At 40.1% G+C, this 57,671-nt stretch carries 40 protein-coding genes, 1 other RNA gene and 1 pseudogene (1 of these 42 running past the window's edge); 29 read left to right on the top strand and 13 right to left on the bottom strand.

What is annotated here, in order from left to right; genetic code table 11:
• The 9 genes from Xind_RS11835 to Xind_RS11795 all read left to right on the top strand — a co-directional run.
• Nucleotides 1-7,096, top strand: the 3' portion of a protein-coding gene (locus tag Xind_RS11835) for a type I polyketide synthase (RefSeq protein WP_187650095.1). It extends 3,176 nt beyond the left edge of the window; the window shows 7,096 of its 10,272 coding nt (coding positions 3,177-10,272); the start codon falls outside the window, past its left edge; its stop codon occupies nucleotides 7,094-7,096.
• 221 nt (nucleotides 7,097-7,317) lie between these two features.
• Nucleotides 7,318-8,781 (top strand): serine hydrolase domain-containing protein, encoded by a 1,464-nt coding sequence (locus tag Xind_RS11830; RefSeq protein ID WP_187650094.1) that lies wholly within the window; start codon nucleotides 7,318-7,320, stop codon nucleotides 8,779-8,781.
• 141 nt (nucleotides 8,782-8,922) lie between these two features.
• The gene (locus tag Xind_RS11825) at nucleotides 8,923-14,709 is read left to right on the top strand and encodes a type I polyketide synthase (protein ID WP_187650093.1); all 5,787 of its coding nucleotides are present in this window, start codon (nucleotides 8,923-8,925) and stop codon (nucleotides 14,707-14,709) included.
• 135 nt (nucleotides 14,710-14,844) lie between these two features.
• Nucleotides 14,845-15,576, top strand: coding sequence for a thioesterase II family protein (locus Xind_RS11820; RefSeq protein WP_187650092.1), 732 nt, complete (start codon nucleotides 14,845-14,847; stop codon nucleotides 15,574-15,576).
• Nucleotides 15,577-15,584: 8 nt separating this feature from the next.
• Complete coding sequence (locus Xind_RS11815) at nucleotides 15,585-15,908, top strand: darcynin family protein (protein WP_047680361.1); 324 nt, start codon at nucleotides 15,585-15,587, stop codon at nucleotides 15,906-15,908.
• A 121-nt stretch (nucleotides 15,909-16,029) separates the two neighbouring features.
• Entirely contained in the window at nucleotides 16,030-18,594 is a 2,565-nt protein-coding gene (locus Xind_RS11810; protein ID WP_187650091.1) for a non-ribosomal peptide synthetase, read from the top strand.
• A 103-nt stretch (nucleotides 18,595-18,697) separates the two neighbouring features.
• The gene (locus Xind_RS11805) at nucleotides 18,698-23,143 is read left to right on the top strand and encodes a type I polyketide synthase (RefSeq protein ID WP_187650090.1); all 4,446 of its coding nucleotides are present in this window, start codon (nucleotides 18,698-18,700) and stop codon (nucleotides 23,141-23,143) included.
• 70 nt (nucleotides 23,144-23,213) lie between these two features.
• Nucleotides 23,214-24,305 (top strand): saccharopine dehydrogenase family protein, encoded by a 1,092-nt coding sequence (locus tag Xind_RS11800; protein WP_187650089.1) that lies wholly within the window; start codon nucleotides 23,214-23,216, stop codon nucleotides 24,303-24,305.
• 126 nt (nucleotides 24,306-24,431) lie between these two features.
• Nucleotides 24,432-25,514 (top strand): fatty acid desaturase family protein, encoded by a 1,083-nt coding sequence (locus tag Xind_RS11795; protein ID WP_187650088.1) that lies wholly within the window; start codon nucleotides 24,432-24,434, stop codon nucleotides 25,512-25,514.
• Nucleotides 25,515-25,743: 229 nt separating this feature from the next.
• On the opposite strand, the gene speD is transcribed toward Xind_RS11795, so the two are convergent.
• From speD to smpB, 5 genes and pseudogenes are all read right to left on the bottom strand, one after another.
• The gene (gene speD, locus Xind_RS11790; protein ID WP_047680351.1) at nucleotides 25,744-27,249 is read right to left on the bottom strand and encodes an adenosylmethionine decarboxylase; all 1,506 of its coding nucleotides are present in this window, start codon (nucleotides 27,247-27,249) and stop codon (nucleotides 25,744-25,746) included.
• Between the two features lie 264 nt (nucleotides 27,250-27,513).
• A pseudogene (locus Xind_RS11785) lies at nucleotides 27,514-27,663 on the bottom strand (IS1 family transposase); the annotation flags it as partial.
• Complete coding sequence (locus Xind_RS11780; protein WP_246432524.1) at nucleotides 27,612-28,052, bottom strand: PH domain-containing protein; 441 nt, start codon at nucleotides 28,050-28,052, stop codon at nucleotides 27,612-27,614. The gene Xind_RS11780 and the pseudogene Xind_RS11785, both read right to left, overlap by 52 nt.
• A 262-nt stretch (nucleotides 28,053-28,314) precedes the next feature.
• Nucleotides 28,315-28,678: a transfer-messenger RNA gene (gene ssrA / locus Xind_RS11775) on the bottom strand.
• Between the two features lie 50 nt (nucleotides 28,679-28,728).
• Complete coding sequence (gene smpB / locus Xind_RS11770) at nucleotides 28,729-29,211, bottom strand: SsrA-binding protein SmpB (RefSeq protein ID WP_038259640.1); 483 nt, start codon at nucleotides 29,209-29,211, stop codon at nucleotides 28,729-28,731.
• Between the two features lie 157 nt (nucleotides 29,212-29,368).
• Between smpB and Xind_RS11765 the strand changes: the two genes are divergently transcribed.
• Nucleotides 29,369-29,803: a type II toxin-antitoxin system RatA family toxin gene (locus Xind_RS11765; protein ID WP_047684070.1), complete on the top strand. Its 435-nt coding sequence runs from the start codon at nucleotides 29,369-29,371 to the stop codon at nucleotides 29,801-29,803.
• Nucleotides 29,796-30,089, top strand: a complete 294-nt coding sequence (locus Xind_RS11760; RefSeq protein WP_047684068.1) for an RnfH family protein — start codon at nucleotides 29,796-29,798, stop codon at nucleotides 30,087-30,089. The genes Xind_RS11765 and Xind_RS11760 overlap by 8 nt, the downstream gene beginning before the upstream one ends.
• 60 nt (nucleotides 30,090-30,149) lie before the next feature.
• Here the strand turns inward: Xind_RS11760 and bamE are convergent, their stop codons facing one another.
• The 3 genes from bamE to nadK all read right to left on the bottom strand — a co-directional run bounded on the left by bamE (nucleotide 30,150) and on the right by nadK (nucleotide 33,397).
• Nucleotides 30,150-30,494 (bottom strand): outer membrane protein assembly factor BamE, encoded by a 345-nt coding sequence (gene bamE / locus Xind_RS11755; RefSeq protein ID WP_047684066.1) that lies wholly within the window; start codon nucleotides 30,492-30,494, stop codon nucleotides 30,150-30,152.
• A gap of 201 nt (nucleotides 30,495-30,695) precedes the next feature.
• The gene (gene recN, locus Xind_RS11750; RefSeq protein WP_047684063.1) at nucleotides 30,696-32,369 is read right to left on the bottom strand and encodes a DNA repair protein RecN; all 1,674 of its coding nucleotides are present in this window, start codon (nucleotides 32,367-32,369) and stop codon (nucleotides 30,696-30,698) included.
• Between the two features lie 149 nt (nucleotides 32,370-32,518).
• A complete protein-coding gene (gene nadK, locus Xind_RS11745) occupies nucleotides 32,519-33,397 on the bottom strand; it encodes an NAD(+) kinase (protein WP_187650104.1) in 879 nt (292 codons plus the stop codon).
• 124 nt (nucleotides 33,398-33,521) lie between these two features.
• Here nadK and grpE point away from each other — a divergent pair, with 124 nt between their 5' ends.
• The gene (grpE, locus tag Xind_RS11740) at nucleotides 33,522-34,103 is read left to right on the top strand and encodes a nucleotide exchange factor GrpE (protein ID WP_047684057.1); all 582 of its coding nucleotides are present in this window, start codon (nucleotides 33,522-33,524) and stop codon (nucleotides 34,101-34,103) included.
• A 64-nt stretch (nucleotides 34,104-34,167) separates the two neighbouring features.
• Here grpE and ung read toward each other — a convergent pair whose 3' ends face one another.
• A complete protein-coding gene (ung, locus tag Xind_RS11735) occupies nucleotides 34,168-34,848 on the bottom strand; it encodes a uracil-DNA glycosylase (RefSeq protein ID WP_187650086.1) in 681 nt (226 codons plus the stop codon).
• A gap of 349 nt (nucleotides 34,849-35,197) precedes the next feature.
• On the opposite strand from ung, the gene Xind_RS11730 reads away from it, so the two are divergent.
• A complete protein-coding gene (locus tag Xind_RS11730; RefSeq protein WP_047684053.1) occupies nucleotides 35,198-36,400 on the top strand; it encodes a Tle-like phospholipase domain-containing protein in 1,203 nt (400 codons plus the stop codon).
• An 86-nt stretch (nucleotides 36,401-36,486) separates the two neighbouring features.
• Here Xind_RS11730 and srmB read toward each other — a convergent pair whose 3' ends face one another.
• Nucleotides 36,487-37,827, bottom strand: coding sequence for an ATP-dependent RNA helicase SrmB (gene srmB / locus Xind_RS11725; protein WP_187650103.1), 1,341 nt, complete (start codon nucleotides 37,825-37,827; stop codon nucleotides 36,487-36,489).
• A 160-nt stretch (nucleotides 37,828-37,987) separates the two neighbouring features.
• Between srmB and trmN the strand changes: the two genes are divergently transcribed.
• The 12 genes from trmN to acpS all read left to right on the top strand — a co-directional run bounded on the left by trmN (nucleotide 37,988) and on the right by acpS (nucleotide 48,442).
• A complete protein-coding gene (gene trmN, locus Xind_RS11720) occupies nucleotides 37,988-38,728 on the top strand; it encodes a tRNA(1)(Val) (adenine(37)-N(6))-methyltransferase TrmN (protein ID WP_187650085.1) in 741 nt (246 codons plus the stop codon).
• Nucleotides 38,729-39,017: 289 nt separating this feature from the next.
• Nucleotides 39,018-39,593 (top strand): RNA polymerase sigma factor RpoE, encoded by a 576-nt coding sequence (gene rpoE / locus Xind_RS11715; protein ID WP_047684045.1) that lies wholly within the window; start codon nucleotides 39,018-39,020, stop codon nucleotides 39,591-39,593.
• Nucleotides 39,594-39,635: 42 nt separating this feature from the next.
• Nucleotides 39,636-40,289 (top strand): anti-sigma-E factor RseA, encoded by a 654-nt coding sequence (rseA, locus tag Xind_RS11710; protein WP_047684043.1) that lies wholly within the window; start codon nucleotides 39,636-39,638, stop codon nucleotides 40,287-40,289.
• A 2-nt stretch (nucleotides 40,290-40,291) separates the two neighbouring features.
• Nucleotides 40,292-41,248, top strand: a complete 957-nt coding sequence (gene rseB, locus Xind_RS11705; RefSeq protein WP_047684041.1) for a sigma-E factor regulatory protein RseB — start codon at nucleotides 40,292-40,294, stop codon at nucleotides 41,246-41,248.
• Between the two features lie 3 nt (nucleotides 41,249-41,251).
• The gene (gene rseC, locus Xind_RS11700; RefSeq protein WP_047684038.1) at nucleotides 41,252-41,716 is read left to right on the top strand and encodes a SoxR-reducing system protein RseC; all 465 of its coding nucleotides are present in this window, start codon (nucleotides 41,252-41,254) and stop codon (nucleotides 41,714-41,716) included.
• A gap of 228 nt (nucleotides 41,717-41,944) precedes the next feature.
• The gene (gene lepA, locus Xind_RS11695) at nucleotides 41,945-43,738 is read left to right on the top strand and encodes a translation elongation factor 4 (RefSeq protein ID WP_047684036.1); all 1,794 of its coding nucleotides are present in this window, start codon (nucleotides 41,945-41,947) and stop codon (nucleotides 43,736-43,738) included.
• 25 nt (nucleotides 43,739-43,763) lie between these two features.
• A complete protein-coding gene (lepB, locus tag Xind_RS11690; RefSeq protein ID WP_047684033.1) occupies nucleotides 43,764-44,732 on the top strand; it encodes a signal peptidase I in 969 nt (322 codons plus the stop codon).
• A gap of 206 nt (nucleotides 44,733-44,938) precedes the next feature.
• Nucleotides 44,939-45,619 (top strand): ribonuclease III, encoded by a 681-nt coding sequence (gene rnc / locus Xind_RS11685; protein ID WP_047684030.1) that lies wholly within the window; start codon nucleotides 44,939-44,941, stop codon nucleotides 45,617-45,619.
• Nucleotides 45,616-46,521: a GTPase Era gene (gene era, locus Xind_RS11680; RefSeq protein ID WP_047684027.1), complete on the top strand. Its 906-nt coding sequence runs from the start codon at nucleotides 45,616-45,618 to the stop codon at nucleotides 46,519-46,521. Before rnc ends, era begins: the two co-directional genes overlap by 4 nt.
• A gap of 9 nt (nucleotides 46,522-46,530) precedes the next feature.
• The gene (gene recO / locus Xind_RS11675; RefSeq protein WP_047684024.1) at nucleotides 46,531-47,262 is read left to right on the top strand and encodes a DNA repair protein RecO; all 732 of its coding nucleotides are present in this window, start codon (nucleotides 46,531-46,533) and stop codon (nucleotides 47,260-47,262) included.
• Between the two features lie 68 nt (nucleotides 47,263-47,330).
• Entirely contained in the window at nucleotides 47,331-48,062 is a 732-nt protein-coding gene (gene pdxJ, locus Xind_RS11670; protein ID WP_047684021.1) for a pyridoxine 5'-phosphate synthase, read from the top strand.
• Entirely contained in the window at nucleotides 48,062-48,442 is a 381-nt protein-coding gene (gene acpS / locus Xind_RS11665; RefSeq protein ID WP_047684018.1) for a holo-ACP synthase, read from the top strand. Before pdxJ ends, acpS begins: the two co-directional genes overlap by 1 nt.
• A gap of 92 nt (nucleotides 48,443-48,534) precedes the next feature.
• On the opposite strand, the gene Xind_RS11660 is transcribed toward acpS, so the two are convergent.
• Nucleotides 48,535-48,795, bottom strand: a complete 261-nt coding sequence (locus tag Xind_RS11660) for a YfhL family 4Fe-4S dicluster ferredoxin (protein WP_047684015.1) — start codon at nucleotides 48,793-48,795, stop codon at nucleotides 48,535-48,537.
• Between the two features lie 172 nt (nucleotides 48,796-48,967).
• Here Xind_RS11660 and Xind_RS11655 point away from each other — a divergent pair, with 172 nt between their 5' ends.
• Nucleotides 48,968-49,915 (top strand): DNA-3-methyladenine glycosylase family protein, encoded by a 948-nt coding sequence (locus Xind_RS11655; protein WP_231571518.1) that lies wholly within the window; start codon nucleotides 48,968-48,970, stop codon nucleotides 49,913-49,915.
• 22 nt (nucleotides 49,916-49,937) lie between these two features.
• Here the strand turns inward: Xind_RS11655 and fos are convergent, their stop codons facing one another.
• Nucleotides 49,938-50,336: a fosfomycin resistance glutathione transferase gene (gene fos / locus Xind_RS11650; protein ID WP_047684012.1), complete on the bottom strand. Its 399-nt coding sequence runs from the start codon at nucleotides 50,334-50,336 to the stop codon at nucleotides 49,938-49,940.
• A 190-nt stretch (nucleotides 50,337-50,526) separates the two neighbouring features.
• Here fos and Xind_RS11645 point away from each other — a divergent pair, with 190 nt between their 5' ends.
• Together Xind_RS11645 and tadA are read left to right on the top strand one after the other, a co-directional pair.
• On the top strand, nucleotides 50,527-51,171 hold the full coding sequence (locus tag Xind_RS11645) for an HD domain-containing protein (RefSeq protein ID WP_047684009.1): 645 nt from the start codon (nucleotides 50,527-50,529) through the stop codon (nucleotides 51,169-51,171).
• 60 nt (nucleotides 51,172-51,231) lie between these two features.
• Nucleotides 51,232-51,741, top strand: coding sequence for a tRNA adenosine(34) deaminase TadA (gene tadA / locus Xind_RS11640; protein ID WP_338114349.1), 510 nt, complete (start codon nucleotides 51,232-51,234; stop codon nucleotides 51,739-51,741).
• 4 nt (nucleotides 51,742-51,745) lie between these two features.
• On the opposite strand, the gene mltF is transcribed toward tadA, so the two are convergent.
• Nucleotides 51,746-53,206 (bottom strand): membrane-bound lytic murein transglycosylase MltF, encoded by a 1,461-nt coding sequence (mltF, locus tag Xind_RS11635; protein WP_187650084.1) that lies wholly within the window; start codon nucleotides 53,204-53,206, stop codon nucleotides 51,746-51,748.
• Nucleotides 53,207-53,472: 266 nt separating this feature from the next.
• On the opposite strand from mltF, the gene purL reads away from it, so the two are divergent.
• A complete protein-coding gene (gene purL / locus Xind_RS11630) occupies nucleotides 53,473-57,387 on the top strand; it encodes a phosphoribosylformylglycinamidine synthase (RefSeq protein WP_187650101.1) in 3,915 nt (1,304 codons plus the stop codon).
• Nucleotides 57,388-57,671 lie beyond the last annotated feature (284 nt).

The raw sequence follows: 57,671 nt of genomic DNA, 5'->3' as shown, positions 1-57,671 counted from the left end.
TACACTCCAGATTGGAAGAGGAGAATATGAATATCGCACCTCGTTTGTTGCAGGAAATATAGAGGAACTCAACACCACATTATCTGATGTTAAAGAGACAAACAAGATCGCGGAAATTTCCTCTGACCACATACCGGGTATTGTATTTATGTTCCCCGGTCAGGGTGCTCAATATATCAATATGGCAAGGGATTTATACAATGAGCTGAGTATTTTCAGAATGCAGCTTGATGAGTGCCATGAATATCTATTAGAGCAATTTGGAATAAATTTACTCGCACTACTCTATGATGAGAAGGGTCAGGAGAGTGCAGAAAAACTCCGTAACACTCAATTTACCCAGCCGGTTATTTTTGCCATATCTTATTCTCTTGCCAGGACTTTGGAAGCACTGGGAATAGAAATGAACGCAATGATTGGCCATAGCATTGGTGAATACGTTGCAGCCGCAATGGCAGGAGTCATGACATTGGATGAGGCCCTGAAACTCGTTGCTATCAGAGGCCTTATCATGCAGGAATGTGAGCCCGGAGCGATGCTGAGTGTTTCAACGGGCAGAGAAAATATTGAGCCTTATTTGACAGATGAAGTCACGTTAGCAACGGTAAACTCATCGAATGCCTGTGTTATCGCAGGGCCTCAGGGTGAAGTTGAGAAAGTTCAGAAGAATTTGATTGCACAAAATTACCGTACCCGATTACTGGAAACCTCTCACGCCTTTCATACCTCAATGATGAAGCCTGCTGTAGAGAAATTTAAACAGGCTTTGAGGGAGATAAAGTGGAAAAAGCCCAATAAAGCTTACATATCAAATGTAACAGGCCAATGGATCACGGCAAAACAAGCAAATTCTGTCGATTATTGGGTCTCGCACTTGTGTGAAACCGTCGAATTTCATCAAGGTATTCTGACTTGCCTGGAACAGTCTGAGCTGAATACTTTTATTGAAGTCGGGCCGGGCAGAACACTGTCTACGTTTGTTAAACAGATTGTTGCGGCAAATACAGATATCTCTGTTATTAATGTGATGCGTCATCCATTAGAAGAGGAAAACGACAGAGTTTATTTATTAAAATTACTTGGACAACTCTGGATGAAAGGCCAACCCGTCAATTGGCCGGCCATTTACCAAGATCTGAATCCAAAACGAGTGAGTTTACCCGGTTATCAATTTATTTCAGAGAATATGGAGCTTGGAAACTCCGGCGCCAGTTTGAATTATTCAGAAAAAGTATCTGAAATTCGAATCCCAAAAAATAACATTTCAGAATGGCTCTATGGTGAAATATGGCAGGATGCTCTCTTACCAAATAAATCGAGCCAATCTGATGTGAAAATGGCGCTCTGTTTTGTGCCAGATATTGAGTGGTGCGAACCTCTTTGTCGTCATATGAATATTGACGAAAAAGCAGTAAGGTTTGTGTTATCAGGGGATAATTACACCACTGCGAACAATGTTATTACATTGTCAGCAGGAGAAGCCAGCCATTTCGAAAGGCTGTTTAATGAATTAAAAGAGAATCAATTACAACCTGATTCGATAATATTTGCCTGGCCTTTATCGGGAAGCCATGAAGTAAAAAATACATGGTTTTCTGCCATTACTCTGCTTCAGGCATGGACAACAGTCGGAAATATGTGTGATTTCCGTTTGTTGCTGGTTAATACAGAACAACCTGAATCCAATATGCTCAATGGCTTAGTAAAAGTCATTACGCAAGAAGTCAGCAAATGTCATCCCAGATTAGTACAAATTGACACGACTGAATCGATTGAAAAAACCTGTGAGATATTAACTGAAGAATTATTAGCAACAGATGAGCGCTTTATTGTTCGTCGGACAAAAGAGGGTTGTTCAAAACAAGCCTATGAGCGGCTTGCAGTAAATCCACTGAAAGAACACTCGCTCCTTAAACCGCAGGGGATATACCTTATTACCGGAGGATTGGGAGATTTAGGGCTTTTATTTGCAGAGTATCTCCTGAAAGAATATCGGGCGACAGTGATACTTGCCGGACGAAGGGAATTACCTGATCAGCATGAATGGAAACAAGCCATTAAATCGCATTCGCCATCCTTCGAAATATTGCAGCGGCTCGATAAACTTTCCGATCTTGGTACAGGAAACTTGGCTTATTATGCTGCCAATGTCGCTGATAAGTCTGCAATGCAACGTTTATTAGCGACGATCGCTGAACAATATGGTGAATTGAATGGCATTATCTGTGCGGCTGGTGTCACGGAAGGAAACTCATTTCAGGGCATTAATAGGATAACGCTGGACGCCTGTTTACCACAATTAGAAACCAAAGTTGAGGCTTATAAGATTCTGGCAGAATTAACAGAAAATCAGCCGCTGGATTTCTGCCTGCTTTGTTCTTCAATTGCTGCGGTGCTGGGAGGATTGAGTTTTTCTGCATATAGTTCTGTCAGTGCGTTTGCTGATTCTTTTGCGAAGCAACAAAACAAGAAAGGTAAGCCCTGGATTAGTGTTAACTGGGACGGATGGGTTTTCGAACGTAATGATGCGGGTGATGCGCTGGGCTCCTCATTGAGTCAGCTTTTAATCGAACCTGATGAAGGAATTAAAATTTTAGAGCGTGTTTTACAATCACCATTGAGAGGTCAAATTATTGTTTCAACTGGTGATTTAGATAAACGTTTTGCACAATGGGTTAGCTCTTATTTAAAAACGTTCGACATTAATAAAGTCAATAAATCTCAACGAAAAACGATTTCCAAAGCTCAAATCGTAGAAACTGTCCTTTCGGTGTGGAAAGACTTTTTAAAAGTAGCACATATTAACCGTGAAGATAATTTCTTTGAATTAGGTGCTAACTCATTGGATCTGGTTCAAGTCAATAAAAGATTAACTGATGCACTCAATATCGATATTTCCGTTGTTGATATGTTTAGTTATCCCACTTCTGATCTATTAGCTGACCATATAACCAATCAGTTTGGAACAATCAGCACCGATAACGTTCAGGATGAAAACGTTGAAGATATTTATGACAGTGCTTATACAACTGAAAGCATGATTAAATCGGAAGCGATATTTGATAAACACATTGCGATTATCGGCGTAGCCGGAAAATTCCCGGGCGCTGAGGATATTCATGAATTTTGGGATAACTTATGCTACGGAAAAGAATCAATCAGCACAATGAGTAAGGAAGAGCTAATTGAAGAAGGCATTGATTCAGCATTATTAGACAATCCGAATTACATTCGTGCCAAAGGTATTATGCCTCATTCGGGTGAGTTTGATGCTGAATTCTTTGGCTATACCCCTTACGAAGCGCGTCAAATGGACCCGCAAGTACGAGCTATGCATACTTGCAGTTGGCAGGCATTGCAGGATGCGGGAATATCGGTAAAAAACAATAAGCTAAAAATCGGCTTATATGCGGCTGCATCAGGGAATTTACAATGGTTAGTGCAGGCAATGGCAACGGCGGAAGGCAGTGCTGGTCAATATAGTACTATGGTGGTTGCTGACAAAGATTATATGTCGACGAGCGTGTCATATAAATTAAATTTGTCCGGGCCAAGTATGGTTATCTCAACGGCCTGTTCTTCATCGCTTGTTGCCGTTAGTGAAGCCGTTAAATCACTGCGTGCGGGAGAATGTGATGTCGCTCTGGCAGGAGGCGTTTCAATTACCTTGCCAATCAAAGCGGGCTATTTATTTGAAGAGGGTATGATTTACTCTAAGGATGGAAAATGTCGCCCATTTGATATTCAAGCAAACGGAACGGTATTTAGTGATGGCGTTGGTATGGTAGTTCTGAAACCATTAAAACAAGCAATAGCAGACAAGGATAATATTTATGCGACTATTATCGGCAGTGCAATTAACAATGATGGGGGCATGAAAGTCGGTTACACTGCGCCAAGCACAAAAGGTCAGATTGACGTTATTCAGGCTGCATTACGAGATGCGAATGTATCATCAGAAAGTATCAACTTTATAGAAACACATGGTACGGGAACGAATTTGGGTGATCCCATTGAGTTCAATGCGCTGAAACAGGCTTTTTCAACGGATAAAAAGAACTATTGCAGAATTGGCAGTGTGAAATCAAATATAGGTCACCTGAATTTTGCTTCCGGAATCACCGGGCTGATTAAAGCCGCATTATCCATCAAACATAGAGTGCTGCCACCTACGATAAATTTCGCCCGTCCCAATAAAGAAATGGATATTACGAACAGCCCATTTATCGTTAATAACCAATATACGGAATTACGTGATAGTCAGAACCCAATCAGGGCAGGTGTCAGTTCTTTTGGCTTGGGTGGAACGAATGTGCATATTGTACTTGAAGAATTTCAGGCTGATCAGAGCAAACCGTCCAGACAAAACGTCAATAATCGATTGCCATTAATCTTGTCAGCACCGGATGAGAAATCATTGCAATCCTATAAAAAACAATTAAAGCAGGTAATTCAGAGCGATAACCAACAACTGAATGTGAGTGATATTACTTATAGTCTGATGTTAAGGGAACCAATGGCATCACAATTTGTTGCTACAGTAAACAATCGCGATGAATTGATTCAGGCACTGTCCTCAACAGAAAAAGACAATATTAATATATCACTTGGTATTAAGAGAAAAGTGGTATTTTTGTTCCCTGGTCAAGGTGCTCAATATAGGGCTATGGGGCAAGATTTTTACAACAACAATGTGCTATTTAAGCAGTGGTGTGATAAAGGATTTTTAATCGCGAATGATTATTGCACAACTGACTTGAAAGCGCTGCTTATTAATAGTTCTCAGGATGAACATGTTGATGAAACGGAATTTGTCCAACCGTTGCTGTTTATTATCGAATATGCGCTGGCACAAGTTCTGAAATCTTATGGTATTACCCCCGATGTAATGATAGGCCATAGTTTGGGGGAATACGTGGCAGCGACACTGGCCGGAGTATTCTCATACGAAGATGCGGTTAGAATTATCTGCATTCGCGGTCAATGTATGCAATCGACAGAAGCGGCGGCTATGCTTGCTGTAATGTCATCAACCGAGAAAGTGAAAGAAATAATAACTGAGGATATTGAAATTGCCTTAGACAACAGTAGTGAACTTTGTGTTGTCGCGGGATCTGATGATGGAATAACGCAATTCGAGGAAATTTGTCGCGGGTTATTAATTAAAACGAAACGTCTGGAAATTAAAAGAGCGTTCCATACCTGTTATATGGCCCCTGTTCTGGACAAATATGGCCAGGCTTTCAGCGAAATCACACTTAATAAGCCCCAAATTGATTTTATATCGAATGTAACGGGTACGTGGGTTGATAACAACAAAGTCATAACCAGTGACTATTGGGTTAATCATATTCGCCAACCTGTACGCTTTAAACAATCTATCGCGACAATCTTAGAAAATGAAAAGTGTCTGTTTATAGAAGTCGGGCCAGGAAGTGGGCTTTCTACTTTCGTTCAGAATCACTCAGACTATGGTGTAAATCATGCTTGTATCTCATGGCAAAGCCATAAAACCAGAGATATGAATCACCATAATGAGCTGATAGAAAAATTAGCCCTGATCTCCTTACATGGTATTGATGTGAATTGGCAGCAGGAGATAAATGTTCAGCAACCTGAATTGATTCATCTCCCCCCAACACCGATACGCGGAAAAGCATACCCGACAGATATAAAAAGATTGCAGGCATTATTTTCTGGCAATTCCCCTCAAGTTGTTGAAGAAAAGGAAAGGAAAGAAGATCACGCTAAAGTGACCAACACAATCAGAGCGACCAACACAAATATCAACTCGCTGGTACAGGAACGGGATAGAGTTATCAACGAGTTAGGTTCTATTTGGAAACGCATTCTGGGTATTGATAGCGTTGAAAACAGTGATGACTTTATTTCTCTGGGCGGGAGTTCTCTCTCAGCAGTGCAAGTGGTGGCAAAAGCGAAGGCTATAAATCTACCAATTAACATGAATATGTTGTTGTCGGGCCAAACCCTGGCTGAGATAAGCCAGATATTAGATAATGACCTCAAGATTGAATATAACGTCTGGAAATTCAATGAGAATTTTTCACCTGAGTTATATCCAACGTATGCCAGTTGCTTGTATTCGGCAGTCAGAGAAAAACTGAAACATGAACATCATCTAAATTGCGATGATGCCATTATGCAGGTTTCAGATGGCAGCCACTTAATTGGCATTGTATTACAACAGGCTGAAAATAAGGTTAAATTATCTAATCAGGAGGTTAACTTTGGTAACATGCTTGGCTGGCCTTCATTAGAAGAAAATTATGCTTTCTCTTATGCTAAGAAATTCTTTGAAGATTATGAATCCTATCAGAACTACTGCGAAAAAGAGTTATCTCTTGGGAATGTCGTCATTGTAACAGGAAGTGACTATTATCTGCCTTTTTCACCTTCATACGGTTTATCAGAGGCGGAATATATAACAAGGCCACTATTCCAGGATATCGTGCTGGAAGATGAGACAATCCCGCATGTTTTTGTGCTGGTTGGAAAGACCGATTCAGGGTATCAAATATATGATGGAAGCTTCCAATACTTTGGGGAGATCAACGCACAGGAGTTTGAGAAGACGGTTATTGGATTTAAAGGCTTAGATTTTATGAAGTCACATGAAGTCTTTAATAAATCCCGGCCTTATTTAGTCATTACCATCAATTGCGATGGTGATTTCCCTGACAGCCGTGAACAAAAGGAACTCATTCTAAATAATCTGATTAATGATTTTAGAAGAAAAGAAGAGGTTAAATACAATGAAAATGAGTTTTCTTGTTATATAGGTCTGGCTGCAATAGAAAAACTTATTGAAACCCCAGAACTATTAACAAACAGTACCGCTAATGATTTGGAGGAAATATTCAAGCGTTGGAATAATCAGATTAATTCACTAAGGAATTTTTTAATTCTCGTAAGACCAGAACATGCCGAACAACTTGAAAGCTCATTCTCTTTTATCAATGGAAGAATGAAAGAGTTGATTGCCTCCTGTCAGGATAATGATCATGACAGGAATAGGTTAAATTGCTTGAATCTCATAAAATCGGAATTGGATTCTGTCATTGATCTTCTCGGTTAGTAAAGTAGTTTAATAAATCCTTCACCTTTTAGGTTGTTTTTTTAGTGAAGTGCATCACTCCAGTCATATAGCTGACTATATGACTGGAGGTAGTGACATGATGTAACCCGGAGTGTATTGGGTATCGTTAAATTCAAAAACCATGACTTAGAGCCTGCTGGAAGGTTCTCGTAGGTGTATCGCATTAAATTTTAAAAAATAATTATGAGGGGTATTATTGGATGAAAATCAGATTGCTTGTTATTTTCTTCAGCATCATATTTATGACCGCTTCTTTTGCCAAAAGTGAATTAACCAACGATGCTGAATTTAAAAAGCAACTTATTGACTATATGGAAATGGGTAAAATACCAGGTTTGTCATTGGTCATTATTGATAAGCACAACAAAACCCACCTAATAACTTTAGGCAAACAGAACGAAAATCACGATGGAGACATTACGCAGGAAACAGTTTTTGAATTGGGATCGACGAGTAAAGCTTTTACTGGATTAATCGCGGCACAACTCATTGAGGAAGAAAAGATAAAACAAGAAACAACGGTTTCTTCTATCCTGCCTTCTCTCTCATTTTATTATGATAATCAGCCCATAGAGGTTAGCTTTATTCAACTGTTGCATCATTCATCGGGGGTTCCATTTTCAAGTGTTGACTTTATTTATGGTGGTAACAGCAGTGATTCTCTGGAGAACATGATCAATCGTATTGGTCGGATAGACCTTCAGAATAACCCCGGAACGCTTTATTCCTATGCAACGATTAATTATGATATTGCAGCCAGAATGATGGAAGTGGTGACACAGCAACCTTATTCTGAGCTATTAAATAAATATGTGTTAACCCCGCTGAAAATGAATGATACCTCAGTTGATGTTATGGTTAATCATAAGGCAACAGGATATCAGATAAGCTATCTTGCTCCCAGACCATATGATGCACCGTTCTTCATTTCTAATGTTCCTGCCGGATATATTCAGATAAACGCAATTGATATGGAAAAATGGCTACGTTTTCTTCTTAAGGATAACGATTCACCATTAAGCAAATATAAAAAGCGTATATTTGAGCCCAATATGCAATTATCGACGAATGAGGGTGAAGATGTTCATTATGCACTAGGATGGTCTATAAATAACAATAAGATATATCATACTGGAATGAATCCGAATTTCTCTAGTTTTATTGGAATGAATACTAAATCTAATGTCGCTGTTGCTGTTATGGCGAATGTTAACAGTAATGTCACGTTTACTATTGGTGAACAAATCTTAAAACAACTGTCATCGGGAGATGGGACGATAAACCTGACCTCTACCAATGATATTGAATTGTTTGATACGTTTGATAGATTATTTTTAGCATCAAGTGTTTTCCTTTTCCTGTTCTTGCTAATAATAATATTCAGAATTTATCGTAATAGTATAACTAAAAAGAGTAATCGCCTGTCTGGGGCAAAGAAAGTCATCGTTATAATCTCAATCTTAGCCTGTTTGAGTTTGACGCTGTTAAGTTTCGTTTTCCCCTCAGTTTTATTAAATATGTCTTGGAATTCATTGATTATCTGGATGCCAATGAGTTTTATACTAATGTCAACATTATTAACTTTGACTTTAATCATGGGGCTGATTCATTTAATCATCATATTTTTTCGCCATATATCCTATGTTAAAAGCCAAAATAAATAGGCTTATGTTAATGAGCTGGTGAATTATACCGTGATATACGTATTTTGACAGATTATTTCAATAATGCCTTTATCTCCGATAAAACATAGAGTCGGAGATCAAGTTGTTTAAATTATCTATATAAAATTGGGTTGTTAATATATGACGAATTCATTTGATATAGCTATCGTTGGCATGGCTTGTAATTTTCCTGATGCAACTACACCACAAATGTTTTGGCAAAATCTTATTTCAGGGAAAGAAAGTATAAAAAAATTTACTCATGAAGAGTTGATAAAGAATGGGTACAGCAAAGAAGAGATCAATGATCCTAACTTTGTACCTGCTAAAGCGATACTTAATGATTACAAGTCCTTTGATAATAATGTATTTGGTTATCTCAAAGACGAAGTTGATAAAATGGACCCACAATGCCGATTATTACACGAATGCTGCTGGCATGCCCTGGAAGATGCCGCATATATTCCCGACAATAATAAAGACAGAATTGGTTTATTTGCCGGTGCTTCGATCAATTTACCGTGGATTTCTAATCAGTTAAAACAGAAGCTGACCCCGGCTGAAATCTTTGATGCGGTGAATTGGAGCCTACCGGAATCTATCATTACCCGAATAGCTTATCGATTAGGTTTAAATGGGCCGGTGATGTCAGTGCATACTGCCTGCTCAACTTCTTTAGTTGCCATTCATACCGCCTGCCAATCAATATTAAGTGGAGATTGTGATCTGGCTTTGGCTGGTGGGGTTGCCATTTCATTACCTCAGGAATCAGGCTATACATACCAGCGGGGAATGATTCGTTCGGCTGATGGGCACTGTCGTCCATTTGATGCGCATTCGAATGGTACTGTAGGTGGCAATGGAGTGGGAATTCTGCTTCTGAAACTCCTTGATCGTGCTTTGGAAGATAATGATCAAATCCATGCGGTTATAAAAGGGTCATCAGTTAATAATGATGGTCAACGTAAAGTGGGGTTCACGGCGCCAAGTATAGAAGGGCAAGCAGAGGTTATTGCCAGTGCGCATATGTTGGCTGGCGTGGAGCCTGAAGATATCAGTTACATAGAATGTCATGGAACAGCCACTGAAATTGGTGATCCCATTGAAGTGACCGCACTGGCACGTGTATTCCAAAATTCCCATCATGTTTGTTGGTTGAGTGCGGTAAAAAGTAATATTGGTCATTTAGATGAAGCCGCCGGTGTTGCGGGCGTCATCAAAACCATTATGTCATTGAAGAATAAACAATTAGCGCCCACTCTGCATTACAATAAGCCGAATGATAAGCTGCATTTAGATGAAACACCGTTTAAAGTGGTAGCCAGCCCTATGGATTGGACAGTGCCTGTGGGGAAAAAAAGAATGGCAGGCGTCAGTTCTTTTGGTATTGGGGGAACGAATGCGCATATCGTGATTGCTGAAGCTGATCAGCAAGAAGAAGTACAAGAAAAAGTACAAGATAATGGACAGCCGAATGTATTTTTAATTTCAGCAGAAACGCCCACCGCGCTACAAAATAATCAACAGAATTTGCTGAATGCGCTTAAAGGTTCTAATCCGTACCGCTTAAATGATATTGCATATGTTTTGCAGGAAGGAAGAAAACATCACCGTTATCGTAAAGCGTTTGTTGGTTCAACATATCAGGAATTATGTTCAGCTCTGGAAAGAGAGACGACGAACCCCGTAAAAGCAAAAGATTCAGAACAGAATATTGTGTTTATGTTTCCCGGGCAGGGAGCACAGTATTCAAATATGGCACTGTCACTTTATGAAAATCACGTATTATTCCGTTCAATTGTTGACTCATGTCTGCTTTTGGCTTCTGAGTATCTTGGTGAGTCCCTGCAAGACAAATGGTTTAATTATGGCGATGGTGATTTTCTTAGCGAAACACAATATGCACAGCCAGCCATTTTTATTATCGAATATGCGCTTGCCAAATGTTTAATTGATATAGACATCAAACCCTCAATGCTCATCGGTTATAGCTTTGGGGAGCTGGTTGCTGCAACTATTGCTGACGTTTTTACATTAGAAGACGCATTAAAGTTTGTTGTAAGACGCGGACAACTCATGCAAAGTCTGCCTACTGGCGCCATGCTGAGTATCCCACTGCCTGCATCAGAGGTATTGCCGCTTTGCCCTGATCACATTGTTATCGCAATAGATAATAAAGATTCTTGTGTCGTTTCATCTGATGAACAATCCATCGAAGAATTTTCTCAGGTATTAAAGAAAAAACGCATCCTGACGACGCCCATCAAATCCAAACATGCAGCACATTCCCCCGCAATGACGAAAATAAAGGAGGAATTACTGCAAATACTTTCTGGCTTTACGTTAAATGCGCCGAAAACAGCAATCATGTCCTCTGTGACGGGTAAAATACTTTCTGCCGGAGACGTAAAATCAATTCACTATTGGGCTGAACAAGCGGAAAGAACGGTGTGTTTTGTTCAGGGAATGGAAAATATTCTTAATACCAGTAATCATTATGTGTTGATTGAAGTGGGAGTGGGAAGAGATCTCGTTAATTTAATTCGCCGATATACGACACCAGAATCCTCGCAATCAATCATACAATTACTGCCGGAAGATAATAAAGCTAACAGTCATCCTTACTTATTCTGGGCTGGATTAGGGAAAATATGGCAACAAGGCGTTAAAATTCAATGGAGCAAAATACGCACATCACCAGATTGCAAACGTATTTCATTGCCCGGTTATGCTTTTGACAGAAGTACCTACTGGCCTGAAAATGCGAATTTCTTACATCTGTTTTCTGGCAATGAAAGTATAGAAACGAGTCAGACACCTATTACCAAGAATGAAAATATATCAGATTGGTTTTATCAATCTGTCTGGCAACAGGATCTTTTAAGAAACCTGAAGCAAGAGAAAAACGTTAAGACAGCGCTTTTATTCAAGTTAGGGGATAATTCTGAGCAAAGTACCCTTTACGAACAAGCATTAGCCAATCATTATCACAAAGTTATTCAAGTTAGTCTTGGTCAGCAATGTAAATTGGAAATTGGAGCTCCAAGTACCATTCGTGGTCTCAACAGTGAAGATCATGCAAATTTATTCAAATTTCTTAACAATAACCAGATTTCAATTGAAGACATTATCATTGATTGTACCGGTGTAAACCTGGCGGTTAATGAACAATTGGCTTCGGTACTTTATTTACTCAAATCACATCGCGCATTTTGCAATATAAATCATTTAAAGAATATTACCTTACTTATCCAGAATGCACGTGAAGTTTGTAATGAACCTGATATTGATCCGAATGCGGCTGCGATGCTGGCTATCAGCACGATTATTCGACAAGAATTCCATGAAATATCTTGCCGGGCTATCGATGTTGGTCATGTTGATGATTGCTCTGCTGAGATGCTAATACGCGAAATCGAAGAGGGCGGAAATAAAACGGTTATCTACAGAAATAACCGGAGATGGACTGAAGCATTCTTACCATCTATTCCCTTTGTGAAGGATGAAACCTCCCGCTTGAAAAAAGAGGGGGTGTATTTACTCATTGGTGGGCGTGGTTTTATTGGTCACACATTCTCCCAATACCTTGCTACAGAGTATAACGCTAATTTGGTTATTTCTTCACGCGCCAAACACGAACATGACCAGAAGTGGCAATCTGTCACCGATGCTGCAAAAAACCTGGAGTTTGTTCAGGTTGATGCGAGTGATCATGACGCCATGAAAAAACTTATCCATGATTTGGTTGCCAAATATGGCCGTATTGATGGTGTATTCTACTTGGCGGGGTTAAGCGATGACGCTTCGTTTAGATCAATAAGTGAAACGGAGATAGGGTATATTGATAGCCATCTCGTTCCTAAGCAAAAAGGGATAACGGTATTAGAACAAGTTTTGGAACCTGTTGATTATGACTTTTGCCTGATCGTTTCTTCTTTGGCACCTATTCTCGGAGGTGTAGGGTTTTTCGCATATGCGGCCGCCAGTGCCTATTTAGATTCGTTTGTATTACGCCATAATCGGAGAAATAGAAAAACATGGGCATTAATCAACTGGGATGGCTGGGAATTAGCAGAGAAAGAAAAAATTAATGCGGGAGTGGGCAGTAGCCTGTCACACTTGCTTGTAACAAGAAGTGAAGGAATTGCTTTATTAGAAAAGGTACTCAATTATCGGGAAAAACAAGCCATTGTGATCTCAACTGCGGATATCAATGCACGTATTGCCCAATGGTCGGCTCCTGCTATCCACGATAATGAGACAGCCATTCAACATGGGAATTACGCAAAAAGACCTGATTTAGATTCTGAATATGTCTTACCAAAAAGTGATATTGAGAAAAAATTAGCCTCAATTTGGCAAGATTTTCTGGGAATTGAACCGATTGGCTTAAAAGATGATTTCTTTGAACTGGGCGGTAATTCACTCAAAGCGATAACATTATTATCGAGGGTACACAAAAATTGCAAAATAGATGTCTCATTAACACACTTCTTTAAGAACCCGACGATCGAAGACATTGTTATTTTATCTGCTTCACAGGCAGAATCAGAGTATCAAATGATATTGCCAGCAGAAGCTCAGGAAACCTACCCGCTATCATCCGGACAGCGACGGCTTTATCTGCAACAGATTATGGATAAAAATTCGGTTGCTTATAACGAAACAGCCGCATTTAACATTGTTGGTAAACTAGACAGGGACAAGTTTAACAAAACACTTCAATTATTATTTAAACGACAGGATTCACTGAGAGCATCATTTATTCTTTATGATGGCGAACCAAGACAAAAATATCATGATGACATTGAAATAAATGTGGAATATTTAAAGCTTGACTCATCTAATATGAGTGATGATGAGGTGAAAATTAAGGTTAATAGTCTTATTAAGCCATTTAAATTAGACGAGCCACCATTGATAAGAGTGACCCTAATTGAAGTTCGGAAAGGACACTACATATTCTTCTTGGATTTACACCATATTATTTCGGATGGGCTTTCTCAAGATATTTTCGTAAGGGACTTTTTAGAGCTTTACCAGGATAAGGAACTGAAACCGTTAGAAATACAATATAAAGACTATACGGTTTGGCAACAAAGAATGGTTAATGATAGTCGTATATTGAAACAGAAGGCGTTTTGGTTATCAACGTTAAAAAATGTACCGGAGCTTAAATTACCTATAGATTATGCCCGAACAAACGAGGTCGGTAATATAGGTGGCCGGATAGATTTTGTGATTGATAAAGCATTGAGTGATCAACTTGATGAGCTGGCAGGGTGCGAAAATATCACAAAATTTATGCTTTTCATTTCGTCTTATGCGCTTTTGATGAAAGATATATCCGGACAAGATGAATTTGCCGTAGGTACACCAATATTGGGACGACCGCAAAATGAACTACAAGATATCATTGGTATGTTTGTAAACTTGTTGCCGATTGTCTTTGAGTGTAACGGTGAATTACCCTTTAAGCACTTTGTCAAAAGGGTAGCTGAAAGAACGATAGCCTCATTTGAGAATGCTGACTTTCAGTTTGAAAATATGGTGAAGGAGCTTAATATTAAGCCAAGGTTAAATAGAACACCGATTTTTGATACCGTATTTTCCTATATGAATATTGGAATGGCAGATTTTGTATTACCTGAAGTTAAATTCTCTCGTTATGATCTCCATCAGGAAAATACCCGATTTGATATTACCTTTTTTGTTAAGGAAAATTATTCAGGCTATGAATTTAACATTGAATACAAAAAGAATTTATTTAAAGAGGAAACAATGGAGTATTTCAAGTATCGATATATTACATTGTTAAATAACATTATCGCTTATCCTGATAAAGACATTAAATTTATATTGAATGCAAACAATGAAAATCATCATGATGAAGTGACGGAGAGTGATTTTCTGGATTTTAATTTTTAGCCATATCTGTTTAATACCAAAGCATTTTCAAGTTTTTTAATGGCTGTAAATACATTCCCAGTCCGTAAATGATTATGTGGCTGGGGATGTTGAATTACATCAATAATCCGACAACATCTTATTTATAGAGTTAATATGTTAGATAAAATTCATTTAAATACACCGATAAATGCGAAATTGAGATTATATCTCCTGCATCATGCGGGGGGATCTCACATGTTTTACAGAACATGGCAACAAGAATTACCTGATTGGATAGAGTTCATTGCGATAGAACTTCCTGGTCGGGGATTGAGTTTTGGCAAAGCGTGCCTGGAATCGATGGAAGACATTTTAGAGGCGTTATTGCCTGTGATTAAGACCGATAAACCATTTGCGTTTTTTGGGCATAGTATGGGGGCATTAATTACTTATGAATTGACTTTAAAATTGCAAGCGCGCTGTATATACCCACTGTGGATTGGCCTATCTGCATTCAAACCACCTCATATAAAAAGAGCAGAATTAGTTCATCGCGACTTAATGACGGAAAATCAGTTTTTAGATTATTTAAAAACATTAGGGGATGTCAGTGAATTAATTGAAGATAAACATGCAATGAAAATCATGCTTGAAATAATCAGGAAAGATTTTAAAGTCATTGATGATTTTATCATGAGTGAATCAAAAATTGATAATAAAACCGCAGTAGGTTTGTTTTATGGTAAAAAAGATTCAGAGGTGACATATGAAATGATGAAAGATTGGCCGGGCTATATTTCAGGTCGATGTACAATCTATGGATTCCAGGGTGGGCACTTTTATTTACAAGAAGTTAAAAGTGAAGTCATCAATAAAATAACATTTGAAATAAATAAAATTATATAGGAAATAAAATGAAATACGTCATTATTTGGACATTAATTTTACATCAGAAATGGAATGCGCTTAATCGGAATGAACGGAAAAAATTGCAAAATGAACATTTGCCAGAGATATTAAAAAAATACAGTTCATCCATTAGCCTGAGAACGATAGATACTGAGGGTTTTACCGCAGAATTTCAGGATTTTGTTATTATAGAAACAGAAAATTTAAGTGACTATTATTGTATGTTGCAGGATATGAGAAACACACGAGTCTTCTCTGAAGGGTATTTGAATATCTCTAAAGTTTTCATGGGAATTGAAAACGCTCATGAGGTTTATAACGATGATTGATTTTAACTAACTTTATGGATTTTAAATACATTCTTTGAAAAATGTCAATGAGAACGTTAATTAGGTCAGCTAATTTATGAGATCAATTAAGTCAACACTCAAATGATAGGATATCGATATAATGAATGTAAAAAATGAATTAAATACAAACATTGATAAAGAATATTTTTGGAAGAGAATAATTAATGATCATGAACCCTCTGAGTTTGAAAAATCTCTGATATTCAATCATGATGGCGTGAACCGACAAAAAATAGTGTTTTCACGTGAAGAATCACAAAATATCTTATCCATGGCGAATGGTTCAGATAAACGATTAAGTACTTTACTGATATCACTGATGGGTTTTGCTCAGTCAATAATGCAGAGAAGCCAAAGCTCTTTAATTTTAACCACAAGTTATCTCGATGATGGTGAAGAACCTCAGATAATATGTATTCCGACAAAATATTCACCTGAACAATCTTTGGTCGATCTCATAAAGACAGTATCAAAAGATATCCAGAATTTATTACAGTATAGAATAGGTTCATTTCACGAAATTTGTGAACAACCTAAATTTTTCACATCGTGTATTCTATTGAAAAACTGTCAGACGGTGAATAAAGAAATTTATAATTTATCTGTTTCTCAAGTATTTTTTGAACATGATGATGAAATAATAAGTTGTGAAGTTTATTCACCTTATCATGTTAATTATTATACCGAAATTATTAAAATGGTCGTGTTGTTGAGCCAGCAGATTCGTTCTCAGAAGTCGCTCGGTGCGCTCAAACTATCGGAAGAATCGGGTGTATATGCCCATCACTTTACACCTGAAATTGACAGTCATTCTACTATTCATTCTTTATTTGAAGAACGAGTAAAACAGCATCCTTTGCGCACAGCGATCACAGATGAACATTGCACCCTCAGTTATATCGAATTAGATAAATTAAGCTCAATGTTTGCCACTACATTGTTAAGCCAGGGAATTAAACAATATGATACCGTCGGTATTCATATGAATCGTTCATGTGCCGCCATTGTTGCTATGCTGGCTGTTTTAAAAATAGGGGCTAAATATTGTCCGCTTGATATAAATTGGCCTGCTTCGCGAAAGAAACATGTTAAAGATACCGCCTTGATTAAGCATGTCATTGTTTCTGATGAAACGATCTGTGAGCTTGAAGATTGTCAGAATATTGTTTATGTATCGCTTGATAGCGATACCAATATTGATATCGGTGAACAGTATCATATAACGTCAGAAGATTCTGCTTATGTTATTTTTACGTCTGGTTCAACAGGTGCGCCAAAAGGTGTTGAAGTTTCGCATGCTGCTGTCATAAATCTGGTTTTAGGATTACATGACAGAGTTTATCAACATTATCAGGGTACTCTGAATGTAGCCATGATGTCTGCAATGAGTTTTGACGCCTCAGTACAACAACTATATCCGGCATTGTTACTCGGCCATACTCTTCATATGGTGCCTGAGTCCGTCAGGCGGAATGGAAAAAGGGTGGTTGAATTCTGGGGCAAGAATGCTATCCAGATTGCAGATTGTACACCGACACATTTACGTATGATCCGAACACAATTCGCAGAACATTCAATTCGTTGTACGGTCAATCATCTTATGATTGGTGGTGAATTGTTGGAAAAACATAATTGGTATAATTTTGCCAAATGTTGGGAGTCGGTTCCTAATGCTTCTAATGCTTACGGCCCGACAGAATGTTGTGTGCAATCCACTTCTTTTGAATTTAACGAGCAGAGTGAAATTCAAACACCGACAATTCCCATTGGTTTTCCGATGCCGGGTGAAGAGATTATATTGATTGACGACTTTTTAAGACGGTTACCTGAAGGCGCAATTGGTGAAATTGCCATTGCTGGAAAGGGGCTTGCAAAAGGCTACATAAATCATCCAGAGTTAACCGCCGAAAAGTTTATTACTATCGAAGGTAAAAAATATTATAGAACCGGTGATCTTGCCCAATATTCAGGAAAGAATGGCTTAATTTATCTTGGCCGATCTGATAATCAGGTCAAAATTAATGGTTATAGAATTGAATTGGGGGAAATAGAAGTCATTACTCAAAAAACGATTAATGAACAAATCAATGGGCTTGAGCCCGGTTCGAAAGCGATTTGTGATGTTTTTGTTATGGTTAACTCCCAAGACTCAGACAATAAATTTTTAGTGGCTTATATATATACCAATATTGAATTTAACGGAGAGGTTTTGAAGAAAGCATTGGTTGAACGTTTGCCAGGTTACATGGTTCCGAGTTATTTCATTAAGGTTGAAGAATTCCCGCAAAATAACAGCGGTAAAATCGATGTGGCGAGGTTGCCTGATCCCAGAAGCATCGCAAGAAGCATTGAAATGAAACCTTGTAGTAGTGAAGTTGAGGTCAATATATTATCTCTGTGGTCTGACGTTTTAAAAATGAATAAGGAAAATATCAGTTCAGGTGATAATTTTTTTGATTTGGGTGGTTCTTCATACACATTGTTACAACTGAGTATTAAGTTGAATGAATTTTTTAATAAGGAAATTGAAGTTGTTGATTTATTCCAATATACCACAATAGAACAACAAGCAATTTTTATAGAATCTCATGGCAAGGCAAATAATTTGGTTGACGATAATCAACTTGAACAATTTGATAATGCGATAGGAATGTTTAATCATTGAGTGTAAATGGTCAAAAATAAAATGATGAACAATCAGTATATGAATGGATTTCGTGAACTTTCGATTCGTATTTATTTTTAATTTTCATTGGTGATGACATATTATGAGTAAAGAAGAAAACCCAATTAATGATAAATTATCTCAAAAATTAACAGGTCTGGAAATCGCTATTGTTGGCATTTCCTGCCGGTTTCCTGATAGCCCAACGGTCGAAAGTTTTTGGAAAAATTGTCTTGAGGGTAATGACTGTATCACCCGGTTTTCTGATGAAACGTTAGCTAAGAATGGTGTTCCTGAACATGAATATAAGCACCAGAATTATGTCAATGCGAAAGGTGTGATTGAAAATCCTTTACGGTTTGATGCTGAGTTTTTCCAATACAATAAGCGCGAAGCGGAATTACTTGAGCCACAAATCAGGCACCTTCACGAATGTAGTTTTGATGCATTAGGTTCAGCAGGTTTAGTGCCTTCAGCTTATAAAGGAAAAGTAGGCTGTTATTTGGCAGCCAGTGCTCAGTTACAGTGGCAAATGGCAGCTTATGAAGAGAGCAAGCAAGATGGAGTCGGTTTATTTTCTGCATTTAGTCTTATCGAAAAAGATTTTGCGGCCACGCGGTTAGCGTATAAGTTGGGGCTGACTGGTCCGGCCGTTGCACTACAAACCGCTTGTTCTTCTTCATTAACCGCAGTGCATATGGCAGCTCGTGCATTATTACTGGGCGAATGCCAGTTGGCTTTAGTGGCTGCCGCCGCTTTGGTGACACCAAATCAACAGGGATATCTCTATCTGGATGGCATGATAGAATCACCGGATGGTGTTTGCCGCCCTTTCGATGAACAGGCCAATGGCACTGTGGGAGGCGAGGGCATTGGAGCCATTGTGCTGCAACCGTTAAAGCAGGCTCTTGCAGAAAAACGGCCTATTATTGCTTTGATTAAAGGAAGCGCGATCAATAATGATGGTGCAAGAAAGATTGGCTATACCGCGCCAAGTATTGAAGGGCAAACAGATGTTATTCGTAGTGCAATCACAGTATCCAAAATTGATCCTAAATCAATTTCATATATTGAAGCACACGGAACGGCAACTAAATTAGGTGACCCAATTGAAATTACTGCGTTAAAAAATGTATTCCATGATTGTCCGGTGGGCAGTATTGCAATAAGTTCAACTAAATCTATTATTGGGCATCTTGATAGTGCTGCTGGTATGGCGGGTTTAATTAAGACGGCATTAATGCTGAAAAACAAAATGCTTTGTGCCAATAAGTATTTCAGCACACCCAATCCTAAATTAAAGCTGGAATCATCACCTTTTTACATTAATAAAAATAGCCAAGAGTGGCATAGCGAATCAATCAGAAGGGCGGGCGTCAGTTCTTTTGGTATTGGAGGGACAAATGCGCATGTCATCCTCGAAGAGATGCTCCATGAACCATTGAAACCTGAATCACCTGAACAAGTGGCACTTTTGCCGTTGTCTGCTAAGAATGCATCAAGTTTATCGATGATGGAAAATGAGCTGCTAAAACTTCTTTCAGAGAAAAAGCATAAATTGTCTGATATTGCTTATACCCTGCAACAAGGGCGGGAACACTTTGATTCCCGATCTGTATTGGTTTGTTCCGGGAGTAAGACATCCAGCACCTTATCTGATTTTATTCACGGAAAAGCAAAACATTCAGCCAAGAGGATCGTCTTTTTATATCCGGGGCAGGGAACACAATATCCGGGTATGGCTTATGCCTTATATCAGCAGGAAACAATATTCAGAAATAGCTGCCAGGATTGTTTCGATTTATTATCTGAAGATACTCAAAAAGAGTTGCATGATTTTTTTGTGAATATATCTGAACAGAAGAGCGTATCCAACGAAATAACCCAACTAGCTATTTTTATTGTTGAATATGCCATGACATCTTTACTGCAACATAAAGGATTTAAACCGTTTGCCTTACTTGGGCATAGTTTAGGTGAGTATGTTGCGGCAACAATATCTGGCGTATTTTCCCTCAAGGACGCCCTACACTTAGTCAGTCAACGGGCAAAACTCATCGAAATGATGTCACCAGGGATGATGCTGAGTGTCGCATTAGGAATAGAACAGATACGCAGTTACCTTGATGAAAAATTTGATATAGCTGCAATTAATGGTAAAGAATCTGTCGTCATTTCTGGTAATGCGGCTAATATTGAGAGGCTGGCATCTGCTCTTCAAAATGATAATATCCAATGCAGAAGATTAAAAACCTCTCATGCATTCCACTCCAGAACGATAAATGAGATTCAGACAGAATATGCTAAGGCGTTAAATTCAGTCAATTTTAACCATCCTGTAATACCCATTCTTTCTAATTTAACAGGTAGCTGGCATTCTGAAGAAGGTATCAGGCAATCTGCATATTGGTTGTCACATCAACGAAATACAGTTGATTTTTTAGGTAGCATAGAAACATTGTCAGAGTTCCATGACCTTGTTTTTATTGAAGTGGGTCCGGGTAATACTTTATCCAGTTTCATACATAAATATTATCAAAACGAAAATGAAAATAAACCATTAATCATTAATATGATTAAACACCCTAATTTAACAGATGATGATCATGAGTATTTTTATCGTCAGCTTGGGAAAATATGGTGTAATACCGAAGGTATAGATTGGCAAAATATCAATCCGCTACAAGGGCATTTGATTCATATGCCAGTGTATCAGTTTGCCAGAACGGAGTATACTCAACTCAGGGATAAATTAGTTTCTGGCATCAATGTAAATAGTGATAATAATACGTTAAATAATAATAAACTCTATTTCCCTGGTTGGCAGCGAGAACTTTATCCTCAAATAGAAGAAGGAAATATAGATCAACCGGTTTTTATTCTTTGTACTCAATCAAGTCATGCCGGTTATCTTGCTTCAAGCAAAGCATTGTGGCCTGATAGCACAGTGATTTTTATTGATGATTCAGATAGTCTTAAATCATTAACACCATTACCTGAAAGTAGATTTCTTCTGATCCCTGAAAAAGAAAGATGCGAAAATGATCCCATTGAATACTATTTGCAATGGGTTGAAGGTCTTCGCATCATTTTAACTCTGCTAGAATTGCAAGCTGCACGATTTATTCTTTTCACCCCTGAAATTGAAAACGTGCTGGGATGTGAACAAGCGATACCAACGATTTCATTGTTAAAGGGGTTGGTTCAATCAATTTCTCATGAGTACCAACAGCATCAAGTAATGCAAATAGATTTATCTGGAAATGACGTACAGGATGACAGATCTAACTTGCTGATACGGGGTCTTGTGAATTCAGGTAAATATAATCAAGTTGCAATACGGCATGGTCAGTTATGGCTTCCTGAATTCAAACCATTATCAATAACGCCTCTGAATAGTGTTGAGAAATCACATGGATTACAAGAAGGGGATTTAGTATTTATTAGTGGGGGTCTTGGTGGTATAGGATTAAAGCTGGCAGAATCATTAGCAATTCAGTATCGTGCACGTTTTGTTTTAGCCTCTCGCTCACCGTTTCCGGCAAGATCTGAATGGGATCTTATAAAGAAAGATCCAACACAAATGGAAACAATGAAAAAAATTGAGAGTATCGAAAAAATAGAACAAGTTGGGAGTGAAGTTTATATTCATTCTATTGATGTCTCTTGTGAAAAAGAGCTTCATTCATTGCTGCAATCAGTTGAGAAGGAATTGGGACCATTCAGTATGGTGATACATGCAGCAGGATCTGATGCTGGTGCATTGATTGCGCAACCTAATCTCACATTGCATCGTGATATCATGGCTGCTAAAGTCATGGGTGCTAATAACTTGCTTTCCTATTTTAGTGACAAAAGCCTTCGTTCCATGCTGTTTTGTTCTTCTTTGCTATCTTATTACGGAGCTTATGGGCAATCTGCGTATGTTGCGGCTAATGCTTATTTAGAGGCGATTGCAGACGACCAGAGGTTTCCTTTCAGGATTTGTTCCATCTCTTGGGATCGATGGTTAGAAGTGGGTATGGCGGTTAATACTATAACAAATTCCAATACAACGCTCGGTTTAACTAACCAAGAAGGGCAAGATGTATTTCTTCAGATAATTTCCCATTATCCTAATAAATTTTCAGTGTCAGTATTACCCATAAAAGACAGAATAGAACAAGATGAGCTTTCACGATTAAATAATAAAGATCATGTATACAATATAAAACATTCGCGTGCTGAGGATTCAATAAAAGAGATTATTATAGAAGTATGGAGACACCAACTGGGTCTTTCTGAACTGGATGAATATATAAGCTTTTTTGATTTAGGCGCGACCTCACTTGATATTGTTCAAGTTAATGAAAAATTAAAGAAGAAGTTAAATATGGATATTCCCATTGCAATGATGTTTACTTATAGTTCTGTAGTTAAACTCCAAACTGCGTTGCAGAATATAATCAATAAATATAGTGGTACGCATCAAGATAAGGAAAATATAAATCAAAATGATAGAAGGAGTTTAGCTAAAAAACGCATGAATAAAAGGTTACGCAATAATTGAAGTTGTATTGTCAAATGTACTTAATCATTCTAGAAAGAAAATCTTGAGTTCTATTCTGAGGGTTTATTAAATGAAAAAATTATCTGTCTTATTAGTCGGAGGATATGGCATTGTTGGGCAGCAAGTTGCGCAGATTTTAAATCAGCATGCTCCTGAGTTGGAGTTAATTATTGCAGGAAGAAATATTTATAATGCCAGTCAATTAGCCCAAACATTAGGAAATGCAAAGGCAGTGGCTCTTGATATTGATAATATCGATTTATCAGATGAAATAAAAATTGACATAATATTAGCCACTGTTAATGATCCAAAAGATAATTTATTGCATTTTGCAAATAAAAATGGTATCGCTTATATAGATATAACGCGTTGGACTGAACGATTGCAGGTTGCACTAAGCAAGGCTGTAATCATGAAAAATAAAAAACCAAGCTCAATGATTTTTGCGTCATCGTGGATGGCGAGTGTGGTTGCAACACTTGCCAATAATATGAGTAAATCATTGGTGAACGCCACGAGTATTGATATCAGTATACTCAGTGCTTCGAATGATCAGTCAGGCCCGGATTCATTTGATTATTTAGATAGCCTTGCGACGCCATTTACTGTAAAAAAAAATGGGCGATATCAGAAAACACGCCCTTTTTCGGATGAACGTATTATCTTATTTGATGATAATTGTCGGTATAGTGTTTTTCGCATAGATATGCCTGATCAATTTATTTTGCCTTTAATAACAAATGCTCAAACCGTTGCCACGAGAATTGGTTATGATAATCATAAGGCGAATAAGATCTTATCATTTTTTATAAAAAATGGTATTTGGAAATTGATATCAGGTGATCTGTTTAAAAAGTTACGTAAAAAGATTTTTTATCATCCCGGTACCGGAGATCAGCATCAAATTCGGATTGATATACATGGAACTGATGAAAAAGGGGATCGAAAACACATATATACCCATATTAAAGACCCGAAGGGACAAGCACATTTAACCGCTACAGGCGCTGCTGCTTTAGTTATGCAGTTGGCTGAGCACATTCAACGTGATCAAGATGATATCTTGATGATGGGAGAAGAGTTTTTATGTGCTGAAAAGCTTAAAGCCCTTTTACAGTCAGAAGATATCATTCTTAATGAGAAAAATGAAATATTGACGTAATTCCTTTTAAGTTATCTTAAGTGACTGGAATAAGAAAGCTGATTAAACGAACCTTCCAGTCACATAGTTAACTATCAAAACTTAATTCATCTCATTGTTAATAAAATATCAGGAGAGGATTTAATTATGCCGTTGTCTGAAATAAATTTAAGTAATCATTTCAATATATCTCGCAATGTGATTTCCAGTTTAAGAACACTAAGGAAATTGGATAATTATCACTGGGCTATTGCACTTTCAAAAGATTATCTTGTTGTAATAATTGCGATATATTTAAGTGTTGGTATAAGTTTCTGGTTCTACCCACTCTCTTTATTGATGATAGGTTCGACACAACGGGCGTTCACTAATATATTACATTATTCATCTCATCATGTTTTAGCTAAAAACAAGTTCCTGAATTATATCGCCGGGACTTTTTTATCTGGGCATTTGGTATTTCATTTGCTTAGCACTTATAAAGATCCCCATGTCAGGTATCATCACGCTCATTTAGGTGACCCAGAAAAAGATCCTGATTATAAATTCCATATAGATAGTGGATTATATGATTTTAATCAAAATGATAGGGAGTTTTTTATACAAAATATATTATTAACCCTTTCAGGATACAGAACATTCAAATATATAAAATATGTCATAGAAGACATAATTAAATCAAGGAGGAATAAAGAGTTAAAAAAAGACGAAGATAAAGTTATAAAGAAAAAATCAGAAAATAAAAATGATAAAGAATCAACTTACTTTTTTATTTATTGGATTATCATACTTTCAATTATCATTTATTCTGGTTACTTCCTGTATTTTATTCTACTTTGGATAGTTCCATTATTTACGGTTACAGTAGCTATTGGGTGGATTATCGGCATAGCTGAACATTATCCTCTGCCCGCATCCGAAAAGGAGGCATTATTGCTAACACGAAATACAAAAGGTATTTGGTGGGAACGCTTCTTGTTTGGAAGACATTATGATAATTATCACTTAGTGCATCACTTGTATCCGGGTATTCCTCATTGGAATATCAAGAAAGCACATATATATTTATTGAATGATCCCAATTATCAAAAATGGGATGATTTGTGGGGAGGGATATTTATCCGTGAATATCCGCATCAAGAAACAATGCTAAGCTATGCATCAAAGTATAGAAAATTCAAAAAAGAGAATAAAGAGGGGAGTTTTGCAAAACGTCTACTTTCTATTTGAATATTTTTTATATTAAAACGGTTTAATCTAAAGGGCTTTCAGGGCCCTATTGTGCTTTTTGGGTATCAAGCAATCAGTTTCGGGATATCATAACGATTTGTATTATTTATTCTGTAACTGATTGTCTTTCACGCCCGGTTAATTAACAATCAGTTCTTTCGTTGAGTGAATAAACTTAATGTTTCAACGTTGAGTAAGGTGCTAAGAAGATATTCTATTTATTTTAAAATTAAAAACCCCGCTGTAGTATCTTATACTCATATTCTTGAGCATTAAGTTGCGTTTGTAGTTGCATCATAAATGCATCTTGATGTTTAAATTCATTGCAAACAAATAAATCAAGAGCAGCGTACTGATATTCAGGCCATGTGTGAATAGTAAAATGTGACTCTGCTAATATTAGTGCACCACTGACACCCCATGGTTGGAATTGATGGAAGTTATGAGTCACAACATTCAGCTGACATTGTTGGGCAATATCAAGCATGATTTTTTCAATGGCTGATACAGATTTCAGTACCTCTGCATCACAATCTTTCATATCTATGATGATGTGAGTGCCGAGTTGTCGTGTATTATCCGGTGAACTTACTTTTTCCTGACCACGATATTGAAATTTAGTGCCGTGGCACTTATTACAAGTTGCCTTTATGAGTTGTTCTATCGTTAATATGTTCTTTCCGTGTCCAATGGTTATCATGTTATTACATGATTTACATTGGTAAAATTTTATACGAGGGTTAATTTCTCCAGTATAGATTTTATCTGAATAATTATTTCCCCCTGAGATTGTCGGGTATGTTTGAGGTGTAACAGCAAGAACATAGAGATCGCTGACATTACTGATAATACTTCCGCCATGATATTTATTGAATTGCGGATAAATATTTTTGATAAGAAGATTCTGATTATTGAATAACCTTTGAACTTCTTGGTTTTCCATTGGTTTTTTTTGACCAAAGGAGAGTAAGATCTCACTATTATCATTTTTAGTGAAACTAATTGCCCGTGATAAAAATAGTTTTAATCCGCTCAATGTATAAGGTGGATCAGTCAAGACGATGTCAAAATTTTTAGTGTATATATTAGCGAGTTTTAGATCTAAGTATTCAGTATTAATGACAAAATTATTCTGCTCTGCGACATCTCGAATAAAAGTTAGCAGGTCTTGATCGATATCTTTGACAAAAATATTTTTTGAGCAATCGTAGCCGAGCTTTTTAAATGCCATCATCAGGGCTAAGGAAGTCAAATCATCATCACCCAAAAATAAAATATTTTGTTTAAATACTCGTGGATTATTAAGTAATAGCATTACCCGGCGTATTGATGTCTCTAATGTCGCATGTGCTTGATCTAACAAAACATTGACTTGAGGCCTGCTGTTATATATAGGCTCCAATAAAACGGAAAGCTCTTTCTCGAATTCTTCTCGTTTTTCTTCTGATGACAGCAAGTTATATTTATTTATATCAACTGATTTATATCCCAGTTCATCTTGTACATATTTTACACCCATGGAGTTTAATTTAAATACACCTTTATTTTCAGCATAATCGTATTTTATTAATTCTTTTTTAAATGCAGAGATGATAGGAATAGGCAATCTACTATTTAATGAAAGATCTTTATTTGATGTGTGGCCATGTAAATATATATGTATTAATAACTCCTCTAAAATGTCAACTGAGTGCGACAGATTCATATTATTTTTTATAGCATATAGATTGTTCATTATAATCTCTTTTTAATTTAACGTTTAATTATAGATTTTTAATCTAAATTAATATTTTCCTCCTAATTCTATAAATTTACCCTCCTATAAATTATATATTTTAAATTCCATTATATAGACTAATGTCAATTTCAAATAGTTATTATTATTTCTGAAATAATGATCGCGATTAATATATCAGTTTGGATTCGAGATAAAATGAAGGTCATGCTCCTAATAGAGAGCATAAAAATCTGTGGGTCATGCTTCCAATAGTTAGATCGCTTAGAGAAAGTAGTATTCACGCTCAATAAACGTTCCTATCACTTTATCGTGTATTTCTTCAGATTTGGAATAGCCTATCGTTTTTCGATTCAGCCTCTTTATCCGGATACGGAGAGTGAGATTAGTTCTCTCAATACGTTGGGTAAAAACGAGCTGGTGTCTAGTACTGATGATTTAAATTTATTTGATTTTGGGGTCCCAGGCTCAGGTTGTTGCTCTGCATGTGGTGGTTCAGCATCTGATCCAGATTCATGGGTTACTAGCAATTCGTTCAAGAGTGGAAGGAACTTTGCAAGTGCTTTCTTCTCTATGCTGTTAAATACATAACCGTGATAATTAATACTCAATGTAAGTTTTGAAAATAGTAAGCCTTTCTTATCTTCACATCCATTTATTGATTCTAAAGAAAACTTATCGTGATGTACTTTTTTGAACAGGTTAATTCTTACGAAGTGAATATTGATATTAGTCAGTAAGAGTAATGTGCCTTTACTTCCATTTAGATCACCGGCTAGAACTGCGATAGGCTGCTCATTCATTTCTAAATTTCTAGCGACGTAAAGAAACTCTTTTTTTCTACGAGTTATGCCAACAGAATTATCACCAGACAATCTACTCAGTTCTGTTAATAAGCCGGAGTCAGATGCAACTTTGTAGTCAATCATTACTGCTATCATCCTTATGTTTTAAAGGCCACCTGTTATACGATGCTACTATGATAGAAAAATAAAATGGGTGGACGTAAAGTGGACATGGGCAAACAAAAAGGGGCTGCGTTTTCACGCAACCCCTTGATTTATTTGGTGGAGCTGGCGGGAGTTGAACCCGCGTCCGAAATTCCTACATCCTTGGTACTACATGCTTAGTCTAGTCTTTACATTCGCTTGCCAGCTGCGGACAGACACGCCACTAACAAACTAGCCTGATTGAATTTAACGCTTCAACCCCAAGCAAGGCATCCACGCGATCTCTTTTGGGTTTGACCTCTCTTGATCCCCGTCCTAAGAGCGGAGGCTAGGGAGAGAGGGCTCTGCGCAGGTTATTAAGCTGCCAGTGCGTAGTTTTCGTCGTTTGCGACTATTGTTTTGCGGCTTTTTACGAGGCCAACCGCCCCTCGGCATGCACCTTGGGTTTCGCGAATCCCGTCGAATCCAGAATCAGCCCCAAGTATGTTAAACGCAAGTATATCAGAATACTGGGGAATAATGCTAGTGATTAACGCCCTGCATTCTTCATAATTCGTGCTTTGTCTAATTTCCACTCACGTTCTTTAATGTCTGAACGTTTATCGTGCGCTTTTTTACCTTTTGCAACGCCAATTTTGATTTTGCACCAAGCGTTTTTCCAATAAAGGGAAAGTGCAACGATAGTATAACCTTCGCGATTAATCCGTCCGTACAAGGAATCAAGTTCGCGCTTGTTAAGTAATAGCTTACGTGACCGTGTGGGATCACAGACCACATGGGAAGAGGCGACATTCAATGGCGTGATCGTGGCTCCAAAAAGATAAGCATCACCATCTTTGAGCAAAACATAACTCTCACTGATATTTGCTTTACCAGCGCGCAGCGATTTAACTTCCCAACCTTGTAGTGATAAACCGGCTTCGAATTCTTCTTCAATAAAGTATTCGTGACGGGCTCGCTTATTCATGGCAATAGTTGCCGAACCGGGTTTGTGTGCTTTTTTCTTTGTCATAATGCGTTGTATTATACTGTAAGCGTTAATGAAAGAAATCTATTCTGCATGATATTTAACGATAAGTGGACATTTATTGCTCTAAATCTCGTCGGGTTTTTATTTAACCACATTAAAGTGATACTATTCGGCGCTGTTACGTTTTACAGGAAATGATATGCCACAGATTAGTCGCTCTGCGTTAGTTCCTTACAGCGTGGAACAAATGTATAAATTGATCAATGACGTGAAATCTTATCCGGATTTTTTGCCGGGATGTGTGGGTAGCCGTGTCATAAGTAGCAGTGATAATGAGATGACGGCTTCTGTTGATGTCTCCAAGGCGGGGATTAGTAAGACGTTTGTGACGCGAAATACGTTATTTGATAATAAAAGTATCAATATGCAGTTGGTTGATGGCCCTTTCCGCAAGCTAATGGGCGGATGGCATTTTACACCGCTTAGTGAGGATGCCTGTAAGATTGAGTTACATCTCGATTTTGAATTTACTAATAAGTTGATTGAGTTAGCTTTCGGTAAGGTTTTTAAAGAGCTAACCGGTAATATGGTTCAAGCTTTTACCCAACGTGCACGAGAGGTTTATAGTGCCTGATATCAATATCGAAGTTATCTATGCTTTACCTGAACGGCAGTATCTGCGTAAGGTAAAATTACCTGAAGGTGCAACTGTCGAACTGGCAATTGTGGAATCAGGTATTTTAGCATTACGTAGTGATATCGATTTGGCTAAGAATAAAATCGGTATTTATAGCCGTCCGGCTAAGTTAACAGATACGTTGGAAGAAGGGGATCGTGTAGAAATTTATCGTCCCCTTATTGCGGATCCAAAAGAAATGCGGCGTAAACGGGCTGAACGAGCGAAAAATAGTGCTCAATAAACATCCATTTGTTACTTATGCGCCAAATAACTATCTGGCGCATAAGTAAAATCGCATACTTTATCCATTTTGAGGTAAAGTTTTTTCATTTTTGATATCAGTTAAAACACCATTGCTATCAAAAATGAGTGTCAGTGTCTCTTGTTTTACTTTCGCATGACCAGGTTGCTGACGGAAGATGTAGTACCAGGTTTGGCTCCCAAATGGGTCTGTCAGCATTGGTGTTCCCAAAGTGTAAGTAACTTGCTGTTGGGTCATCCCTTTATGAATTTTTGATACCTCAGCCGATGTCAGGTAATTCCCTTGATTAATATCAGGACGATAAACAACTCGCTCAAACATGGAGCAACCCGCAGTTAGCATAACCAACGATACAGTAGCGGCAGTCAACAATTTACAGCGCATAGTAATTACATTCCTTTAGGAGTCAGGCCGTCGATAATAATAAACATTATAGAGTTTGAAAACCTTTATGCCATTTACCTATATCTTTAATTTTGAAATCTGTAAAATATATGACTTCAAGCATACAAAAAAGTTGTATACACGTCGTCTTTCAAGTTACAGCTTTATTGACTGCATCTTGAAATCCATAGGGTATTTAATTTATGCCTCTAATAGTTCTTTTGCATTAGCCAACGTGTTTTTTGTAACTTCACTTCCTGCCAGGAGACGGGCAAGCTCCTGAAGACGGGATTTTTTGTCCAATAGCTGCATTCGGGTTTCTGTTTCTTCTCCGTCAGTTTGTTTGCTGACGTAAAAGTGTTGGTGACCACATCCTGCAACTTGCGGTAAATGTGTAACACACATAACCTGGGTTGATTCGCCTAATTCACGAAGAAGCCTGCCTACAATCATTGCTGTTGGGCCACTGATACCAACATCAACTTCGTCGAAAATTAATGCAGGAGTTTCCGTTTTTTTAGCGGTAATAACCTGAATAGCCAGAGCAATACGAGAAAGCTCACCACCTGAAGCCACTTTCGCCAGTGCTTGATGGGGCTGCCCAGGGTTAGTTGTAACGTTAAATTCCACCTTGCTGGCTCCATCAATATTTAAATGTTCAGGTTCGAATATAACATCAATGGTGAAACGCCCATGAGGCATGGAAAGCTGGTGCATACTGTTGGTGATAAGATGGCTTAATTCAAGGGCGTACTGTTGGCGGACCTGATGCAGTTTTTCTGCAACGTTGAGTGTTTGTTGATAGTGTAAACTAACAAGTTCACTGAGATGAGCACAATCATCTTCTTGCTGTGAAAGTTGGTGTTGTTCTTCCAGAAGCTGCTGGTGTAAAGCTGGTAGTTCTTCCGGAGAGACATAATGCTTACGCGCTATACTGATTTGTTGCGATATTTTTTGTTCTAATTCAAACAGGCGGTTAGGATCTAATTCCAGTTGATCTCTGTAATGACGCAATTCATCACTGACTTCACTGATTTGGATAGCAGCTTCTTCCAGCATGTTGAGTGATCCACTGAGTTTATGATCCATACTGGCAAGGTCAGTCAGTTCATTTCGTGCGTAACTGAGAAGGCTAACGATATTTTGTTCATCATTGTCACTTAATATCTGGAGAATATTTTGGCTGGCAGACAAAAACTGACCGCAATTTGCCAGGCGCTTATATTCGCTGTCCTGCTCTTGATATTCACCAGCTTGAGGCGCAAGTTCATTCAGTTCTTTCAGATGATATTCCAGTAGTTGCTGTCGAGAGCGACGCTCAAGTGCTTGTTGTTGGAATTGGGCAAGTGACTGACAGCTTTGTCTCCATTGCTGATATGCCTGCTTCATTTCATTCTGCAACACAAATTCGCCGGCGTAGATATCCAGTAAATGTTTTTGATGGCGATTTTCTAAAAGCAACTGATGGGCATGTTGCCCGTGGATTTGAATCAAGTGTGAACCTAATTCACGAAGTTGGGAAAGGGGAACCGCAGTACCATTGATAAAACCACGGGAGCGGCCGTCTGCGGTAATAGTACGCCGTAGCAGGCACTCATTATCATCATCAAAACTACCGTCGAGCTGATGCGTTTCTAGCCATTTACGGGCAGAAGGAGCATCGGACAGCAAAAAGCGGGCACAAATGTCAGTACGAGGAGCGCCAGTACGAACCATATTCGCTTCGCCACGATTACCGAGGCATAAACCCAGTGCATCAATTGCAATTGATTTACCTGCCCCGGTTTCTCCTGTGATAGTTGTCATTCCTGAGCGAAAATCAATTTCAAGTTCGCGAACAATGGCAAAATTACTGATGGTCAATTGAGCCAACATCGTGCTCCTCCTACCTTTTCCTATACTTAAAACCATGTTTTTATAATGAGTTCATGATATAAGTTCATGTTCCTGTGTATAAAAACATGTCTGTTCTTCCATACAGTATAAACTGGTTTTTTATACAGTAAAGTAGGAAAGCTGGGTTTTTAGAACATTTTTTTCGACCAGCCTAGTTTAGTACTTAATGTATTGAAGTAGTTATAATCTTTCGGGTGGATTAAATGCAGGTTATATTCACTGCGTTTAATGATAACTTCTTCACCATCCTGGATTGGTAAGACAATCTGGCTATCGCAACTGACTTCGTAATCACTGCTGTTTTGGGCAAATTTCAGACGAATGCTACTTCCGCTACTGATGACAAGAGGACGAGCAGAAAGCGTGTGTGGAAACATGGGAACCAACACAATAGCATCCAGGTTTGGTGTCAGAATTGGCCCACCGGCTGATAGAGAATAGGCTGTAGAGCCGGTAGGTGTTGCTATGATTAAGCCATCTGAGCGTTGAGAAAATGCAAATCGCTCATCAATATAAACTTCAAAATCGATCATATGGGCAACTTTTCCAGGGTGCAAAACGACTTCATTCAGTGCTGTACTGTGCCGTGGTTTCTGACCTTTTTTCGTGACTTGTGCTTCCAGTAAAAAGCGTTTTTCATCCCGATATTCTCCATTGAGAACTTCAGAAAGTTGTTGCAGGGCATTATCGGGATCTAGATCCGTCAGAAAGCCTAAGTTACCACGGTTAATACCAATGACTTTAATATCATAGCGTGCCAATACTCTGGCGGCTCCTAGCATATTTCCGTCACCACCAACGACAATCACCAAATCGGCCATTTTGCCAATTTCGGTTAGTCCTCCGGTCTGAGCGCCTTGTAAGTTAATATCTTTTGCAACTTGTCTATCCACAATTACACAGTAACCTTTAGATACCAGCCAGTGATACAGCATTTCATGGGTGGTTAGTGCTTCAGGATGACGTGGCCGACCGACAATACCGATGCATTTGAATTCATTATTTATTGCTGTTATTTCCTGCAGCATATGGTTTTGCCCTCACAATATGATGTGTTCCCTTGAATCCCTCGTTTTGATCCCCATAATAAGCGGGAGTGGCGAAAATAATACAAAATACGCGGAGATATTCATGAGTAGTAAAGACCAAAAAGTACCTGACGAGCAAGTCTCAGAAAATACAGAAAATGTATTTGAGCAACAAAAAGATGCAGAAAAGGCGGACGCGCCAGAGACTGAAAATGTTGTTGACCCGCGTGTTGCCGAGTTAGAAGAGGAACTGAAACAGGCTCAATCTCGTGAGCGTGATGCGGTTTTGCGTGCTCGTGCTGAAGTGGATAATATTCGTCGTCGCGCTGAGCAGGATGTAGAAAAGGCGCATAAATTCGCATTGGAAAGATTTGCCAATGAACTTCTGCCAGTGATCGATAATCTGGAGCGTGCTTTAGACGCGGCAGATCGTACCAATGAGACTTTGGCACCAATGATTGAAGGTATTGAACTGACACTGAAATCATTTATTGATGCAGTGGGTAAATTTGGCATTGAAGTTGTCAGTGATACTCATGTTCCTTTCAATCCAGAGGTGCATCAGGCGATGACTATGATGGAATCTGATCAACATGAACCAAATCAGGTAATGTTGGTAATGCAGAAAGGCTATACCCTGAATGGACGTCTGCTGCGTCCTGCTATGGTTGCCGTTTCTAAGTAAGAGATATGGATTCTATGATTGCAATGCCGCCGATAGAGGCGGCATTTTTGTAGGTATGAGAGGGTTATTCAGGCAATACTGGATTCCAATCAATTGAAGGCAATCCTTGAGTTTCAAGCAACTGGTTAGCTTGGGAAAAGTGTTTGCAACCTAAGAACCCACGGTGTGCTGATAATGGGGAAGGATGTGGTGCTTTCAGAACATGGTGGCGCTGGGTATCAATAATACGGCCTTTTTTCTGAGCGTGAGAACCCCAAAGCAGGAAAATGACACCGCGTCGGTGTTCATTGATTGCTGCAATTACCCTATCAGTGAATGTTTCCCAACCCAGATTAGCATGGGAATGGGCATTTCCTCGTTCAACCGTCAGCACGGTATTAAGCAGTAATACCCCCTGTTTTGCCCAACTAAGTAGGCAGCCATGATTGGGGGGATGAAATCCTTCAATATCAGATTCCAGTTCTTTGTACATGTTGACGAGAGAAGGTGGTGCAGGAATACCCGGCTGGACTGAAAAAGCCAGTCCATGCGCTTGATTTGGGCCATGATAAGGGTCTTGCCCCAAAATAACCACTTTTACATCAGCCAGTTCAGTATAGCGAAATGCATTGAAAACATCCGGCTGTGGTGGATAGATTGTTTTGCCTGCTTTACGTTCATTGGCGACATAAGCCAATGTATCAACGAAATAGGGTTGTGTCTTTTCATTACCGATGACATCGTGCCATGTGAGAGGTACGGACATAGCGGATCCCGTTTTATATGATTATCAGATGGGCTTAAGCTTACCGATTCCCTTAGCGCAGGGGAACCCTCTGCGGTTCAACTTAAGCGAATTGATAGAAGAAAATACTGTTTTATGGATTTATTGTAAGTTTACGAGCGAGTAAATTGTAATTCTTGTCTGTTCAACTTTTTGAGACCTCATCAAACCAACATTAAATTATTACGTTTGTTTATTAAGTGTCATATAGGGTAATTACTTTATATTGTTAATTAAAAATTAAATTTGATATAAAAATGTTAATAATCCTGCCGATAAGAAGATCTAGGTCAGTCTGTTATGTCTAACTTAAAATAGGTAGGAGTATCTTATGGCTTTGGCAATAAATACCAATTTTTTGAGTCAGTTAGGATTATCTCCTGTACAGGGAAATCAGGAAACTCTTCAGTTACCATCTTCTGGCAGCAAACTTCTAGCCAAAAATGAACATCTTTCCTTATCAATAACTTCATTTTCAGAAAATACGAAACAAACCGATTTACTTTACCAATCATTGGTCAATGCTTCTCAAAGCAAAGTTATGGCAACGCCTGAGTTAAAGGCTAATGATATTGCAGGAAAAGATTCACAATTTATCGACTATGCGTTGGTGCAGGTTACCCGTGACTCATACCGCAGAAATAGTTTTGGCATTGGTGACTATGTACGCATGTCAGATGATGAACTCATAAAGGCGGGTATTGATCCTGATATTCTGGATGACACTTCGACGGGATTTCAGGCAGGGATCTATCATTATAAGGGACTATATATTGTGTCAATTGCAGGCTCAAATGAAATAAAGGATTTTATGGCAAGTATTCGTCAGGGGCTTGGGTACAATGAAAAACAATATAATCAGGCAGTAGCGTTGTCACAGGCGGCATTAAAGGCATTTGGTGAGAATGTGATTTTTACCGGTCATTCACTGGGAGGGGGGCTGGCATCAATGGCTGCTCTGACAACAGGAAAGCCTGCTGTTATCTTTAATTCTGCCGGTGTTTCAGATTGGACTTTGAAACGAATGGGCTGGTCACCACAAGTAGCTCGTGAAATGGCAAACAAGGGGTTAATCCGAAATTATGTTGTTGAGAATGATTGGCTGGATAATTTACAAAAAACGTTGCCACTTCCTCAGCCAATGGGAAACCAGATTCTGCTTGAGAATGAATACGAACCAGAAGACAATATAGTCGATACAATTGTGAACTACAGTTATACGTTACATTCATTCAGAGCTCATTTTTTGGAGGCCATACAGGAATTACTGGTTATTCATAAGCCCTGGCAGAGTAAAGGGGATAGCAAGGAAAGTATGATGATGGCTGCCATGAGTAATGATATAAACGATAATGTTGTTCATTATAACGAAAAATTGTCATTGCAAACTTGGACGGTGGATATGAGTGAAAATGAACTGAATACTTTGTTTGATGAACCTTGTTGTCAATTTGATTCACAGCAGGAATTAAATGCACAAAAGGTTAAGCAATATTATTCAGTTCATACCCATTCAAGTAGGTATCTCACATGATATGTGGCCACTTTCTTGTCTTTTATCAATGAAAAAGCGGGCAAATAGCCCGCTTATCCCATATCCATTGTCAATCGTGAAAACATTTAATCTTGAGTAGATTCTGTCGATTCTGGTTTGGGGTTACCGGAAGGAGAACGGCGTTTTCCGATGTTTTTACTATCACGATGGCGCACTTTCACCCGTTTTTTCTTCACTTCTTCTGCCTTTTTCTTTTCCTTACGTTTTTCCAGCACTTTTTTGGATGGTTTATAGCTTTTCTTTTCGCTCGGTGCTTTGGTTTGCGGACGCAGTTCATCTACAACCCGCATTTTCAGAGGTTCATTGAGATAGCGACTGATTTTTCCAAGCAATAGATGATCATGAGACTCAACCAGCGCAATTGCGGTTCCTTTGCGGCCTGCGCGAGCTGTACGGCCAATCCGGTGCAGGTAAACATCAGCAGTGCGCGGCAAATCAAAATTAAAAACGTGACTGATATTTTCAATATCCAATCCACGGGAAGCAACGTCAGTTGCAACCAACACCTTGACTCTGCCATCATTCAGACGTTTTACCGCTTCGGTTCGTTTGGCCTGTACCATTTCACCTTCAAGGAAGCAGGATTGAATACTTGCCTGATGCAGCCAATCCACTAATTCGCGAACACGCTCCCGTTTGCGTACAAAGACAATTGACTTTGTAACATCAGATTGTTTCAAGAGATGGCATAGTAAGGCTATTTTATGTTCCAGATTATCAGCACGATAATAGAATTGCTGGATTTTCTTGCGTTCACGACGTGAAGGTTCTGCATCAATTTCTACAGGATCTGTCAGCAGGCGTTTCGCAAAATCACGAATAGCTTCACCTTCAAGTGTGGCGGAGAATAACAGTGTTTGTTTGCGCCAGCGCGTTTCTCCGGCAATGGTCTCAACATCATTGGAAAACCCCATATCCAGCATACGATCCGCTTCATCAAGAATTAGGGTTTCTACCGCTCGGCAGTCAAAGTTCTCTTCTTTGATATATTGCAGCAGGCGTCCGGTGGTCGCGACAACAATGTCCTGGTTCTCACTGAACACTTCTGCATGGTTCATATAAGCAACACCACCAGTAATAGTGGCAACATCCAGATTAGTGTGGGCAGCCAGCTCCTTAGCCTGTTCTGCAACCTGCATGGCTAATTCACGGGTTGGTGTTAGGATCAGAATACGTGGTGGCCCTGACTTTTTACGTGGAAAGTCCAGTAAATGTTGTAGAGCTGGCAGCAGGTAGGCCGCTGTTTTGCCTGTCCCTGTCGGCGCAGAACCGAGTACATCACGCCCATCCATGGCCGCAGGAATGGCCGCTGCCTGAATTGTTGTCGGACGATCATAGCCTTTGTCGTTCAACGCATTAAGCAGGCATTCATCAAGTTCGAATTCGGAAAAGTTTGTCGCAGTCATCATATACCTCTGTTTGGGGCGCCGATTATAAACAGGTTAGGCGCATTCTTCACCCTATAACATACGTCAGTAATAAAAGTATCCAGTATGTAAGTGGCTTTTATCCACGAGTTATAAGCTTTATGCTATGACGAATGTTTGATTTCAACAGATATAGTTCATGGTGTTAATAGATAAACCTGCTTTTCGTCGTGGGGGTTTCACATTTAAACAATTCTTCGTTGGGCATGATAAGTGTGCAATGAAAGTTGGTACGGATGGTGTGTTATTGGGAGCATGGGCCCCTGTAGGTAACAGAAAGTATTGTCTGGATATTGGGTGTGGTAGTGGTTTGATCGCATTGATGGTAGCGCAAAGGAGTGGCGGTGATACGGTGATTGATGCAGTAGAGCTGGATGCAGATGCAGCAATGCAGGCGACTGAAAATGTTCAGCGATCTCCGTGGACTTCCCGCATTACCGTGTATCAGCAGGATATTTACGAATTTGCCCGGCAAAATGGTAGTCGGTATGATCTGATTGTGAGCAACCCTCCCTATTTCGAACCTGCGATTGATTGCCGCGATGAAGCACGTAATCAGGCACGTTATACGAAGTCATTGACTCATCAGGGGCTATTGGACTGCGTTGAGCATATGATTACCCCTGAAGGGCTTTTTTGTGTTGTGCTTCCATATCAGATTGGTGAAATCTTTGAAAAAATGGCCACAGAATGTGGTTGGTTCACCCATTATCGGGTCAATATTCGTGATAGGGTGGATAAACCGTTACATCGTTTATTGTTGGGACTTGCCCGCCAAGAGAAAAAGACTCAAATCAGTGAACTGACTATCCGCGCAGTTGATGGTACATATTCAAACGAATTCCAATACATGGTGAAAGATTTTTATCTTTATTATTAATAGGGTTACCGTTAATAAGACAATTCAATTTCTTTGTGAAATAGTAGGATAAATCTTTCTGTTTTTCGTCAATTGAAATCAAATGTTCCTCTGAATAGAGGCTATGATTTGTACTATAAATTAAGAATGCGATACAAAATAACAGGTGGTTGTAAGATAAAATTACAATCAAAGTTGAACTTCACGCGTAATTGACACTCAAAAGTGATGCTTGTTCGGGTAGCAAGATATCATAACTGGTGTAATTAAGTATAAATGTGGAGTTTTACCTCAGGAGAGTGAGTCTCGGATGAGCGAGCAGTTAACGGATCAAATGCTGGTCGAGCGGGTACAGAAAGGCGACCAAAAAGCATTCAATTTGTTGGTAGTCAGATACCAGCACAAAGTAGCGAGCTTAATTGCCCGTTACGTACCTCAGGGCGATGTTCCTGATGTCGCTCAAGAGGTATTTATTAAAACTTATCGGGCACTGTCTTCTTTTCGTGGTGATAGTGCCTTTTACACGTGGTTGTACCGTATTGCCGTTAATACTGCGAAAAATTATTTAGTTGCTCAGGGGCGTCGTCCACCATCCAATGATTTGGATGCTAATGATGCAGAAAATTATGATACGTCAAGTTCTTTAAAAGAAATTTCGAACCCTGAGAATTTAATGTTGTCAGAAGAATTAAAGGAAGTGGTATTCCGTACCATTGAATCGCTTCCGGAGGATTTGCGGATAGCAATTACACTTCGGGAGTTGGATGGGCTGAGCTATGAAGAAATAGCCGTCATTATGGATTGTCCTGTGGGCACTGTTCGTTCACGAATATTTCGGGCAAGAGAAGCCATTGATAATAAAGTTCAACCCCTGATCCAACAGTAGTGGAAACAGTAGTGGAACAAAACAATATTGAAGGTACTTGGCATGCAAAGAGAGAAACTTTCCGCATTAATGGATGGAGAAGCTCTTGATAGTGAAATTGTTCGTTTGATCTCTGAAGATGCTTTAATGCAGAAGCAGTGGGAAAGATATCACCTCATCCGTGATACATTACGTGGTGATGTCGGTGAGGTATTGCATTTGGATATCGCCAGTCAAGTGGCGCAGGCGCTTGAAAAAGAACCCGTCCATATCAACCCTGCCGTTGTTCCGGAATCTCAGCCAAAACCTGAAACATGGCAGCAAATGCCGTTCTGGCATAAGCTTCAACCTTGGGTCAGTCAGATGACACAAGTGGGTATAGCAGCTTGTGTATCTCTGGCCGTGATTATTGGTGTTCAGCAATACAATAGCAGTGGTAGTGGGGCTGAAACTGATATTCAATCTGATAACCCAGTCTTTAATACATTGCCGGTAATGGGTTCTGCTTCGCCTGTTGGTTTATCTGTTCCTGGCGAGAATGACGCTTTTGGTGGTGACTTGAGTATGCAGATACGGGAAAGCAATAAACGCATTGACGCGATGTTGCAGCAATATGAGCTTTCCCGGCGTATCAATGCAGAAAGGCAGCAAGCGTTATCGGAAGTTGGGAATACACAGTCCGGAGAACAAAAACAGCAAGCTCAGAATAAGCAATAAAAATGACATATATCGGTTTTTTCATTTTATTATTCGGGAGCTTGCTGAGTCCCTTGAAAGCCTCGGCCCAACAAAGCAGTGCCGGGGCTTTGTTACAGGATATGCGGTATTCTGTACAAACTTTCTCTTATGAACTTGCTTTTATTAATTTGAGCCAGCAATTTTTGATACCGCTGCGGTATCGTCATGCCATCATTGACAATCAACCCATAGCGCAAATTATTCAGATGGACAGCACTCGCCGTGAAATTGTTCAGCGCGGTAATCAGATCAGTTATTACGAATCGGGCCTGGATTCATTCAGTTTACGTGGCAACCATATTGTGGATTATTTTCCACCGATTATCTTTGCTGATTTTTCTCGATTACAGAAATATTATAACTTCATTGATGTGGGTTCTACTCACGTTGGTGACCACCCTGTACACTTTGTACGTATAATATCCAAAGATAACGACCGTTATAATTATAATTTATTGATAGATAAAAAAAGTTATCTTCCTTTGTTTATTGAGCTATTTGATCAGGAAGAAATGATGGTTGTTGAACAATTCCGGGTTGTTTCGTCAAGAGTGAATGACGAGATAAAGCAGGAATTGAGAGCCATTGTTGATTTGAAATTACCGCCGATGTTGGTCACTCCAGAGTCCGAAGGGACAGCGAAGTTTGATTGGAAGGTTGGCAAATTACCGGAAGGCTTTAAGGAGGTTTCCCGTAACAGGAATTGGCTATCAAAGACAGAGTTATTCGAATCCATTATGTATAGTGATGGGTTGTTTAATTTTTCTGTAAATGTAGTAAATACGAGTGCAAAGGTAGCCGATGAACCGCTGTATCGACAAGGCAGGCGAACAGTTTATACTGTGTCCAAAGGGAAAAACAGCATCGCTGTGATCGGCGAATTACCCCTTGCAACAATTAAACAGATTGCCACCAGTGTTACGTTTGTGGGGGAATAACTGATGGTTAAAGAATGGGCAACTGTTGTTCGTTGGCAACAGGGGCGAGCATTATTACGTTATGGTTCATCTTCAGGTTGTGGTAGTTGTCAGGCTAAAACGGCTTGTGGATCTTACTTGTTAGAAAAATTAGGGCCAGAGAGTCTCCATCAATTGGAACTGGAAATTGCGCAACCGCTTCAACCAGGGCAAAAAGTAGAAGTCGGCATTCCTGAAAGTAGCTTGTTACGTTCAGCCATGCTGGTTTATCTAACCCCGTTATTAGGTCTGTTTTTAGGCGGTCTGTTTTGCCAATATTGGACTACTGACCAGTTATGGGTATGTATGGGAGGAATCATCGGTGGTATTGCCGGTTTTGCTCTTGCCCGTAAGATCGCTGCATACTGGGATAGTCAACAAGCATACCAACCGGTTGTATTACAAATTGGTTTACCTCCCGATACGATTGAGGTCCTGCATCAGGAATAATCTGTTTTACCATACTTATTTTCACGATTTTTTTCAGGAATGTTTTTACTTTCTGGTCATACTGAATGGGTTAGATTGAAAACCACAGGCATGACTAGGTTTTCACAGGTTTGGCATGTAGAATACGGCTCCTCAGGCCAGTGGCCGAACCTATAAATGTCGCTTTATGTCCATCTGTGTGTCCATAGGCGAATGATCCAGAAATATTAAGGCAAAAAAGATTTAATAATGAAGCAAATAAGAAATTTCTCCATTATCGCCCACATCGACCACGGGAAGTCCACGCTATCTGACCGGATTATTCAAATCTGTGGGGGGCTGTCAGACCGAGAAATGGCAGCACAAGTATTGGATTCAATGGATCTTGAACGTGAGCGTGGTATCACTATCAAAGCGCAAAGCGTCACCCTTGATTACAAGGCAACTGACGGAAATGTTTATCAATTAAACTTTATCGACACTCCGGGACATGTTGATTTCTCTTACGAAGTTTCCCGCTCTTTGGCTGCTTGTGAAGGCGCATTGTTAGTTGTTGATGCAGGGCAAGGGGTTGAAGCTCAAACACTGGCTAACTGCTATACGGCCATTGAAATGGATCTGGAAGTTGTCCCGGTTCTGAACAAAATTGACCTGCCCGCCGCAGAGCCAGAACGCGTTGCAGAAGAAATTGAAGACATCGTTGGTATTGATGCAACAGATGCTGTTCGTTGTTCTGCAAAAACCGGACTGGGTGTACAGGATGTTATTGAACGTCTGGTTAAAGAGATCCCACCACCAGAAGGTGATCCTGAAGCGCCACTACAAGCTTTGATTATTGATTCATGGTTTGATAATTACCTCGGCGTTGTTTCACTTGTTCGTATTAAGAACGGTACTTTGCGTAAAGGCGACAAAATCAAGGTAATGAGTACTGGTCAGGTATATAACGCTGACCGTTTGGGGATCTTTACACCGAAACGTGTTGACCGTGAGGTACTGCACTGTGGTGAAGTAGGTTGGTTGGTTTGTGCGATCAAAGATATCCTTGGTGCGCCGGTCGGCGATACTTTGACAACAGCACGTCAGCCAGCAGATAAGCCTCTGCCGGGCTTCAAAAAAGTGAAACCTCAGGTTTATGCAGGCTTATTTCCAATCAGTTCTGATGACTATGAAGCATTCCGTGATGCTTTGGGGAAATTGAGTCTGAACGATGCGTCCCTGTTCTATGAGCCAGAAAGTTCCACAGCATTGGGTTTTGGTTTCCGTTGTGGTTTCCTGGGCTTACTGCATATGGAGATCATTCAGGAGCGTTTAGAACGTGAATATAACCTTGACTTGATCACCACAGCACCAACCGTTGTTTATGAAGTTGAGACAACCACGGGTGACATCATTTATGTGGATAGTCCATCCAAGTTGCCGCCATTAAACAATATTAAAGAGCTGCGTGAACCTATTGCAGAATGTCACATGCTGTTGCCGCAGGAATATCTCGGTAATGTCATTACACTCTGTGTAGAGAAACGTGGTGTTCAGACTAATATGGTTTATCACGGTAATCAGGTTGCGCTGACATACCAAATACCAATGGCAGAAGTGGTGCTGGATTTCTTTGACCGTCTGAAATCTACGTCTCGCGGTTATGCATCACTGGACTATAACTTTGTCCGCTTCCAGCATTCGGACATGGTACGTGTGGATGTCTTGATTAACGGCGAACGAGTTGATGCACTGGCATTGATCACCCATCGTGATAATTCGCAATACCGTGGTCGTGAGCTGGTGGAAAAAATGAAAGAGCTGATCCCACGCCAACAATTTGATATTGCGATTCAGGCGGCTATCGGGACTCATATCATCGCACGTTCTACCGTTAAACAGTTGCGTAAAAACGTACTGGCGAAATGTTATGGCGGTGACGTTAGCCGTAAGAAAAAGTTATTGCAGAAGCAGAAAGAAGGTAAAAAACGCATGAAGCAGGTCGGTAACGTTGAGCTGCCGCAAGAAGCCTTCTTAGCGATTCTGCATGTTGGAAAAGATTAAATTAACAAGGTCGTAAGGAGTCTAAATGGCTAACACTTTTGCCTTGATCTTAACGTTAGCAACGTTAATCACTGGTATCATCTGGTGTATAGATCGTTTCAAATTTGCCCCTGAGCGTAAGAGAAAACTTGCTCAAGTTCAGGAACAGGCAGCAGGTAAGGAATCTCAGGAAGCTGCGATTAAAGAAATAAATAAGCCTACATGGGTTGAGACATTTGCATCTGTTTTTCCGGTGTTAGCCATTGTTTGGATCTTGCGTTCTTTTGTGTATGAACCTTTCCAGATCCCTTCTGGTTCAATGATGCCTACCTTATTGACCGGGGATTTCATTTTAGTGGAAAAGTTTGCGTATGGTTTGAAAGACCCGATCACTCAGACAACTTTGCTTAAAACCGGTGAGCCTAAACGTGGGGATGTTGCAGTTTTTAAATACCCACTTAACCCAAGTATAGATTTTGTAAAACGGGTAATTGGTTTACCCGGAGACAAAATTGTTTATGATTACATGAACAAAGAACTTCATGTTTATCCGGGTTGTGGTCGAAATCCAGTTTGCAAAGGCATTTTTCCTATCACTTATAAGACTATGTACCCAAGTGAGTGGACTATCACAGATCAAGTTAAAAAAGACGGAACGATCGCCAGAGAAGTGCATCAAGTTCCTCTTATGGATGCATTAGGGCCATATAGTATTCGTCAAGGAGAGCGAGTAGAAACTTTGGACAAAGTTTCCCATCATATCCTGACACTTCCACGCTTGAATATACCAGAGTTCACTCAGCTTGGTTTGCCGTTAGGAACTTGGGTTGTGCCTGAAGGTGAATATTTCATGATGGGTGATAATCGTGATAATAGCTCTGATAGCCGTGTTTGGGGATTCGTACCGGAGAAAAATCTGGTAGGACGTGCAACAGCTATCTGGATCAGCTTTGAAAAACAGGAAGGTGAGTGGCCGACAGGCGTACGTCTGAGCCGAATTGGTGGAATTCACTAATATTTATATATTAGCGAAGCATTAATTTATCGCCCAGTGTAGAATATTCTCTCAAACGAGATGACTGGTTTTCTAAGATGATGAATGTCTTAGGGAACCAGTGCAAACGCAACAGTTTTGTAGGGCCTATCTGACTGTAATCAAATAGCCTCACAGGTCTGTTGCGTGTGCTTTTATTTGACGGATTCTAACTGAATTGGTAGCACATGAACCCCATAATAATGAACAGGTTACAGCACAAGCTGGGATATACCTTTACACAGAATGATTTATTGCTTCAGGCGTTAACTCACCGCAGCGCCAGCAGTAAGCACAATGAACGTCTGGAATTTCTTGGTGACTCAATTCTGAGCTTTGTCATTGCTAATGCGCTTTATCTCCGTTTTCCCCGTGTTGATGAAGGGGATATGAGCCGTATGCGTGCTACATTGGTGCGGGGCAATACGTTAGCAGAGCTTGCCAGAGAATTTGAATTGGGAGAATGTTTACGCTTGGGGCCGGGCGAATTAAAAAGTGGCGGCCACCGTCGTGAATCCATTTTAGCTGATAGTATCGAAGCCTTAATTGGTGCCATTTTTTTGGATAGCAATATTCAGACAGTCGAAAAGATTGTTTTAAATTGGTATGAAGCTCGCTTGAATGAAATTAGTCCGGGCGATAAACAAAAAGATCCCAAAACACGTTTACAAGAATATCTGCAAGGGCGCCATCTGCCGTTGCCATCATATCTGGTTGTTCAGGTTCGTGGGGAAGCACACGATCAGGAATTTACAATTCACTGTCAGGTCAGTGGATTTGAACAACCTGTCAGAGGAGTCGGTTCCAGCCGTCGCAAGGCAGAGCAGGCGGCTGCAGAACAAGCATTAAAACAACTGGAGCTTGAATGAGCAAAGAAAAAAACTATTGCGGATTCGTTGCAATAGTCGGACGGCCCAACGTCGGTAAATCGACTTTATTGAATCAGTTACTGGGCCAAAAAGTATCAATCACTTCCCGTAAACCCCAAACGACACGACATCGTATCATGGGCATCCATACGGAAGGTGCTTATCAGACGATTTATGTAGATACACCAGGTCTCCATATTGAAGAAAAGCGAGCGATTAACCGCCTGATGAATCGTGCGGCGAGTAGTTCAATCGGAGATGTGGAACTGGTCATTTTTGTTGTGGAAGGTACTCACTGGACACCAGATGACGAAATGGTTGTAAATAAGCTGCGTAACTTGCGTTGTCCGGTCATGTTGGCTATCAATAAAGTCGATAATGTTACCGATAAAACTATTCTTCTGCCACATATTGGTTTTCTCAGCAAAAAGATGAATTTCATTGATGTTGTACCGATCAGTGCAGAGAAAAACATGAACATTGATACGATTGCTAAGGTTGTGCGTGAGCATATTCCAGAAGCAGAGCATCATTTCCCGGAAGATTACATTACTGATCGTTCACAGCGTTTCATGGCATCTGAAATTATTCGTGAAAAACTGATGCGTTTTCTGGGTGATGAACTGCCTTATTCGGTAACGGTCGAAATTGAACAATTCGCTGTTAATGAACGTGGTGGTTATACTATTCATGGTCTGATTCTGGTAGAGCGTGAGGGCCAGAAGAAAATGGTTATTGGTAACAAAGGCAGCAAAATCAAAACCATTGGAACAGAAGCTCGTCAGGACATGGAAAAACTGTTCGAAGTTAAAGTTCATCTGGAACTATGGGTTAAAGTGAAAGCTGGCTGGGCTGATGATGAGCGAGCTCTGCGCAGCCTTGGTTATATTGACGATTTATAAGGTTAATTTGTGGACGGCTGGCAGAGAGCCTTTGTGCTTCATGGGCGCCCTTACAGTGAAACCAGTTTATTGCTGGATTTTTTTACTGAAAATGAAGGGCGGGTACGTGTTTTAGCAAAAGGTGCACGTAGTCGCCGTTCTAACCTTAAAGGTTGTCTTCAGCCTTTCACCCCGTTGCTGATCCGCTGGAGTGGGCGGGGTGAAATCAAAACATTGAGGGAGGCTGAACCTATCTCTCTGGCTCTGCCTTTAACAGGTAGTGTGTTGTACAGTGGTTTGTATGTGAATGAACTCTTATCAAGAGTTCTTGAGCAAGGCACTGCATATCCGGCTATTTTTTTCGATTACCTCCAATGTTTACAAATCCTTGCTGCAAGTGAACACACCCCCGAATATGCCTTACGTCGCTTTGAATTATCTGTGCTAACTCATATGGGATACGGCGTAGACTACCTTCATTGCGCCGGTAGTGGTGAGCCTGTCACAGATACAATGAATTACCGTTATCGTGAAGAAAAAGGGTTTATTGCCAGTCTGGTTGTTGACCATTACAGCTTTACTGGCAATGAGCTAAAAGCGCTGGCAGCACGTGAATTCCCTGATCCAACTACTCTGAAAGCGGCCAAACGTTTTACTCGTATTGCATTAAAGCCTTACCTGGGTGGTAAGCCATTAAAAAGCCGTGAATTATTTCGCCAATTCGTGCGAAAAAAGACAGATATCTCTAATCAGAAAAATTAATATGGTATCACTCTAAATCATGGAAAATATAAATTTCAATTTATCTAATACTATTGCAGGAGCTAAAAATGGCTGAGGTATTGTTAGGCATCAACATTGACCATATTGCAACAGTGCGAAATGCGCGTGGAACGCAATATCCTGATCCTGTGCAAGCTGCATTTGTTGCTGAACAAGCAGGCGCAGATGGGATAACAGTTCACTTACGTGAAGATCGCCGCCACATTACAGACCGAGATGTTCAGTTATTAGCAAAAACTATTCAAACACGCATGAACCTCGAAATGGCGGTTACAGATGAGATGGTAGAAATAGCCTGCCAAATCAAACCTGCTTTTTGTTGCTTAGTTCCTGAAAAGCGTGAGGAAGTCACCACAGAAGGTGGGCTGGATGTATTTGGGCAGAAAGCACATATTGCTGCTGCTGTTAAGCGCTTATCAGAAGCGGGTATTCTGGTGTCCTTGTTCATTGATGCGGATCATCAACAAATTGATGCTGTCGTAGAAGTTGGAGCACCATTCATTGAGATTCATACAGGTGCATACGCAGATGCAGAAAATGATGTGCAGCAGGAGAAAGAGTTCCAGCGCATTAAAGAAGCAGCGACTTATGCGACAAGTAAAGGTATTAAAGTTAATGCAGGCCATGGATTAACGTACCACAATACACAACGCATCGCGGCATTACCGGAGATCCATGAACTGAATATTGGTCATGCCATCATTGGTCGTGCTGTATTCAGCGGCTTGTCTGCGGCGGTTGCTGATATGAAAACATTGTTGCGTGAATCTCGTCGTTAATGGCTATTGTCGGATTAGGCACAGATATTGTTGAAATTTCCCGTATTGAGGAAATTGTTGGGCGTTCTGGTGAACGCCTGGCAAAACGAATCTTGAGTGGAAACGAGTGGCAACAATACCAGCAGCATAATCAGCCGATGCGTTTTCTGGCAAAACGCTTTGCTGTCAAAGAAGCCGCAGCTAAAGCGCTTGGAACAGGTATCCGTAATGGTCTGGCTTTTAATCAGTTTGAAGTGGTTAATGATGTTTTAGGAAAACCAACATTAAAACTTCATGGTGAAGCAGAAGTTCTGGCTGACAAACTGAATGTAAAATCCATGCATGTCACATTGGCAGATGAACGGCGTTATGCTTGTGCGACAGTGATATTGGAAAGCTAGCGAAAAATGCGGTAAACCCTCGTCCAGCACGGGCGGGGGGGGGGGATATAAAGAGAGAAGTCTCGTTTCTTTGTGATCGCTAAAAATTGTTATCAGATTTTATCTGCATGATGTAAGAGTACAAATTTATCCCATAGCTGTTCTTCTGTTTCTTTATGATTTGTATCGATAATAATGGTATTTGTTATCGGACAGACAGACTGGCAGGTTGGTTTTTCGTAATGCCCTACGCATTCGGTACAGCGTTTTGGATCAATCTCATAAATCTCAACTCCCATAGTGATAGCCTGATTTGGGCATTCAGGTTCACACATATCACAATTGATGCAGCGCTTGGTAATTAGTAATGCCATTTTAATCTCTCATGAAAATAATAACCAAAAAAATCAATATATTAAATCATTTCTGTATTCGTTACATTTGCCAGGATTTTGTATTTTTATACAGTATATTTTATATTAAAAAATGACGTTCCTTAATATAAAACCACAATACGTGCCTGTTTTTGGTATCAGGAAAATAGTCATGTGTAAACCAACATATCAGAGTAATGATATGCCGGAGTTTTCTGTAATGAGACCAAGCTATTTCACGGAAATTATATTACCAGATAATTATCACACACGAGATTTTTTGGCTTTTCACCATCGGGATGAGAAAGGTGTTTCTGAAATTGTACAGCAGAGTCAGGTTAAAAAGGGCATCATTTGGCACGGAATTCCTGCATTATTGACTGTATCAATGGAGAAAAAACTGGCAAAAGTGCAGCTTGATATTGACGGTGACCGTACACTTCATTCAAAAAATTCTTTATCTCTTCTGGCCTCACATATGCTTGGGTTATTACAGCCCGTAGAGATATTTGAATCCCAATACCAAAAAGATCCTGTTATTGGAGGATTAATTTCCCGACAAGCAGGTCTGCGAATTTACCAGTCGGCAACACCTTTTGAAGCACTGAGCTGGGCGATTATGGGGCAGCAAATCAGCGTCAGTGCTGCGATCTCCATTCGCAGACGATTTATTCAGGCTATTGGTGTTAAACATACTTCAGGATTGATGTGTCATCCGACTTATCAGGAAGTCATACAGTACAGAGAGCAGGATCTATGTCAGTGTGGTTTTTCTATGAGTAAGGCTAAGGCTCTGTTGAATGTCTGCCGGATGATTGACTCGGGTGAGTTGAATTTGTCCATTAACACTGAGGGTGAGGTTAAATCACTCATAGAAAATCTTTTGGCTATTAAAGGCATAGGTATCTGGACAGTGAACTATACCTTGTTAAGGGGCTTTAATTATTTAAATGGTTCTCTGCATGGAGATGTGGCAGTAAGGCGTAACCTTCAGCATCTACTGAAACAAGAAAGCAAAGTCAATGCTGAACAGGCTGAAAAATGGCTGGCAGATTTTTCGCCTTGGAAAGCGCTTGTTGCTGCACATTTATGGCGACAGCAATCCAGTAGTGGATATTAGTTTGAGTTATTGAGGAAAAGTATTAATACCATTCTAAATCCGTGTAAGGATTTTGTCGTAAGGCTTCGAGACGGCTTGCCAGAGAACCTACGTGAATTTCAAGTTGATGGCCGTCAGGGTCCAGAAGGTAAATCGATTCTCCTTCACTTCGGTTCTCTTTCCATTGTTTTATTCCGGTAATCAGTAGCTTTTCTCTGAAAGTAGAAAAATGCTCATCCGCGATATTAAATGCGATATGTGTATAATCCTGGGCTGGTTTTGTTTCACCACAGGAAAGACAAAACCACAGTCCTCCCAGACTTAGATAAGCACCATTTTGCCAGCGAACATGTGGGGTAAACCCAAGCAGGTTAATGTAGAAATCGAGGCTGCGCTCAAGATTTGATACTGCCAGTGTCAGATGGTTAAGCCCTGTTAACATAGATGTTCAGCCCGTCTTACGTAAAACAGTCGTTTCTAAACAAACGAATTGAGATAGTGATAAGAGTAAGGATATGCAATCGATGAGTTATGTTAGAAAAAGATCTCTTAATTATCAAACTCCGTTTTGTTCTGATCGCTTTTTGTTAAAATGATCTTTCCATTCATTCAATTATTCAGAGATTTTAGCCATGTTATCTTTTTCACCGTTTGACGATTTAGCCCAACGGATTTTACCTGTCGCGATAGAAGGTGATGATGGTGCCCATGATATTGCTCATTTGTATCGGGTTTGGAAAAACGCCAAAAAAATTTGTGAAACAGAATGTGGGAATTTGCGGTTAGTTTTTGCTGCGGTTTTATTACATGATTGCGTTAGTGTAGAGAAAAACGATCCAAACCGACATTTAGCCTCTCGTATGGCCGCAGATAAAGCAGCCTTAATATTAAAAGATCTCGGATGGGACGAAGAAGATATTACTGCTGTCTGCCATGCCATTGAAGCGCATAGCTTCTCTGCCGGATTAACACCAACAACACTGGAAGCCCAAATTGTACAGGATGCTGATCGGCTGGATTCCATAGGAACGATGGGAGTTGCTCGCTGTTTTTATACGGCAGGGCGTATGCATTCGGGTTTATATGAAACTTATGATCCTTTAGCAAAGCAGCGTGAATATGATGATCGCGCTTATGCTGTCGATCATTTTTATACTAAATTATTCAAAATAGAAGCAGGTTTTCAGACGGTTACAGGCAAGCAATTGGCTCATGAAAGAACAAAACGCATGGAGCAATTCCTGAACGATTTTTTTGACGAAATTCAGGGTGAGTAAACCAACATTAATAATGAATAGGTATAATTAACAGGATTTATATTAGCAAGAGAACATATAGTGGCAGAAATATATAGTGATGAATATTGGATGTGTCGGGCCATGGATTTGGCAATGCAGGCACAGGCACAAGGTGAAATCCCTGTAGGTGCGCTGTTGGTGGCGGATAATAAAATTATTGCTGAAGGTTATAACCTCCCCATTACAGATCATGATCCGACAGCTCACGCCGAAATTGTTGCTTTACGGCGTGGAGGGGCTCAGTTAAAAAATTACCGTCTGTTGAACACAACACTATATGTTACTTTGGAACCGTGTGTTATGTGTGCGGGAGCAATGATCCACAGCCGGATACAGCGATTAGTTTATGGTGCAAGTGATATGAAAACCGGTGCGGCAGGGTCATTGGTTGATATTTTGCGTCATCCCGGTATGAATCACCAGATTAAGATTACTGGCGGAGTATTGGGACAAGAATGCTCCACTATGTTGAGTGCATTTTTCAAGCAACGCAGGGAGCAACATAAGGAATTAAAAAAGTTGAAAAAACAGCAGCAGGAAGCACCATAAAAAGTTATAAAGTATTCTCATTTGTATCATCAGGGTTGCTGACGGTGGTTTTTTCAGTGGGTATATTGGGCTTTCCTGCCTTGTTGCGGCTGTTTTGTGCTCTCAGATAGCCTTCCAAGCTTTGGTAATAACGGCGGATATTTTCGACGTAGCGATAAGCTTCATAACCGCGTGCATAACCGTATGTGGTATTGGCATAGTATTTTTTCTTACTTAATAGAGGAATGCGTGATTTAACGTCCATCCAGCGGTCAGGGTCGCCTTTTTGCATGGCCGTTAATTTCCGGGCATCAAGAATATGTCCATATCCCATATTATAAGCGGCTAATGCGAACCAAATCCTCTCATCTTCGGGAATAGTATCTGGCAAACGAGACATCAGATAATGCAGATAAGCCATTCCTCCTTTCACACTTTCGTCTGGATCAAGGCGGTCTTTGACTCCTGCCCATTCTGCTGTTGGGCGAGTCAGCATCATCATGCCACGAACGCCTGTGGGAGAAGTTGCTTGTGGATCCCAATGTGATTCCTGCCATGCGATAGCGGCAACTAATTGCCAGTCGAGAGAATCTGCGTATTTCGCAAAAATAGGCTGATATGTTGGCAATAAGTTATTAATTGCACGAATGAATGAGATAGTGTCAAAGTAATCGAATGAGCCAATATGGCTGAAATATTTTTCTTCCAGCCGTGGCGTTATATGGTTTTCAGTCAGCATATTGAAAAAATCCAGCATTGCTGAGTAGAGACTATAGTCATCATTACGTTTCAAATACCAGGTCAATGGTTTATCTTCACTGACATCAAAAGCGATAGCCAGATTGGGATGGATGCGCTGTTGCAGAGCAAGGCTGATTGAATCGCTGATCGTATAGTCAACTTTTCCTTCGGATACTTGCTCAAGCAATTGTTGGGTATTGTGACGTGACGATTCTTCCCAGGTTAAATCAGGATAAAATTTTTCTTTCCACTGTTTTAGTTCACTGACATGGGCAGAACCAGCGGTGACAACCAGTGAGCCTTTTAAATCAGCAAAAGAACGTGGACGCACTGTACCTTTGCGATAAACCAATTGTTGGGATACTGAATAATAGGCTGGGCCAGTTCGTGTTTGGTCGAGTCTTTCTTTGTTATAGATAAGACCGGCAGCTAAAAAATCGGCTTTATCAGTGTTCAAGTCATCAAAAAGCTGGCTGATATTAGAACGAAACTGAATACTCAGTTTGACACCCAGATAGTCAGCAAATCGTTTGGTTAAGTCATAATCAAATCCTACAGGTTCATTTTTATCATTAAGTGAAATCAGAGGAGAACTGATGGTACTCACCCGAAGTTCTCCCCGTGCCAAGATCCTGTTTATCTGCTCCTGCTGTTTATTAGGCCAACTGATGTTGAGACCAATGATTGTGGCAGAGAGGAGCGCGATAATGACGATGACAAAATAATTTATCTTGATATTGCTCAAACAGTTATCTCTCGTCAGTACGGTTAGGCTCCGTATGAAATGTCAGATAATAGCATGGTTAAATTTCCAGTAATCGGGAATTTTGCGCAACAAAATTGCGATCTGCAACCCTATTGAATCAATTTTAAAAATCCATTGAATGTGTTGTTAGGTTAATTAATGCTCACGCAAACGGTTTCGTCAGAGAAAACATTCCTCTATAATGTCGGCGTTTCCCCCCAAGGCATCAGTCAGGCTTTGCTTCTAAGATGAGAGAACCTATTACTATGGAAATTCTGCGTGGCTCGCCCGCTTTATCAGCGTTTCGTATTACTAAGCTCCTTTCCCAGTGTCAAGCTCAGCAGCTTCCCGTGGCCGCAATTTATGCAGAATATGTGCACTTTGCAGAAATAAATTCACCTCTTACGGTAGAAGAAAAGGAAAAATTAAACAGGCTACTAAAATATGGCCCTTCCTTAGCTGAACATGAACCTAAAGGTCAACTGTTTTTAGTCACTCCCCGGCCAGGGACAATATCGCCGTGGTCATCAAAAGCGACAGAGATAGTTCACCATTGCGGACTGAAACAGATCGTCCGTTTGGAAAGAGGGATTGCTTACTATATCCAATCTGATGTTATCCAGAATAATATCCACGGAAAGGCAATGGATGACAAACAGTGGCAGGTGTTATCTGCATTATTGCACGATCGCATGATGGAAAGTGTGTTTACTCAGTTTGAACAGGCTGAAGCCCTGTTTTCTCACCAGCCGCCTGCGCCATTGAAGCAAATTGATATCTTGCAATCAGGGCGGACTGCATTGGAATCTGCCAATGTTGAGTTGGGATTAGCGCTGGCGGCAGATGAAATTGATTATCTGTTACAAGCTTTCCAGGAATTAGGGCGTAATCCAACTGATGTTGAACTCTATATGTTCGCACAGGCGAATTCTGAACATTGTCGCCACAAAATTTTCAATGCGGATTGGGTGATCGATGGACAAGAGCAACCAAAGTCTCTGTTTAAAATGATTAAAAATACCTTTGAACAGACACCGGATCATGTTTTCTCTGCTTATAAAGATAACGCAGCGGTAATGGAAGGTTCTCAGGTAGGGCGGTTTTTCCCTGATCCTGAAAAAGGAGTATATGACTATCACCAGGAACCTGCCCATATCTTGATGAAAGTCGAAACCCATAACCATCCGACAGCAATTTCTCCCTGGCCGGGAGCGGCAACAGGATCTGGCGGGGAAATTCGTGATGAAGGAGCAACAGGGCGGGGAGCAAAACCCAAGGCCGGATTGGTTGGTTTTTCTGTCTCGAATCTGAAAATCCCCGGATTTGAACAACCGTGGGAAGAAGAATTCGGTAAACCTGAACGAATTGTCAGCGCACTGGATATCATGTTAGAAGGCCCTTTGGGCGGAGCGGCATTCAATAATGAATTTGGCCGCCCGGCATTGTTGGGGTATTTCAGAACATATGAAGAGAAAGTGGAATCCCATAATGGCGTAGAATTACGTGGCTACCATAAACCAATCATGCTGGCCGGGGGAATCGGAAATATTCGTGAAGAACATATTCAGAAAGGGGAGATCCCTGTTGGCGCCAAATTGATTGTACTGGGTGGCCCAAGTATGAATATTGGTCTGGGTGGTGGAGCCGCTTCTTCAATGACATCAGGCCAATCTGATGCGGAGCTGGATTTTGCCTCTGTACAACGCGATAACGCAGAAATGGAACGTCGTTGTCAGGAAGTCATCGACAGTTGCTGGCAGCTTGGTACTAAGAACCCTATTTTGTTTATCCATGATGTTGGGGCGGGCGGCTTATCAAATGCGATGCCTGAATTAGTCAGTGATGGAGGACGAGGAGGCCGTTTTGAGCTGCGAAATATCCTTAATGACGAACCGGGTATGACGCCATTGCAGGTGTGGTGTAATGAATCTCAGGAACGTTATGTATTAGCTGTCGCACCGGAACAGCTTACCCTGTTTGAAGATATTTGTCGGCGTGAGCGTGCTCCGTATGCAGTGATCGGTGAAGCGACAGAAGAACGTCACCTGCTATTGAACGACAATCATTTTGATAACCAGCCCATTGATATGCCGTTGGATGTTCTGCTCGGCAACACACCAAAGATGCTGAAAAATGTAAATTCACTAAAAGCACCGGGTAAAGGGCTGGAGCGCGCAAATATTGATTTAGCCGAAGCGGTAAAACGTGTTTTGCATTTACCCGCAGTGGCAGAGAAAACATTTTTGATTACCATCGGCGATCGTTCGATAACCGGCATGGTAGCAAGGGACCAGATGGTTGGGCCATGGCAAATCCCTGTTGCAGATTGCGCAGTCACAACAGCCAGTCTGGATAGCTATTATGGTGAAGCTATGTCGATGGGAGAACGTGCTCCTGTTGCCCTGCTGGATTTTGCCGCATCAGCACGTATGGCTGTCGGGGAAGCGTTGACCAATATTGCATCGGCTTATGTACAGGATTTGAAGCGAGTGAAACTGTCAGCGAACTGGATGTCAGCATCCGGTCATGCCGGGGAAGATGCCGGATTGTATGCGGCGGTGAAGGCGATAGGTGAGGAGTTATGTCCTGCGTTAGGCTTGACTATACCTGTCGGCAAAGATTCCATGTCGATGAAAACTTGCTGGATTCAGGATGGTGAAGAGCGTGAAATGACAGCTCCGCTTTCATTAGTTATCAGTGCGTTCGCACGGGTGGAGGATGTTCGCTGTACTGTCACACCCGAATTGTCTACCGATGATGATAATGCGTTATTGCTGATTGATCTGGGACAAGGGCAAAATGCACTGGGAGGAACGGCATTGGCTCAGGTTTATCGCCAGCTTGGTGATAAGACCGCAGATGTTCGCAGTACGGAACAACTTGCTAATTTCTTCAAGGCGATACAACAGTTGATTGCAGAACAAAAACTGCTGGCTTATCACGACCGTTCTGATGGTGGCTTGCTGGTGACATTGGCAGAGATGGCATTTGCAGGACACTGTGGTTTACATGCCGATATCAGCGCATTTGATGAAGATATCCTGGGGGCATTGTTTAGTGAAGAATTAGGCGCAGTGATTCAGGTTCGTGAAACAGACAGACAACAGATTGAAGCGCTGTTAGCTGATTATGGCCTCAGTGAATGCTTACACTATTTAGGCAAGGTTAAAGCGGGAGATGACTTTGTGATCTTCAGCAACAATATGGAAGTTTATCGTCAAAATCGGAGTACATTGCGTTTATGGTGGGCAGAAACAACCTGGCAGATGCAGCGTCTGCGTGACAATCCTGAATGTGCTGATCAAGAACATCAGGCAAAACAGGATGTGAATGATCCCGGCCTGAATGTGAAATTAACCTTTGATCCGGCAGAAGACATTGCAGCTTGTTATATATCGAAACAAGGACGTCTGCGGGTTGCTGTATTACGTGAACAGGGGGTTAACTCCCATGTCGAAATGGCGGCGGCATTCCATCGTGCAGGTTTTGAAGCCGTGGATGTCCATATGAGTGATTTGTTGAGTGGACGGATCACGCTGGAACAGTTCCAGACATTGGTGGCCTGTGGCGGTTTTTCATATGGAGATGTACTTGGTGCAGGTGAAGGTTGGGCTAAATCCATTCTGTTTAATTCACGGGTACGTGACGATTTTGCGAACTTCTTTGCAAGACCGGATACATTATCTCTTGGTGTATGTAATGGTTGCCAGATGATTTCTAATCTGCATGAACTGATTCCGGGCACAGAACATTGGCCGCGTTTTGTACGTAACCGCTCAGAACGTTATGAAGCCCGTTTCAGTCTGGTTGAAGTTATAGACAGCCCTTCGTTATTCTTGCAGGGTATGGCGGGGTCTCGTTTACCCATTGCGGTTGCTCATGGTGAAGGTCAGGTCGAGTTCAGAAACAACCAGAATTTGGCTGAATTGAAAAAACACCAGCAGGTTGCAATGCGATTTGTAGATAACTATGGTCAGGCGACAGAAAATTACCCTGCAAACCCCAATGGTTCTGCCGAGGGGATCACTTCTGTCACCAGCCTTGATGGTCGCGTGACTGTGATGATGCCACATCCAGAAAGGGTATTCCGTACTGTCAGTAACTCCTGGCATCCCAAAGAGTGGAGAGAAGATGGCCCGTGGATGCGTATTTTCCGCAATGCACGTAAGCAGTTAAGCTAATATTAAGTACCTATTTCTTTCATAAGGCTCTGCATATTTGTCAGAGTCTTTATTTTTCGTTTCTTTATCACAGATAATATTTTTCTCTACATGTGGCGTTTATATGTTATTAAATTTACTATGATATTTGATTTTTCTAGTAGGTTATCATGGTAAAAGTAATGTTATTTGAATGTTTTTTAGGTTAATATTAATTCGGTGTTCAAATACGAATAATGGTTGTATTATGGAAAGATGAAAAAAGATACTCGACAACTTCCTCCAGAGATACAACAATATAATCG

The organism is Xenorhabdus indica (assembly GCF_014467235.1).
In the GTDB taxonomy this organism is placed as follows: domain Bacteria; phylum Pseudomonadota; class Gammaproteobacteria; order Enterobacterales; family Enterobacteriaceae; genus Xenorhabdus; species Xenorhabdus indica.
Note: the sequence above shows the minus strand (reverse complement) of the source record. Positions and strands in the feature narration are given on the sequence as shown.

Excerpts from the sequence above, each read along its gene's own strand:
- Xind_RS11830 (WP_187650094.1), top strand. The coding sequence starts at position 7,318 with ATGAAAATCAGATTGCTTGTTATTTTCTTCAGCATCATATTTATGACC.
- Xind_RS11825 (WP_187650093.1), top strand. The coding sequence starts at position 8,923 with ATGACGAATTCATTTGATATAGCTATCGTTGGCATGGCTTGTAATTTT.
- Xind_RS11820 (WP_187650092.1), top strand. The coding sequence starts at position 14,845 with ATGTTAGATAAAATTCATTTAAATACACCGATAAATGCGAAATTGAGA.
- Xind_RS11815 (WP_047680361.1), top strand. The coding sequence starts at position 15,585 with ATGAAATACGTCATTATTTGGACATTAATTTTACATCAGAAATGGAAT.
- Xind_RS11810 (WP_187650091.1), top strand. The coding sequence starts at position 16,030 with ATGAATGTAAAAAATGAATTAAATACAAACATTGATAAAGAATATTTT.
- Xind_RS11805 (WP_187650090.1), top strand. The coding sequence starts at position 18,698 with ATGAGTAAAGAAGAAAACCCAATTAATGATAAATTATCTCAAAAATTA.
- Xind_RS11800 (WP_187650089.1), top strand. The coding sequence starts at position 23,214 with ATGAAAAAATTATCTGTCTTATTAGTCGGAGGATATGGCATTGTTGGG.
- Xind_RS11795 (WP_187650088.1), top strand. The coding sequence starts at position 24,432 with ATGCCGTTGTCTGAAATAAATTTAAGTAATCATTTCAATATATCTCGC.
- speD (WP_047680351.1), bottom strand. The coding sequence starts at position 27,249 with ATGAACAATCTATATGCTATAAAAAATAATATGAATCTGTCGCACTCA.
- Xind_RS11780 (WP_246432524.1), bottom strand. The coding sequence starts at position 28,052 with ATGAATGAGCAGCCTATCGCAGTTCTAGCCGGTGATCTAAATGGAAGT.
- smpB (WP_038259640.1), bottom strand. The coding sequence starts at position 29,211 with ATGACAAAGAAAAAAGCACACAAACCCGGTTCGGCAACTATTGCCATG.
- Xind_RS11765 (WP_047684070.1), top strand. The coding sequence starts at position 29,369 with ATGCCACAGATTAGTCGCTCTGCGTTAGTTCCTTACAGCGTGGAACAA.
- bamE (WP_047684066.1), bottom strand. The coding sequence starts at position 30,494 with ATGCGCTGTAAATTGTTGACTGCCGCTACTGTATCGTTGGTTATGCTA.
- recN (WP_047684063.1), bottom strand. The coding sequence starts at position 32,369 with ATGTTGGCTCAATTGACCATCAGTAATTTTGCCATTGTTCGCGAACTT.
- grpE (WP_047684057.1), top strand. The coding sequence starts at position 33,522 with ATGAGTAGTAAAGACCAAAAAGTACCTGACGAGCAAGTCTCAGAAAAT.
- ung (WP_187650086.1), bottom strand. The coding sequence starts at position 34,848 with ATGTCCGTACCTCTCACATGGCACGATGTCATCGGTAATGAAAAGACA.
- Xind_RS11730 (WP_047684053.1), top strand. The coding sequence starts at position 35,198 with ATGGCTTTGGCAATAAATACCAATTTTTTGAGTCAGTTAGGATTATCT.
- srmB (WP_187650103.1), bottom strand. The coding sequence starts at position 37,827 with ATGACTGCGACAAACTTTTCCGAATTCGAACTTGATGAATGCCTGCTT.
- trmN (WP_187650085.1), top strand. The coding sequence starts at position 37,988 with ATGGTGTTAATAGATAAACCTGCTTTTCGTCGTGGGGGTTTCACATTT.
- rpoE (WP_047684045.1), top strand. The coding sequence starts at position 39,018 with ATGAGCGAGCAGTTAACGGATCAAATGCTGGTCGAGCGGGTACAGAAA.
- rseA (WP_047684043.1), top strand. The coding sequence starts at position 39,636 with ATGCAAAGAGAGAAACTTTCCGCATTAATGGATGGAGAAGCTCTTGAT.
- rseB (WP_047684041.1), top strand. The coding sequence starts at position 40,292 with ATGACATATATCGGTTTTTTCATTTTATTATTCGGGAGCTTGCTGAGT.
- rseC (WP_047684038.1), top strand. The coding sequence starts at position 41,252 with ATGGTTAAAGAATGGGCAACTGTTGTTCGTTGGCAACAGGGGCGAGCA.
- lepA (WP_047684036.1), top strand. The coding sequence starts at position 41,945 with ATGAAGCAAATAAGAAATTTCTCCATTATCGCCCACATCGACCACGGG.
- lepB (WP_047684033.1), top strand. The coding sequence starts at position 43,764 with ATGGCTAACACTTTTGCCTTGATCTTAACGTTAGCAACGTTAATCACT.
- rnc (WP_047684030.1), top strand. The coding sequence starts at position 44,939 with ATGAACCCCATAATAATGAACAGGTTACAGCACAAGCTGGGATATACC.
- era (WP_047684027.1), top strand. The coding sequence starts at position 45,616 with ATGAGCAAAGAAAAAAACTATTGCGGATTCGTTGCAATAGTCGGACGG.
- pdxJ (WP_047684021.1), top strand. The coding sequence starts at position 47,331 with ATGGCTGAGGTATTGTTAGGCATCAACATTGACCATATTGCAACAGTG.
- acpS (WP_047684018.1), top strand. The coding sequence starts at position 48,062 with ATGGCTATTGTCGGATTAGGCACAGATATTGTTGAAATTTCCCGTATT.
- Xind_RS11660 (WP_047684015.1), bottom strand. The coding sequence starts at position 48,795 with ATGGCATTACTAATTACCAAGCGCTGCATCAATTGTGATATGTGTGAA.
- Xind_RS11655 (WP_231571518.1), top strand. The coding sequence starts at position 48,968 with ATGTGTAAACCAACATATCAGAGTAATGATATGCCGGAGTTTTCTGTA.
- fos (WP_047684012.1), bottom strand. The coding sequence starts at position 50,336 with ATGTTAACAGGGCTTAACCATCTGACACTGGCAGTATCAAATCTTGAG.
- Xind_RS11645 (WP_047684009.1), top strand. The coding sequence starts at position 50,527 with ATGTTATCTTTTTCACCGTTTGACGATTTAGCCCAACGGATTTTACCT.
- purL (WP_187650101.1), top strand. The coding sequence starts at position 53,473 with ATGGAAATTCTGCGTGGCTCGCCCGCTTTATCAGCGTTTCGTATTACT.